Genomic DNA, 57,671 nt, shown 5'->3' on the forward strand with positions numbered 1-57,671 from the left:
ACCTGGTCGTCCTTCCAGTCGTACAACCACCCCGACCACTACATCCGCCACTACGCCTACCAGCTCCGCCTCGACCCCATCACCAACGCGACAGGACGCAGCGACGCCACCTTCCGCCTGACCAGCTGACCAGCTGACCAGACACCGGATCCGACACGGAATCCGGCGCCGACAGGGATGCCGGCGCCCCGCAGGGGGCGCCGGCATCCCTGTGCGTCGTCACCGGCTTCGCCCGCTCCCCCGGTCGCGGCCGCGGCGAAACCCGTCGCGGCGGCCCGTAGCCCAGGCGTGTGACATGCCCGGCCGAATGCGGCCGGGAGGTGTGCCGCTGTGTCCGGCACGCGGCGCAGGATGTTTTGGTCGGAAACGCCGGGCTGCGACGCCCCCTGCGTCCGACCGGCCCCCTCCCGCATCCGCTCCGGCCGGGCCGGCCCGCCTCCCGGCCCCGCACGTCGCCCCCGCTCCCGCCGGGCGCACCGTCCGCGACACACCGAAAAGAGACCAGTCCCTTCTGCATACCGTTCCTCACCCCGCGTGCCTGCGGGGCAGACCCCCGAGGCGCACATGCTCAGCACAGCGGCCTTCTTTGCGAGCACCCCGTCCCAGCTCCTGCCGGCGCGGGAGCTGATGGCCTTCACCCTGGCCTCGCACATCCTGCTGGTCCCGTTCGGCGTCGCACTGCCGTTCATCACCCTGCTCATGCACCACCGGGCGCTGCGCCGCGACGACCCCGTCGCCCTGACGCTCGCCCGGCGCTGGTCGGCGGTGATGGCGGTCCAGTTCGCGGTCGGCGTCGTCACCGGCACCGTGCTGTCCTTCGAGTTCGGCCTGCTGTGGCCCGGCATGATGGGCCGTTGGGGAGACGTCTTCGGCCTGGGATTCGGCGTCGAGGCGTGGGCGTTCTTCCTGGAGGCCGTCCTGATCGCGGTCTACCTCTACGGGTGGCGCCGGCTCCGGCCCTGGACCCACTTCTGGCTCGCCGTGCCGCTGCCGGCGGCGGCCCTGACGGGTGCGTTCGGGATCATCGCGGCCAACTCCTGGATGAACACCCCGCAGGGGTTCCGTCTGGACGCCCAGGGCCGTCCGGTTCAGGTGGACGTGCGGCAGGCGATCTTCACACCGATCTTCGGCGCGGAGTACTGGCACTTCGTGGTGGCGATGTTCCTGACCGCCGGCTACGTGGTGGCCGGCGTGTACGCGGTCGGCTGGCTGCGCGGCCGCCGCGACCGCTACCACCGGCTGGGGTTCACGCTGCCGTTCACCGTGGCCGCGATCCTCACACCGGTCCAGTTCGTGCTCGGCGACTCCGCCGCCCGGGCCGTCTTCCACAAGCAGCCGGTCAAGTTCGCCGCCACGGAACTCGTCTGGAAGACCGACACCCATGTGCCCGAGTACATGTTCGGCCGGCTGAACGACGACGGGACGATCTCCGGCGGCCTGAGAATCCCCCAGCTGGACTCGATCCTCGCCGGCTTCAAGCCCAGCACCCGGGTGACCGGACTGACCTCGGTACCGGCCGCCGACCGTCCCACCGTCCTCCAGGCCACCATCGCCCACTGGGCCTTCGACATCATGGTCACCCTCGGCAGCCTGCTGGTCCTGCTCGCCCTCTGGTACGGCTGGTGCCGGCTGCGGCACCGTGACCTTCCCCGCAGCCGCTGGTTCTTCCGCTGCGCGGCGGTCGCCGGAGCCGCCTGCCTGGCGACCGTGGAATGCGGCTGGATCACCACGGAGGTCGGCCGCCAGCCCTGGATCGTCTACGACCGCATGAGGGTGTCGGAGGCGGTGACCTCCACCGGCGCCGGGTCGCTGTGGGCGATGCTCGGCATCGTCGTCCTCGTGTACGCGGCCGTCTTCGGCTCGTTCCTCGCGGTCGTCCTGAGGATGCGGACCGGCTGGCGTCTCGCGGACGAGGGGCGGGCCGCCGCGGGAGCCTCCTCGCCCCCGGAGACCGACACCCCCTACGGACCGAGCGGACCCGAGCCCGAGCCCGCGGCCACCCGGGCCCTGCCCCGTGACGGGTCGGACCGCCCGACGGGCGGTGCGTCATGATGGCCGACCTCGTCGCCTGGGTCATGGTGGTCGCGATCGCCGCCTACGCCTGCGCCGGGGGCACCGACTACGGCGCCGGCTTCTGGGACCTGCTGGCGGGCGGCACGGAACGCGGCCGACGGCCCCGGTGGCTCATCGACCATGCCATGGCGCCCGTCTGGGAGGCCAACAACGTGTGGTTGATCTTCGTCCTGGTCATCATGTGGACCGGCTTCCCGACGATGTTCCAGGCCGTCTTCAGCGCCCTGTGGCTGCCGCTCGCCCTCGCCTCCGTCGGCCTGGTGCTCCGGGGGGCCGGATTCGCCCTGCGCAAGCCGACCCGCCGGCTGGCCCGACGACGCCTCTTCGGCGCGACGTTCGCCGTGTCGTCGCTGCTCACGCCGTTCTTCCTCGGAGCGGCGCTCGGCGCCGTCGCCTCGGGCCGGGTCGCGGTCGGCACGACCGCCACGGCGGACGCCTGGGCCAATCCGACCTCGGTCCTGACGGGCCTGCTGGCGGTCGCCGCGACGGCGTTCCTGGGGGCGGTGTTCCTGTGCTCCGACGCGCTGCGGTTCGACGCCGACGACCTCGTCGGATACTTCCGGCTGCGTGCGATGAGCGCCTTCGCCGCCGTCGTCGTCCTCGCGCTCGTCGGCCTGCCCGTCACCCACAGCGACGCCCGCTACGTCTGGGACGGCCTCACCGGGGGCGCGGGACTTCTGCTGGTCGTGGCAGCCGCGGTCTGCGGTCTGGCCACCGTGCTGCTTCTGCTGCGCAGGTCCTACGGCTGGTCCCGGTACACGTCGGTGGCGAGCGTCGCCCTGATCGTCGGCGCCTGGGGCCTCGCGCAACGCCCGTACCTGCTGCCCACGTCGCTGACGGTGGCTCAGGGGGCGGGCGCCTCCCACACCCTGCGCTGGCTGGGAATCGTCACGGCCGTCGCCGTCGTGCTCGTCGGCCCGGCGCTGGCGGTGCTCTACCGGCTCGACACCATGGGCGAACTGGAGCCGCTCACGGAAGCCGACACCGGGGCCGCCGGAACACCCGGCGACGGCATCTGACGACGCCCGGCCGGTCCTCGCACGCGCGGACCGGCCGCGTCGAGAAGTCAGCCCAGCCGCGCGGCGATGTGGTCGCCGACCCGCAGGGCGTTCGCCATGGCGGTCAGCGACGGGTTCACCGCGCCGATGCTCGGGAAGAAGCCGGTGTCGACGACGTACAGGTTGTCGAGGTCGTGGGCCTTGCAGTGGACGTCGAGCGCCGAACTCCGCGGGTCCTCGCCGAACCGCACGGTGCCGGCCTGGTGCGCGGTGGCCCCGATCGGCATGCCCTTGTGCAGGTAGATGCTGTGCGACAGCAGACGGTGCTCGTGCATGCCGAGGTGCCCGAGCATGCCCTGCAGCTTGTGACGCAGACGGTTCAGTCCGGCGATGTTGTTCTTCTCGTCGAGGGCCAGGTGGATGCGGTCGTCACGGTCGAGGGTGACACGGCTCTCGGGCAACGGCAGATCCTCCCCGCACAGCCAGAAGTCCACCGCGTGGTGGGCGAGCATCTCGAACGGCATGTCCGGCGAGACCGCTCCGGCCCAGCGCGGCGCCTCGCCGTGGATCTGGTCGGCGTCCGACTTGCCGAGTTCGCAGAGCGCCCACCAGGGCGACAGGAACATTCATGCCTTTTTCGACGCTATCGGGCGCCGTCGGGGTCGGCGACTCGAAGGGAGCCGGTCATGCGCCCGTTCCTTCGACGGCCGGCACGGCTTGCACCGCCCCTCGGCCCTCGGGACGCCCGCCTCAGAGAACGGCGATCGGGTTGACCGGTGAGCCGGTGGCGTGCGGCAGCCTCAGCGGAGCGACGACGCACAGGAACGACCAGAGCCCCTCCTCCTCGCAGACCGGCGCCAGGTCCTCGAACTGCAGGTAGTCCAGCAGGTGGAGGCCCATGGCGTGGATCGCGAGCACGTGCACGGGGAAGTCGACGCCCTCGGTGCAGCTCGGGGCGGTGTCGTTGTTCCCGTCGCTGCCGAGCACCGACACCCGGCGGTCCGCCAGGAACTCCAGCGCGCACGGATGCAGGCCCGCCCGCGCGTCCGCCGTGTGCCACGCCCCCAGTTCGGCACGGCGCCGGCGATGGCCGACCCGGACGAACAGGAGGTCGCCCGCGCCCACGTGGACGTGCTGGGCGGCCTCCGCCGCACCGAGGTCGTCGGCGCTCACGTGCTCACCCGGTTCGAGCCACGGCACGCCGTGCAGCCGGGGAATGTCCAGCAGCACACCGCGTCCGACGATCCCGTCGTGAGCCGTCTCGATCGAGAGCGCGCCGGCGCCGTCCGCGGTGACGGTGTCCGCGCTCACGCCACCGTGCAGCGTGCCGTCGTAGATCACATGGCACAGGGCGTCGACATGGCTGTCGGCGTCCCCGTGCACGTTCATGGCGACGCTGTCCATGGCGAAGTGGAGACCGCTCGCGGCGTCGCCCGGCGTTCGTGGCCAGGCGCGCATCCGGTGTCTCGCGGGCTCCGGATCGTCGGGGCCGGGCGCGGTCTGCACCGGCGCGGCCATCGTGACCGACCGGCCGGCGCGCACCTCCCGGTTGGCGGCCAGCACACGGGCCGCAGTGAGCGCCGACAGAGCGCCCCGGTCACCGTGGGCCCAGGCGGCGCGCGAGGCCACACGCCGGTACAGATCGCCGAACTCGGCCGCGGTCAACCGGGGTTGGCCCGTCGGACGGGCGTGGGTGGCCATGGGTCGACACGAGACGAGCGCGGCGGTCTGCGGGTCGCCCACGAGACCGTGGTCGGCGACGGGAGGGTAGCGGTCCATGGCTGCTCCGGAATCCTGGGAGAAGCCCCCTGCACCCACTATCGGTCACCCCGGTCGCGCCTGTCACACGGAGGCGGACTTCGGGCACCCGCTCCACGGCCGTGCGCAGCCCGCGGTGCCGCACTCGGTGCGGGCCGTGCCGGTCGACCGCACACGGCCCGCCGAGCGCCGGACCGTGTGCGGTCGGCTCACACCGTGGCGGGCTCGTCGTCGAGGCGGAACCTCGGGTCTCCCGGGACGGACGCCAGAAGACGAGCGGTGTACGGGTGGTTCGGCCCCGCGAAGGTGGCTGCGGTCGGGCCCAGCTCGACGAGGTCGCCGTGCAGCAGGACCGCGACGGTGTCGCTGACGTGCCGGACGACGGCCAGGTCGTGCGAGATGAACAGCATCGTCAGCGAGAGCCGGCGGCGCAGATCGGCGAGCAGGTTGAGGATCTCGGCCTGGGTCGTCAGGTCGAGGGCCGAGGTGATCTCGTCGGCGATGACGAACCGGGGGCGCGGCGCGAGAGCCCGTGCGATCGCCAGCCGCTGCCGCTGGCCGCCGGAGAACTCGTGCGGATAGCGGTCCATGGCGTCCGGGTCGAGGCTCACCTGGACGAGCAGTTCGGCGATCCGGGCCCGGACCGGTGCGACCCTGGCCCGGACCGGGTCGAGAGCCTCGGCGAGCGACTGCGCGACGGTGCGCCGCGGGTCGAACGAGGAGTACGGGTCCTGCGGGATCATCTGGACCGTCGCGGCGCCTGCCCGTCCGCGCGAGGTGCGCAGCGGGGCGCCGTCCACGAGGATCCGGCCGCTCGACGGCCTGTGGACGCCGACGAGGGTCCGCGCGAGCGTCGTCTTGCCCGACCCGGACTCGCCGACGAGGGCGAGGGTGCTGCCCCGGGGGATGTCGAACGTGACTCCCTTGAGCACCCTGCGGGCCGCGTCGCCGTGGCCGAGCTCGACGGTGAGATCCTCCACGCGCAGCAGCGGGGCGGCCGCCTGCGGGTCCGGTGCGATGGCGGTGACGGACATCAACGGCTCCCTTCCGCGGCCGGGGGGCGGTCCGCGGCTTTTTCGGAAAGGTCGTCGGAATGGTCGTCGGACAGCGCTCCATCCGGCTGTGCGCACGGCGCGCCGGACGTCCACCGGACCGCGCTGAGGGTTTCGCCTGCCTCGACCGCGGCGGGCGTCGCCGCGAGCAGCGCGCGGGTGTACGGATGGGTGACCGTCCCCCGGCGCAGGTCGGCGCCCGTGGTCCGGTCGACGACCTGGCCGCCGTGCAGCACCAGGACGGTGTCGCAGAGCACGCCGACCACGCCGATGTCGTGCGAGATGAACAGCATCGCCGTGCCGTGCTCGCGGTTGATGCGCCGGAACTGGCGCAGCACCTCCGCCTGGACGGTGACGTCGAGTGCCGTCGTCGGCTCGTCGGCGATGAGCAGCCGAGGGTTCGTCGTCATCGCGGAGGCGATCGAGGCGCGCTGGAGCATGCCGCCGCTCAGCTCGTGCGGGTGCTGGCGCAGCCGCCGCTCCGGCTCGGTGACGTGGATGTCGGCGAGGGCGCGGACCATGTCCCGGGCCGCCTGACGCCGGGGTTTCCCGAGGTGGACCCTGGCCACTTCGGTGAGCTGGGCGCCGAGCCTCAGCGCGGGGTTGAACGTGCCGATCGGGTCCTGGTAGACGATGCCGATCTCGGTCGCGAGGCGTCGCGCCGGCGGTGCCGCGAGCAGGTCGAGGTCGCCGAGGGCGAGGCGCGAGGCGTTCGCCCGCACGCCCTCGGGGAGCAGGCCCGCGACCGCCATGGCGATGGTGGACTTGCCCGAGCCCGACTCCCCCACGAGGCCGACGATCTGACCGGCCCCGATGGTGAACGACACGTCGTCGACGAGGGTCCGGTCGCCGGCCCGCACGGTCAGCCCGGCGACGGTCAGCAGGCCGTCCTGTGCCGGAGCGGCGTGAACGGCCGGGGCGGCAGGGTCGGCCGGGGCGGCGCCTCCCGCCGCGTCCCCGGCGGTGGCCGGTGCGGGCGCCGTGCCGCGGGTTCGCGGGTCGACGAGTGAGGCCACGCCGTCTCCGAGGAGCATGGCGCCCACGCCGGTGACGATGAGCATGATCGACGGGGCGAGGACGAGCGACGGCTGGGCGAAGATCGACGGCAGGGCCTCGTTGAGCAGCCGGCCCCAGTCGTACTGCGGGTTCTGCACTCCGAGGCCGACGAACGACAGGCTGCTGATGTCGAGCAGGGACAGGGTGAAGCTCGAACTGAGGAGCACCAGCAGCGGGCCGCTGATGTTCGGCAGGACGTGCCGGCCCAGGATGCGCAGTCCGGGAACGCCGAGCAGGCGCGCGGTGAGGACGTACTCCTTGTCCGCGACGGTCGCCGACAGGTTCGCCGTCAGCCGCGCGAACCCGGGGACGCCGGCGACGGCGATCGCGACGATCGCGGACCCCGTGCCCGGTCCGAGCACCGCCGCGATGACGAGGGCGAGGACGAGCGAGGGGAAGGCCACCGCCGAGTCGATGAGCCGCAGGCAGGTCTCGCGCAGCCATCCGGGCGCCAGGTGGACCAGCGCGCCGAGCGCGACGCCGACGACGAACGAGGCGGCGGTGGCGGCGGCCGCCATGAGCAGGGTGAGCCGGGTCGCGACGAGGGCCCGGGCGAGGACGTCGCGGCCGAAGGCGTCGGTGCCGAGGAGATGCCCGGCGCCGGGGCCCAGGCGGGCGTTGTCGGTGAGGGTCTCCGCGGAGCTCCTCAGCAGCGGCGGGGCCACGAGGGCCACGACGAGGAGCAGGCCGAGGATCACGGCGCCGGACAGCAGCGACGGGGTGCGCAGCCATCGGCGCACGGTCGTGTCAGTGGCCACGACGACCTCCCTCGAGGGTGCGGGGGTCGACGATCCCGAGGACGACGTCGACGAGGAGGTTGACGAGCAGGGCGAGCATGCCGACGACGAGGATGATGCCCTGGATCACCGGATAGTCCTTGTAGATGATCGCCTGGACGACCTCGGTGCCGAGCCCGGGATAGGTGAAGACGTTCTCCAGGATGATCGTCCCGCCGAGCAGCGACGTGAGGACGAGACCGCTCAGGGTGAGGACGCTCGTCACGAGGTTGGGCAGTGCGTGGCGCAGGTGGAGACGCACGGATCCCAGGCGGTGGCCGCGGGCGGTCCTCATGTAGTCCTGGGTGAGCACCGAGGCCGTCTCCTGCCGGACGACCCGGGCGACGGCGAAGGCCGGGCCGATGCAGAGCGCGGCGATCGGCAGGACGAGGGCGCTCGGTGTCGAGGCGCCGCCGGACGGCAGCAGTCCGAGGCTGATCGAGAACAGGACGATGAGGAGGGTCGCGACGACGTAGACCGGCGCCGACGCGAGGAGGCCCGCGATCGTGCCGAATCCGACGCCGAGCCGGCGGCGGCGTCCGTCACGGGTGAGGACGCCGACGGTCATGCCCAGCGGGACGGCGATGACCAGGGAGAGCAGGACGGCCGGGATGACGAGCTGGACCGTGTACGGCAACCGGGTCGCGACGATGTCCGCGACCGGGGTGTCGAACCGGAACGAGGTGCCGAGCCGTCCGGACGCGATGTCGCCGAGGTAGTGGACGAACCGTGTCGCGAGCGGCTCGTCGAGGCCCATCCGTTCGCGTATCGCCGCGAGCGTGGCCGGGGACGAGTTGGTGCCGGCGATGGCCCGGGCCGGGTCCCCCGGCAGTAGGGGCACGATGAGGAACGTCACGAGGACGAGCAGCAGCATGGACATCAGCAGGCCGCCCGCCCGGCGGACGGCGAACCCGGCCCAGCCGCCGCGCGGCCAGAGCCGGAGCCGCGGCCGGGGCACGTGCCGGGCGGGTGCGGCCGGCAGCGGTCCGGTCGGGACCGCGGACCCGGCGCTCACAGCGCCCCGGCCAGCGCCGCGTCGTCCGGGTGCCGCTCGTACCAGCGGAACCGCGGCTCGAGCTGGGCCGACAGCCGCAGCAGCGTCGCCTCGTCGAAGGGCGCGCCGACGAGTTGCGCGCCGACCGGCAGTCCGTCCGCGGTCGTGTGGACGGGCAGCGAGACGGCGGGCAGCCCGGCGATGTTGGCGAACGCGGTGAACGAGACCATCCGGGTCTCGGTGTGCCGCGGGCCGTCCGGGTCGGAGTTCGCCTCGTCGTACACGGGGCCGACCGGCGGCGCCACGACGGCCGTGGTCGGGGTGAGGAGGACGTCGAAGTCCCTGCCCCACTGGGCGACCACGTCGCGTGACTCGGCCTGCAGGCGGGCCGCCGTGCGGGCGTAGTCGCCGGCGGTGACCTCGAGGGCGGTCTCCCGGCGGCGCCGGATGTAGGGGTCCACCGCCTCGGGGTCGTCGACCTCGATCGCGTAGGTGGAGGCGCTGATGACGGTCCAGGTGAAGCCCATGATCGCCTCGTACGAGAACATCTTCGGACGGGCCTCGACGACCTCGTGCCCGAGGTCGCGCAGTGCCTGCGCGGCCTTCAGCGCCGCCGTGCGGCACTCCTCGTCGACGGGCAGCCCGGTGGGTGCGTCGAGGAGCAGGCCGATCCGCAGCCGGCCGGGATCGGCGCCCACCTCCTCGATGTACGGGCGACCCGGCTCCGGCGCGCTGTACCAGGCGAGCCGGTCGGCACGGCCCATGACGTCGAGCATGAGGGCCGCGTCGTGCACGGTGCGGGTGATCGCGCCCTCGGTCGTCGAGTGTTCCCAGCCCCGGACGAACGCGGGCACGCGTCCCCGGCTCGGCTTGAGGCCCACGAGACCGGTGACGGACGCCGGGACGCGGATCGATCCGCCGCCGTCGGAGGCGTGCGCCACCGGGGCGAGCCCGGCCGCGACGGCCGCCGAAGCGCCGCCGCTGGACCCGCCGGAGGTGTGCGCCGGGTTCCACGGATTGCGCGTCTTGCCGTGCCGGGCGTTCTCGGAGACGGTCAGCGCGCCGAACTCCGGTGAGTTGGTCCGGCCGAGGGGGATGGCGCCGGCGTCGAGGAGGAGCTGGACGTCGGGGTCCGTGACCGTCTGCGGGGTGTCCCGGATCGCCAGCGAGGACATCGTGTTGGGTTGTCCCGCGACGGAGTTGAGGTCCTTGATGGGGACGGGCACGCCGTGCAGCGGGCCGAGCGGTTCGCCGCGCAGCACCGCTCGTTCGGCCCGGACGGCCGCCGCGCGCACGGCGTCGGCGTCGAGCCAGACGACGGCGTTGACGGCCGGGTTGATCCGCTCGATGCGGTCGAGGTAGGTCTCGGCGACCTCCACCGGGCTGACCTCCTTCGTGCGCACGAGGTCGGCGATCTGCTGGGCGGTGCTGAATGGGTCGATCACCAGGGGACTCCTGTCGGAGGGTCGGGGAGGTCGGGGGTCTCGGTGCGGGACGCCGGACCGCGGGGGCCCTGCGCCCCGGGCGGCCCGGTCCGGCCGTGTGGTGCTCCGCCGTGTGCGGCGGCCTGCCCGTCAGCCGGTGACGCGCAGGATGGGGTCGTCGAGCGAGCCGCCGAGCATCCGGGCGCTGAACCCCTTGCGCAGCGCGTAGATGAACGGGTCGTTGACCAGCGGCACCGCGTCCGCCTGCGAGATCAGGGCCTTGGCGGCCGTCTGGTACGCGGTGCAGCGGGCCTGCTCGGTCGTGGCCCCGGCGCCCTGGGCGAAGGCCTTGTCCACCACGGGGTTCTTCACCGCGCCGAGGTTGCCGCCGCCTTCCTGGACGGTCGGACCGACGAAGTGGGCGAGCGGGTTGGCGACGCTGCCGAGGAAGTTGAGGTCGGCGAAGACCGTGAGGTCCCAGGCGTCGGGCTTGCCGAACACGGTCCCGACCCACGAGCCCACGTCGACGTTGGCGAGGGTGACGTCGGCGCCCGCGGCCCGCAGCGCCTCCTGGACGTACTGGTTTCCGGCGCCGGCCGGACCGACGACCTGGGGGCCGACGAGGCGGATCTTCCTGCCCTTGAGCACGGCGGCCGCCGCGGACTTGTCGGTCGGCACGAGGAAGGAGGCGCCCGGATCGTTGCAGGGGGTGCCTTTCTGCACGAACATCGTCGACGGCTCGCCGGTGTCCCTCGAGGCGACCTTGGCGAAGGCGGCGCGGTCGACGGCCTGGGCGACGGCCCGGCGGACGGCGACGTCGGCGAAGACCGTGCCGGGTCGTTCGTTGAAGAGCAGGTAGAAGTCGGAGAACCGGCTGACGCTCACGGTGTGGCCGTCCACGCCGTCGAAACGCGCGATGCCCGAGGCGTCGATCTTGCCGATGTCGAGCTGACCGCTCGTCACGAGGTTGCCGGTCGCCGTCGGGTCGGGCGAGACCAGGTACTCCAGCGTCGTGGCGACCTTGCCGGGGATCTTCGTGCGCCAGGCCGGCCACGCCTTGTACCCCGGGCGGAGCGTGTACGTGTACGAGACGCCGGACTGGGACTTCTGCAGGAGGTACGGGCCGGACTGGGAGCCCGTGGCCTTGCCTGCGGCGAGGGCCTTGAGGTCCTTGAGTCCCGCCGGGCAGACGATGCCCGTGCTCGCGACCGACAGGCCGGTGACCATGTCGCTCCACGGTCTGGCCAGCGTGATCGTCACGGTCCGCGCCGCGTCGTCGGCGCTCACCTTCGCCGTGTTGCCGGGACCGAAGACCGTGGGGAGGTCGGGCGCCGCCGTCTTCGGGTCGAGGAAGCGGTCGAGGGAGCCCTTGACGACCGTGGGCGTGATCGGCGTCCCGTCGGCGCAGGTCGCGTCGCTGCGCAGGGTGAACGTGGCCGAGGTCGGCGTGTTCTTCCACTGGGTGGCGAGACCGCCGACGAGCCCGCCGTCGTCCTTGCGCACGAGGGTGTCGTAACTGTCCCGGGCGAGCAGGTAGTCCGGCAGGGACAGGGCCTTGGCCGGGTCGAAGCCGGCCGGCACGTCGATCGTCGTCCGGATCTTCGTCGCGGTCGCGGCGCCGCCGCTGCTCTGGTCTCCGGACGTCGATCCCGTGGTGGTGCAGCCGGCGAGCACGGCCGTCATGGCGACTGCCGCCGTCGCGGGGACCGCACGGGCACGGATGGGGCGCATGGGTGCTCCTGGAGAGATGTCGGGCTCTGCGCAGGTCGGGATCGGGCGGGACGAGCGCGAGCGGTTCAGGGCGAAGGCGGTGCGCGCGGTCCTCGGCGGCGCCGCGTGGAAGCGGGCCGTGGAGCACTCGGTGTGGAGAGAATGCCGCTAGTGAACGACGTAGTCAATAGCGTTAACTATCTCGGGGCGCGTTCACGCCCGCACCCGTATCCCTGTCGTGCCGCGGTCGTGGGGCGGTCGTGCCGCGGTGGCGGCAGACGGCGGGAGGCAGCCGTGAATCCTGCCGCGGGGCGCGGGCGGTCCCGTACCGGTCGCGTCAGTCGCGTCGGTCGCGGGGCAGCGTCGCCGCCTCCGCCTGGAGGGCCGTGAGGAGGATGTCCGTCTGCCGGCGGAAGACGTCGGTCATGTCGATGCTGCGCAGGTGTTCCTTCGCCGCCTCGGCGTAGGGGTACAGCGCGGGATCCGCCGGCTGGTACTCCTGCACCCAGTTGGCCTCGGCGCCGAACCGCTGGTTGACGAGCCGCCAGGCGTTGTTGCTCGCCATGGCCAGGATGAAGTTCGAGAACGCCTGGTAGTGCAGGACGGCCGCCCGGCCGCGCCAGCCGCCGCCGTGGAACGCTTCCAGGACGGCGTCGACGGCGCGCAGCTCGTGGACGCCCCGGGTGACTCTCCCCATGCAGAGCGCGGCGGCCGCCGGGTGCTCCAGAGAGGTGTTCCAGGCGCGGATCGCCAGGTCCCGCAGCGAGTCGGCCCACGACTCGTGCGGCTCGTACCCCTCGAGGGAGATCCTGTCGAGTTCCTCCGCGACGGCGACCATGATGTGGTCGCGGTTCGCGAAGTGCCGGTAGACCGCGGTCGCGGAGGAGGACAGTTCCTTGCCGAGCCGCTGGAAGGTCAGCGCGTCCGGCCCGTCCTCGTCGAGGATCCGCAGCGCGGTCGTCACGATGAGCCCCTGCGAAAGGGTCCCCCGCTGGAGCCGCTTCGTCGACCGGCCTCCGGCTCCTGCCACGCCGACACCCTCCCCTCGGACGGACGGCGAGCCTGCGCCGCCGCAGCCTGCGCCTTTCCACCGGCGGCAGGAACACCAGCGTATGCGACCGGCTCCGAGCGGATCGTCCTGGCCGGGGCGCCAGGGCGCCGGGGTGGCCGCGCCCCGGACCGCCCGGGGAGCGGCAGGGACGACGCGTGACACCGTGGCCGACGGTCAGCCGTTCGCCGCGGCCTTCCTGATCGCCTCGCGGATCCGGGAGTAGGTGCCGCAGCGGCACACGTTCTCGATGTCGTCGATGTCCGCGTCCGTCGGCCGGGGCGTCTTCTTCAGCAGGGCCGCGGCGGCCATGATCTGGCCCGGCTGGCAGAAACCGCACTGCGCGACGTCGCAGTCGAGCCACGCCTGCTGCACGGGGTGCAGCCTGTCGCCGTCGGCCAGGCCTTCGATCGTGGTGACCTCACGGCCCGCGCAGTCCGCGACCCGCACGACACAGGGCTGGATCTCCTCGCCGTCGAGGTGGCTCGTACAGGCACGGCAGACGCCCACGCCGCAGCCGTACTTGGGTCCCGTGACGTTCAGCATGTCCCGCAGGACCCACAGCACCGGCATGTCGGAGGGGGCCTCCACGGTGACCGGCTTCCCGTTGAGGACGAAGGAGTAGGAGGGCATCGGCACCTTCTCGGGGGACGGGTCAGAAGTCGAGCGGGAAGCGGCGGGGCCTGGAACCGGTCGCCCGGGCATAGGCGTTGGCGACGGCGCCGGCCGCGGCCGGGACGCCGAGTTCGCCCGCTCCGCCCGGTTCCCGCCGGGAGGGCATGATGTGCGCCTCGAAGCGCAACGGGGCGTGCCGCTGGCGGGCGTAGCGGAAGTCGGCGTAGCTGCTCTCGCGGACGGCGCCCCGGTCGATGTGCAGTCCGGCCTGCAGGACGGTGGAGATGCCGTCGATCGCGGTGCCCATGAGCTGGGCCTCGAGGCCGCGCGGGTTGACGGCCGTCCCGACGTCGGCCGCCATCACCACCTTCGTCACCCGGGGGTTCTTCGGGTCGGTGGCGTCCATTTCGACCAGGCAGGCCACGCAGGAGCCGTACTCCTCGTGGACGGCGACGCCCTGTGCCCGGCCGGCCGGCAGGGTCCGGCCCCAGTCACCGGCGTCCGCGACCTTGTCGAGCACGGCTTTGACGGCCTTGCTCCTCAGTGTGGTGCGCCGGAAGGCTACCGGGTCCTTGCCCAGGCTCCTCGCGACTTCGTCGACGACGATCTCCTCCGCGGTCCGCATCGTCCCCGAGTCCACCGACCGCCAGGCGCCGAGGGGTATCGCCAGTTCCACCGAGCCCGAACCCCCGGACACACGACCGAAGTTGTACAGGCCGCTGTCGCTGGGCAGCGGGCCGGAAGCAGGCGTGACGGCCTGCGTCGCCCCGTCACGGGCGTGCCCCTGAGCGGAGAGTCCCCGCCCCGGGTGCGACTCGCTCACCGAGGCCATCGCGTGGGCGAACGCCACCACCCTGCCCTGTACGTGGCTGGCCCGGATCCGGTGGTGGCTGGCCGGGCGCATCCGGCCGTGCCGGATGTCGTCGGCGCGGCTCCACATCAGCTTGACCGGCCGACGGGCCGCCTTCGAGATGAGGGCCGCCTCGATCGCGGCGTCGTGGTTCAGTCGCCGGCCGAAGGAGCCGCCGCCTCGGATGACGTGAACCTGCACCTTCGAAGCGGGCAGCCCGACCGCCGAGGCGATGCTCTCGCGCGCGTCCATCGGCGTCTGGGAGGAGAACCAGATCTCGGCGTGGCCGGCCCGCACGTCCGCCACCGCGGTCAGCACCTCCATGGGGGCGTGACTGACGAAGGCGAACTCGAACTCGCCCTCCGTCTGCGCCGATCCGCGCGGCGGGTTGCCCAGTCGGGGGACGGCGGCACGCAGCCGCGAGCGGATCGCGGCGTCGGAGAGCGCCACGAGCGGACCCGGCGCCCAGGTGATCCGCAGGGCGTCCCTCGCCCGGAACGCGTGGTGGAAGGACTCCGCCACCACGGCGACCCCGTCCGCGACCCTGACGACGGCATGGACGCCCGGCATCGCGCGTGCGGCCCGGGAGTCGACCGAGACGAGCTTCCCGCCCAGCGTCGGCGGCCGGGCCACCACGGTCGGCTTCGCTCCGGCCACCGCCAGGTCCCCGGCGTACCGGGCCCTGCCGGTGACGATGTCCCGGGCGTCGATCCGGGTCGTCGGCCGCCCGATCACCTGGTGCCGGGAGGCGGGCTTGGGTTTGCTCGGCACGGACGGCCGGGTGATCCGCGCGGCGCTCGCGGTCAGTGACCCGAAGGTGGCCGAACGCCCGTCCGGCGCGACCACCTTCGTGTTCCGGGTGTGCAGGGACCGCGCGGGGAGGTGCCAGCGCCTGGCCGCCGCTGTCACCAGCTTGGCGCGCGCCAGGGCGGCCAGCTCACGGGCCGGACCGTACAGCGACGTCACCGAGCTCGAACCGCCCGTGAACTGGTTGCCCTTGGCACGGGCGTCGGCGAGCGGGACGTCGACGTCGGCGAGCCGGGCGTCCAGCTCCTCGGCGATCATCATGGCCACCGCGGTGGTGACGCCCTGGCCGACCTCGACGCGCGGCAGTCGTACGACGACCCTGTTGGCTTCGGTGACTTCGAGGACCAACATCTCCTCGTCGGCGCCGGTGACCAGGACGCCGGACGGCCGGCGCGCCGGGGCCGCGGTGGGCTCGGCGCCTTCCGCCGGCCCCGCGTCGCAGCCGAGCGGCGCGGCGACGGTCAGCGTGGATGCCGCGAGCGAGTAGACCACGAACTTCCTGCGGGACCACTGACGGGCCAAGGAACGCTCCTCTCCGAGTATCCCGGCGGTTCGACCGGTAGGAGGGAGCATCGCCCTTCGGGGTTGCCTGCGGGAGCCGGGCCGACGGTGTGGGTGTCGGTCTCGTCCCAGAGGGCGGCTGCGGCAGGGGTGTGAGCCGTGGCGGACGTTCGCCGTCACTCGGTGCAGCGCCACGAGCGCGGAGGCCCCCAGCAGCACGGCTCACGGATCTGGGCGGTGCGACGGCTGCGCTCAGAGGACCAGCCAAGTTCACGATCGCCGCTCGCTGCAAGTCCACAGGCCTGAGAAATCAGACCACCAGGGGTGGCGCGAACCCTCGATATACAATCGATCATGTATATTGATATACGCCACAGTGTGCATGAGGAGGCTGTCTTGAGCCGCACCGTGATCGACCTCGACGACGAGGCACTGGAAGAAGCCGCGAAGGAACTCGGCACCACCACCAAGCGCGACACCATCAACACCGCCCTGCGCGAGGTCACCGCCCGCTACCGGCGCCTGCGCGCACTCGAAGACGCCCGGCAACTGGTGACCGACGGAGCCCTGGACGTCGACATTCTCCTGGACAAGAACCAGTACCGGCCGTGACCGTCGCCGACTACCTCATCGACACCTCCGCCCTCGCCCGCGTCCTGCTCCGCCAGACCACGACTGACTGGGACGACAGGATCGGCGCCGGCCTGGTCGCGATCTGCGACATCACCGAACTCGAGGTCCTCTACTCCGCCCGCTCAGCCGCGGACCGCGCGCGGCTGAAGGCTGCACTCGACGCCCACTACGCGTGGTGCCCCATGCCTGACGGCGTCTACCGCCGCTCCCGCATCGTCCAGGAACAACTGGCCGCAAAAGGGGAACACCGCAGTGCGGGCCCCGTCGATCTCCTCGTGGCAGCGGCCGCGGAAGAAGCAGGCCTCACACTGCTCCACTTCGACCGCGACTTCGAAACCCTTGCTCGCACCACGGGGCAGCCGGTCCGCATGATCGACCTCAGGCAGTAGAGTCCGCCCGGTCGCACGGACGGACGTGCCGGGTTTCGCAGACCGGAATCTCAACTCGCCAGCCGGGTCCGCGGCCGCCCCTTCGACATGGCCCACCTCCCTCAAGACAGTGCCCGTGCTGCCTCAATCCGCACATCGATGAGGGAATCGCAGCCGTCGGCATCGTTGCCCGGGCGCTCTGATCTGGGCGTGTCTCGACTGCCGGTGGGGCGAGCACAGGTTGACGCCACTGTTGAGGGAGTTGACCGGCGGCACTGAGAACGGAGGGCTCAGGCTTGTGCAGCGCGGACGCGGTGGGCACCGTATGCATCAGACCGCCTCGGTCACCGTCATCCAGCGCCACTGGGTGAACTGCTCCAGGTTGGCGGTGCCGCCGATGCGGGAGCCGTTGCCCGATGCTCCCATTCCGCCGAAGGGGGCGTTCGCGGCGTCCTTGGCGGAGACGTCGTTGAGGTGCACCATGCCGGTGCGCAACTGCTCCGCGATGGCGGCCGCCCGCGGCATCGAACGGGAGTGCACAGCCGCCGTCAGGCCGTATTCGGTGTCGTTGGCGATCTCGACGGCCTCCGTGTCGGTACGGAAGACGACGACGGGGGCGACGGGCCCGAAGATCTCCTCGGTGAAGGCGGGCATGGTCCGCTCGACGTGCTCCAGGACGGTGGGCGGGTAGAACAGCCCGTCGCGGCGTCCGCCGACCAGCACTCGTGCCCCGGCGGCCACACTCTCGTCCACGATACGTTCGATCCTGGCGGCCTGGCGCTCGCTGATCACGGGACCGAGGGCCACGCCCTTCTCTCGAGGGTCGCCGACCCGCAGCGCCTTGGCCTGCCCGATCAGTGCCTCGGTGTACGGCTCCACGAGGTCGGCGTGCACCAGATGACGTCCGGCGGCGACGCAGGCCTGCCCCTGATAGCCGAAGGAACTCATCGCCCCGGCTGCCGCAGCGGCGTCGACGTCCGCGTCGTCGAGCACGACGATCGAGTTCTTGCCGCCCAGTTCCAGGGCCACCCGCTTGAGCCCGCCGCCCGCGGCGCGGGCGATCGCCCGTCCTGCCTCGGTGGAGCCGGTGAAGGCGACCATGGCGACGTGGGGATCAGCCACGACCGCCTCACCGGTGCCGGGGCCTCCGGGCAGGACGTGGAGCAGCCCCTCGGGCAGTCCGGCGTCCTCGAACAGCCGCGCCACGACGACACCGCCGGACACCGGTGTGTGGGGATCGGGCTTGAGAAGGACGGCGTTGCCCAGCACAAGCGCGGGCGCGAGGGCCCGCATGGCGAACAGCAGGGGGGCGTTCCAAGGGTTGATGACGCCGACCACCCCCATGGGTACCCGCCACGCGTAACTGGCCTGACCGGACATCGACGGGCTCAGGATCTCGCCGCGGGGCAGCGATGCGAGCCCGACGGCCTGCGCCAGCTGGCTGAGTCCCGCCGCGATCTCGTAGTCGCCCTTCGCCGGGACGCCTCCGGACTCCCTGACGATCCACTCGCGTATCGCCCCGCTGTTGTCGCGCAGTGCCCGTGCAGCCCGAAGCAGGACCTCGGCGCGCTCCTGGGGTGCCGTCTCGGCCCAGGCCCGCTGAGCCCGGGCGGCCAGGGCCCCGGCCCGGGCGACATCCGCGGGCGCCGCCACACCCACCTTCGCCAGCCGCTCTCCCGTGGCGGGCTCGTTCACCGACCGAGCCCCGCCCTCGGACTGCCGCCAGCCGCCGCTGTAGATCTTCCCCGTCCATTCGGTCGCGTCCGGCCACGTTCCCTCGCCGGTGGCAGTCATGGCACAACTCCCCGCCATCGATTCATTGATACACTTTTCTGCCCCTATGGCCTCATCAAGCGTATATGTTCATCCATTCCCCCGGTTGCTCCTGGCCGAGCCGGGAAGCACGGTGGAAAGACCGAGGTGAGGGCGGATGAACGTGATGACGGGTTCTGAAACCGCCGACGACGACCGGGCGGCGTGGCGGCCGGACGACCCCGTCGACGAGTCGGCCACGGCCAGAGCCACCGTGGATCCGGACGGCATCGTGACCGGGTGGAGCGAGGGAGCACGGCTGCTGCTCGGATACCGGTCCGCGGAGGTCATCGGCCGGCCCGCGGCGCCGCTGCTCGCCGGGGAGCCGCCCGCCGAGACGCTGCGCTCCCTGCAAACGCTGCCGAGGTGGAACGGGACGGCGACTCTCCTGCACCGGGACGGCCACCGCCTCGCGGTGAACCTGCTGGCCCACCGCCGGGAGCCCGACTGCGGGGACAACGGGGGCGGCGGGTGGCTCCTGGTGTCCCCCCTGGCCCGCCCGTCGCCGCCTCTCCAGGACGACGCACTGGTGATGTGGGCGTTCAACCGGTCCCCGTCCACGACGGCGCTCTACGACACCGGCCTGCGGCTGCGGCGGGCGAACGCGGACATGGAACGTGTGATCGGCCTGCCCGAAGCGGCGATGCAGGGGCTGCGTGTGTCGGAGATCGTGGTCGACGCGGAGGGCGACCGGACGGAACAGTGCATGCGGCGGGCGCTCGAGACCGGCGAACAGCAGCATCTGCAGCAGTCCCTGCGCCTGGCGGGCCACGAGAGCGAGAGCGTCTGGACGACTTCGCTCACCCCCGTGCGGGACGCCGGGGGAACGGTACGGGGAGTGCTCCTTTCCGCACGCGACATGACCGAGGAGCACCTGGCCCGGAGACGTCTGGCCCTGCTCAACGACGCCAGCGTCCGCATCGGCAGCACCCTGGACCTCGCCCGGACCGCGCAGGAACTCGCCGACGTGGCCATCCCCCAGCTCGCGGACTTCGTCACCATCGACCTGCTCCCCGCCATCGAAGGCGGCGAAGACCCGCGCGCCGGCTCGCCGCCCAGCCCCGTCATGCTGCGCCGTGTCGCCTACCAGTCCGTCCTGGAGGGCTCCCCCGAGGTCGTGGTGGAGCGCGGAACGGTGGCCGCCTACCCGGACGATTCGACTGCGGCCAAGTGCCTGACCACCGGCCGGCCGCTGATCGAGAACGTGACCGCTGCCGCGATGGACCGGGTGGCGAGCCAGACCCCGGACCGGGCCGAGCGGATGCGACGCTACGGCTTCCACTCGGTGCTGGCCGTGCCGATGCGCGCCCGAGGCATCACTCTCGGTGTGGCCACCTTCTCCCGCCACCGGCGCCCGGAACCCTTCGAGCGGGACGACCTGCTCCTGGGCGAGGAGATCACCGCCAGGGCCGCCGTCTGCATCGACAACGCCCGCCGCTACAGCCGCGAGCGCCGCACATCCCTCGCCCTGCAGAGCAGTCTCCTGCCACAGCGGCTGCCCCCGCAGGCCGCCGTCGACGTCGCCTCCCGTTACCTGCCCGCCAGCACACAGGCCGGCGTCGGCGGCGACTGGTTCGACGTGATCCCGTTGTCCGGCGCCCGGGTCGCGCTCGTCGTCGGCGACGTCGTCGGCCACGGCGTACAGGCCTCGGCCACCATGGGACGGCTGCGCACCGCCGTGCGCACCCTGGCCGATGTCGACCTCCCTCCCGACGAGCTGCTGACCCACCTGGACGACCTGGTCATCCACCTGTCCGCTGAGGCCGAAAGCGCAGTCGGCACCGTCGGCGACATCGGCGCGACCTGCCTGTACGCCGTCTACGACCCGGTCTCCCGGCGCTGCACCCTGGCTCGCGCGGGCCACCCCGTACCCGCGGTGGCGACCCCGGACGGCGCCGTGGAATTCCCCGACGTCCCCGCGGGCCCGCCGCTCGGGCTGGGCGGCCTGCCCTTCGAGGTCACCGAGATCGAACTGCCCGAAGGCAGCCTCCTCGCGCTGTACACCGACGGTCTCATCGAGGCCCGTGGCCGCGACATCGACGAAGGCCTCGACGCGCTGCGTGAGGTGCTGGCCCGGCCGGCTCCGTCCTTGGAGAGCACCTGCGACACCGTGCTCCGGACGCTTCTCCCGGACCGCCCCGCCGACGACGTGGCGCTGCTGATAGCCCGCACCCGCGCCCTGGACGCGGCCCATGTCGCCACCTGGGACGTGCCGCCCGATCCCTCAGCGGTCGCCGAGACCCGTAAGAACACCTGCCGGCAGCTGGCCGCCTGGGGCCTGGACGAGGTCGCCTTCGTCACCGAACTGGTCGTCAGCGAACTCGTCACCAACGCCATCCGCTACGGCGGCGCCCCCATCCGGCTCCGGCTCATCCGCGACCGCAACCTCATCTGCGAGGTCTCCGACGCCAGCAACACCGCCCCCCACCTGCGCCGCGCCCGCACCTTCGACGAAGGCGGCCGCGGCCTGCTCCTGGTCGCCCAGCTCACCCAGGGCTGGGGGACCCGCCAGACGTACACCGGCAAAACAATCTGGGCCGAACAGGACCTCCCCATCACCTGACAGCGGAGCGGATCAGGTCCTCACGGTGAGTCACGGGCGCGCCGGGAGCGGGGCAGGCCGGCCTGCGGAGCTGCGCGCCGGTGAGGACGGTCTGTCCGGCTGTCTTTCCAGGCCCGGCGTGTGTCACGTCTCGAAGCGGCCCCACCGCCGATCACCTGCCGCGTACGACCATCAGGTGGGGCCACTGCAGACCGCCGTCGAACGCCTGCCAGCGCCAGAGATGGCCCATTCGACGGGGCCGATTGCCAACGTCGAAGCCACCCTTACCGACACCCTGCGGCCTCAACGCGGCCTCACGACGCGGCGAACCTCGGCTGGAAGCTCGTGGCCGTGGTATGCGGCTGGGTCGGCGAGGACATCCTTGACACGTACACCACCGAACGGCATCCGGTCCCGGCGCGCCTGCTGCAGAACACCCGGGCCCAGATCGCCCTGATGCGCCCCGACCCGCAGACGAGGGCGCTGTGGGAGATGTTCTCCGACCTGATGGACCTCGGCGACGCCCACCAGTACGTCGCCGACATGCTCGTCGGCCTGGACGTCCGGTACGACCTGGGCGACGACCACCGGTTCGTCGGCACCCTGCGCCCGGACATGAAGTCGACGCTGGAGCGGCCCGACCCGGACGTCGTCACCGCGGTGACCCGGTCGGCGGACCTGCTGCGTGAGGCGCGTGGGCTCCTGCTGGACCTCGTCGACCGCGCGGAGGTCCGCGACGCCGCGGCCGCGTGGACCGGACGGGTCTCAACACCGTCACCGCCCGCACGGACCGGGTGGACGTCGACGCCTTGCCGATCCGGCCCGACGGCTGTGTCGCCCGGGCCTTGCCCACCGGGCAGGACCTCGACGCCACCACGCTGGTGCGTGCGCTGGGCACCTGGTTCAGCCAACCCACCTGAGCGGCCGCATTAACGTTCGTCTCAGGTTCGCTTGGTAGGAATTAAGCATCCGGGTAAGCGAGGTAACCCGTCGCGTCTTGCAGACGGATGCCGCACGGATACCGCACCACACGAACACTGAGGAGAACCTGACATGAAGTCCAACGCAAACCCTCTGAAGCACCTCACGACGGGACGTCGTGGCTTTCTAGCCGGCACGGCAGCACTTGGCATTGGTGCCGGCTTGTCCACGCATACCATTGCCTCCCGCGCGGCATCGGACGAGACTACGGATTTTTCGCGGCGAGACCAGGACCTGCCCTTCATCGGAACGGAAGAGACCTTTTCCACCCGTGAGTTGATGGTGCTGAACGACAGGCTGTTCCTCGAGGATACCGGTCTTGCCGAGCTCGGCCCGCGCCGCATCGGCGCAATGGACGAGGCGGGGCTTAACGTTCAAATCCTCTCCGCACATACGCCAGGTGTGCAGAATGTCAAAGGTCAGAAGGGCATCGATTTCGCCTATCGTCTCAACAAGTTGCTTGTCGATGGACCGATGGCCACTCATCCGGGGCGGTTTAAGGCATTTGCAACCTTACCTCTGCAGAATCCGGAGGCCTCGGCAGACGAACTGGAACGCACAGTTCGGGAAGATGGATTCCTGGGATGTTTGACCAATGGAATCATCGGGAATAAATTCCTCGACCATCCCGACTTTGAGCCCCTGCTGGCGCGCGCCGAAGCCCTTGATGTGCCGATATACATCCATCCCGGTCTGCCGCCTGACGAGGTTTTCGAAATCTACTACAGCAATATGCGGCCGGAATATCAGAAGGAGTTCCAGGACCAGGTTCTCAGCATCTCTGCATATGGATGGCACCAGGAAGTCGTTACTCAGTGCCTCCGAATGATCACCTCAGGAGTGTTCGACAGGCACCCCAAGCTCCAGATCATCACCGGCCATATGGGAGAGGGTCTTCCGTTCTTCTACAAACGCGTCGTGGAGAAGATGAGCGAGGTGACCAAGAAGAGCCTGGACAAGCCGTTCGAGCAGTATTTCCATGACAATTTCTGGTTCACAACCAGCGCATTCCCCCAGACTGAACTACTCGATCTCCTACTGAAGTACACAAGTGTGGATCGAGTGATGTTTGCAACCGACTACCCGTTTGCAGATATGAAAACTCAAACCGACTGGTTCCGGGGAGTCGCTTTGCCACGCGAAGCCAAGGAAAAAATTGCGTTCCGAAATGCGGAAAAACTGTTCGGAATTAAAGCCTGACACGTCCCGACGGGCAGAATGATGCCCGTGAAGTGACGCGCCGGCGGCAGGAGTGGAGAATGCTTTGACTGTAAGGCGAGATCACAGCCAAAGCATGCGATGTGCGTCTGCCGCATCACTCGGTCTTCATGCAACGGCGGATCGCATGCTCTTCCAGAGAGATCGAGGTGTCGCGCCAGTTCGCTGCAGGAAAGCAAGACGAGCGTAGTAGCGACCCTCTTGAGATCCTCAGCGGGCTGACCCGCCTTGCGATCAACCTCGATCCTTCTTGCCGGGCCGCCCAGGGCCCCAGGGAGAGTCACGTTCGCCCGTTTGATCACGGGATGCCGTGGAAGGTCAGGACGGCCTCGGGTTGAACATGCATTGCGTCGGGCGCTGGCAGTGTTGGCCCAGCCGACGCAGTGGAAAGTGGCGTGTGCCGGGTCGCGCGGGACAGTCATGACGGTGGGGTGCGGTGGCGCTGAACCTGGCTGGCGTCCTCGGCCGCCGGGATCGATCACAGCCCGGTCTCGGTGCGGCTGTGCGCTCCAGAAGGAAGGGCAATTCTGACGGGAAAGAAGGGCGGACCCATGTCAACGCCTCGTAAAACATGATGAGTTGAAGAGACCTATGCGATCATGTCTTGTCCGCATGTCGTTGCGGAGATGTCGACACGTCACAAACGGAGTTTTCCATGCAGAAGGTCATCGACTACATCGAAGAACATCGGAAAACGTACGAGAACCATGCCTTCTTCACTCGCCTGCTCACCGACGAGTCGCTCCCCGGAGAAAGGCGTCTGGCGTGGGGGCCCAGCGTGGTTCCCTTCATCATGGGCTACTCCGACCTGAACAAGTACGTCTTCCGCAAAGACGAAGGCAATGCCCGGCCCGATCAGCTGCAGGCCCTTCTGAACGCGCACACGTACGAAGAGGACTTCCACTGGCAGTGGATGCTGACCGACCTGGAGAAGCTGGGAGCCGACAGCAGCATGCCCCTGTCGGACGCCACGCGGGTCCTGTGGAGCGCGGACTTCAGCCACTCTCGACGTCTCTGCCTGGAACTGGCCGCGCTCGCCGCGGGCGCCCCCACGTACGCCGTTTTCGCGATGGTCGAGTCCATCGAGGCTGTCTCCATCACGATCTTCACCCACTGCCGGGGAATCGCCCTGCGGGACGGTCGCGAATGTGAGTTTTTCGGCACCAAGCACTACATGGCGGAGGCGTCACACAGCATAAAGTCGCCCGAGATAGAAGAGAAAAGCCTGCCGTCCCTCGACGACGCACAGCGCGAGGAAGCCAAGCGGGTGGTGGACCGCACATTCTCGCTCTTCGACAACTGGTCCGACTCGCTCCTGCGGTTCGCTCTCGAAAGCGGGGACCACGAGCGCACGTACGAGAGGGTGATCCAGGAGAGCAAGGACCTGCTGCCGGAAGCCGAGGCGGTGGCCGCTGCCGCCTTCTAGCCTCGATCGTTGCAGGTCAACTGCAGGGCCCCGGGGAGAGTCACGTTCGCCCGGTTGAGCAGGTGACGCTGTGTCAGCCCTGGGTGCAAGGCGAGCACGGCCCCTTGTGATCATGGAGTTCTCTACGCTTCACGATCTGCAAGGCTGCCGCGCTCGCTGTTTCATCATCGCCTACGCCCGTCGCGCCGGACGCGGCGCCCCTGCCCTCCTCCCCGCCGGGAACGCTCGTGCCTGCGGGGCTGGTGGAGGCGCTGGGCCGGGTGCCTGACCCGCGTGACCCCCAGGGTGTGCGATACCGGCCGGCGACGCTGCTCGCGGTGGGCGTGTGTGCGATGACCGGCGCGGGGCACAACTCACTGACCGCGATCGCCGAGTGGGCAAGACGCTGCGACCAAGCGGTACTTGCGCGCCTCGGCTGTTCCTACGATCCGTTCACCGGCCGCTTCACAGCTCCCGGCGAGCGGACCCTGCGGGACGTTTTCGGCAAGGTGGACGCCGCCGCGCTCACCCAGGCCGGCTTTGCCCGCCTGACGGCCCTGACGCCCGCGCTCACCCGATCTCGCCGCCCACCAGACCGATCCGGCCGAGATCTCAGCGTGGGCCCGCAGACACTGGATCATCGAAAACACTGTCCGCTGGACCAAAGACGTCACCTTTGCCGAGGACGCCAGCCAAGTCCGCCGCCAGGGCACCCCCGCCGTCATGAGCACCCTGCGCGATCTGGCCCGCGCTGCCCTCCACCACGCCGGATGGGCCAACATGGCCAGCGGACGCCGCGCCCCCACCGCCCCCGAAACCGCTCTCACCCTCCATGGCATCCCATGATCAAAACGGATGCGTGCGCTGGGCACATGGTTCGGCCAACCGGCCTGAGCACCGTATTAACAGTCGTCTCAGGTTCGCTCGGTAGGAAGTCGGCATCCAGACAAGCGACGCAACCCGTATGTAGGAGGCCAGTGATGGCAGTCAACGCAGCACCGTCCGGGGAAGCGCCGGTCGGCAGGTTGGCAGGCCGGTGGGTGCCCTGGTTGGTGATTGGCTTATGGCTGGTGCTGGCGGCGGGCATGGTGCCGCTGAGCGGAAAGTTGAGCTCGGTCACCACCGACAGCGCCGTAGACACCCTGCCGGCCAGTGCCGAGTCCACCAAGGTGGCGGTGCTGGACGACAGTCTCCCCGGCGGTGACAACAACACGTTCGTCTTCGTGTACCACCGCGCCGGCGGCATGACCGACGCCGACCGCGCGACGGTCGAGCGCCACTACAGCACCCTTGCCAAGCGGTACCCGCCGAAGGCGACGGCGGCGGCCGGCGAGGACGACGAGGGCTCACCGACGAGCCCCTCCACCGACCGCAAGGCGATGATGTTCACCCTCGAGGTGAGCACGACCTACGGCGCACCGGAGGACATCGTCGGCCCGTTGCGTGACGCCGCGAAGGACCGCCCCTCCGGCCTGGAACTCGACGTGACCGGCCCGGGCGCGATCGACGGCGACATGGAAGCCGTCTTCGACGGCATCGACGTGCAGGTCCTCCTCACGACCGTCGTCGTCGTCACGCTCCTGCTCATCCTCACCTACCGCAGCCCGGTGTTGTGGATCATCCCGCTGCTGGCCGTGGGCGCGGCCGCACTGACCTCGATGGCGACCGTCTACCTGCTCGTCAAGGGCTTCGGCATCGTGGTCAACGACCAGAACTCGGCGCTGCTGACGATCCTGGTATTCGGCGTCGGCACGGACTACGCGCTGTTGCTCATCGCTCGATATCGGGAGGCACTGCACCACCATGAGAACGTCCGGGTCGCGATGGTCCACGCGCTCCGCGGCGCGGCGCCGGCCATCGTCGCGTCCGCGGCCACCGTGGTCGCCGGCCTGCTCTGCCTGCTCGTCGCGGACCTGAACAGCACCAGCGGGTTGGGCCCGATCGGTGCGGCCGGCATCCTGTGCGCGCTGGTGGCCATGCTGACGCTGTTCCCTGCGGTGCTCGTGGTGCTCGGCAGGCGGATCTTCTGGCCGGCCATCCCGCGGTTCAGCACGGCCGTGGAGGAGAAGCCGGGGCTGTGGGGACGGCTCGGCACCGCCATCAGCCGCCGCCGGTGGGTGGCGACGCTCGGCTCGCTCGGAGTCCTCGGCGTGCTCGCCCTCGGGCTGGCGGGCAACACCGGCGCCCTGCGGGAGCAGGACCAGTTCCTGTCCGCGCCGGAGTCGGTCACCGGCTTCACCGTTCTCCGCCAGCACTTCCCGGAGCTCGGCGGCCAGCCGATGACGATCTTCACGCGGCCGGCGCACCAGGAGCGGGTGCTCGACATCGTCAAGGACACTCGCGGTGTGGCCCTGGCCATCCCGGAGCAGACCAGCGGTGGCTGGGCCAACATCTCCGTGTTCCCGAAGGACGCGCCGGACACCGTCGCAGAGTACGACACGATCAAACGGGTGCGCACCGCCGTGCACGCGGTGAGCGGGGCGGAGGCAATCGTCGGCGGGCCGAGTGCGGAGAACCTCGACACCGAGGTGACCACCAAGCGCGACGAGAAGCTGGTGATCCCGCTGGTGCTCGCCGTCGTCCTGATCGTCCTCGGGCTGCTGCTGCGCGCGATCCTGGCCCCGCTGGTCCTGATGACCACCGTGATCGTCTCATTCGCCGCAGCCTTCGGCGGCAGCGTGTTCGTCTTCGACACGATCCTCGGGTTCAAAGGCATCGACTATTCGGTGCCGCTGCTGGCATTCCTGTTCCTGGTGGCGCTCGGCGTCGACTACAACATCTTCCTGGCCAGCCGGGCCCGGGAGGAGACCGTGCGTCTCGGCACCGGAGAGGGCATGCTCAAAGCCCTCTCGGCCACCGGTGGCGTCATCACCTCGGCAGGCCTGGTCCTGGCGGCCACGTTCGCGGTCCTCGCCACACTTCCGCTGGTGATGCTGATCGAGGTCGGGTTCCTGGTGGCCTTCGGCGTGCTGCTCGACGCCCTGCTGGTGCGGTCGGTCCTGGTGCCCGCCCTCACCCTGCTGATCGGCCGGCGGATGTGGTGGCCGAGCCGGCTGTCCCGTCCAGCGCCGGAACTGCCGGACGGTCAACAGTCGCTCGCCGACGACGAGGAGCCCGCGCTGCAACGGTGAGCGCGGCGGCACGGACGAGATCCGGGACGGGGCCCCAGGCCCGTCCCGGATTTTTTCAGTCGGCCCGACGGTCGCCGCCCTGTGGTCCTGCGCCACGCACCGGGGCGGGGGTCTGCGCACCGTGTCCTGCCCCGACGGTGAGCCGCGCGGGGCCGTGCCCGAGGGCCGCCGTCCCTTGTCCTGCGCCGCGCCGCCGGGGCGGGTCAGTGCACCGCGGTGTCATCCCCGGCGGTGAGCCGCGCGATCGGGGCGGGCGGGGCCGCGGCCGGAAGGTCGACCCGAAGCAGCGCGCCACCGCGTGCGGAGCGGGCGACGGCAGCCCGGCCGCCGTGGGCGTCGACGACCCTCTGCACGATCGACAGCCCCAGACCGGATCCCGGCAACCCCCGGGCGCTGTCGGCACGGTAGAACCGGTCGAACACCCGCGGTACGTCGGCGGCGTCGATGCCCGGCCCGGCGTCGTCGACCTCGAGCACCGCCGACGCGCCCTCGGCACCGAGCCGGACCTGGACCGGCTGGTCCGCGGGGGACCACTTGCCGGCGTTGTCCATGAGGTTGAGCACCGCCCGCTCGAGCGCAGCGGGACGCCCGCTCACCCACACGGAGGTCACGTCGAGCGTGACCTCGATGTCGGGCGCGCGGGAACGCGCCCGGGTCGCGGCGGCCACCACCACGTCGGCGAGGTCGAGCACCTCGGTGCTCTCGTCGCTGACGTCACCGCGCGCCAGGTCGGTCAGCTCGGCGGCAAGGGTGCTCAACTCGGCCACCTGGGCGCCGAGATCGTTGAGCAGCCGGGTCCGGCTCTCCGCCGGCAGTGCGCTGGCCAGGGTGCCGCGCCGATCGAGCCGGATCAGCAGCTCGACGTTGAGGCGCAGACTGGTGAGCGGGGTCTTGAGCTCGTGGGCGGCGTCCTCGGCGAGCAGCCGCTGGGCCCGCCGGGAGTCCCGGAGCGCGGCGAGCATGTCGTTGATCGACTGGATCAGCCGCCGGATCTCCCCACCGCCCTCATCCGGGATGTCGGCGTCGAGATCCCGGGTGTGCGCGACACGTACCGCGGCGGCGGTCAGCCGGTCGATCGGTGCCAGCCCGGTCCGCGCCACGGTCCGCCCGACAAGAGCGCCGCCGACCACGCAGAGCAGCCCGATCAGCAGCATGCCGAACCCGAACCGGTTGATCGGGCTGTCGTCGACGACGCGGGCCACCTGGACCGCGCCGCCACCCGCCCGCACCGTGTAGATGATGTAGCCGTCCTCGTCGCTGTCGTTCGACTCCATCAGGTCGGCCGACGCGCCCTGCGCCACGCGCTCGGCGTCCTCGCTGACCGGGGGCAGCGCGGGTTGGCCGGCCGGCGTCCGGATCGAGCCGTCGGGCAGGACGACCCGCACCAGCCGACCGGATCCGGGATACGGCGGTAGCTGGACCTGCGCCAGACCGGCGCGCTCCGCGTTCGTCGCCAGGACGCGGGAGTCGGCGCGTAGCTCATTCTCGGCGGTCCTCTGCAGCTCCCAGCCCATTAGCTGGCTGGCCACCTGGAAGGCCAAGAACACGCTGACCGCGATGGCCGTCGCCGCGATCACCGTCAGTCTGGCCCGCAGGGACCGCTCGCGCCACCATCGGGTCAGCCGGCGCGGTTCCCGGCCGGCGGGCCTGCTCACGGAGGAGTCTCCCGCAACGTGTATCCCAGGCCGCGCAGCGTGTAGATCAATCGCGGCTCCCCCTCGGCCTCCATCTTGCGGCGCAGGTAGCTCACGTATACCTGGAGGTTGTTGGCGGTGGAGCTCATGCCGAAACCCCAGATCGCCTCGAACAGAGCGTCGCGGGTCAAGACCCGGGTCGCGTTGCTCACGAGGACCTGCAGGAGGGAGAACTCGGTCCGGGTCAGGTGCAGCGGCCGCCCGCCCCGCCACGCCTCGAACCTGTCCGGATCGAGCCGGACGTCGGCGTACGACAGGATCTGCGACTCCTCGTCGGTCGGCGTGCGCCGGCGCAGCAGGGCCCGCACCCGGGCCAGTAACTCCTCGGTGGCGAACGGCTTGGGCAGGTAGTCGTCGGCGCCGGCGTCCAGCCCCGCGACCCGGTCGGAGACCTGGTCACGGGCGGTCAGCATCAGCACCGGCAGATCCCGACCCGCGGCCCGCAACCGCCGGCAGGTCTCCAACCCGCCGAGGCGGGGCATCATCACGTCGAGGAGCAGCAGATCCAGCGTGTCACCGCTGACCCCACCGACCCCGTCGAGCACGGCGAAACCGTTGGCGACGGTGCTGGTGTCGTAACCCTCGACCTGGAGCACCCGCTCCAGCGAGTCACGGATGGCCGGGTCATCATCCGCGATCATGATCCGCACGCCGGTCCGCCCCCTTCCAGTCGATGTTTTTGCCGCTCATTCTCCCCGATCAACCTGAGGCCAGGATTAGAGCGTCGCTGGGGACCGCGCTCTTACGGATGCCTAAGAGGGCGGTATGAGATCCGGTAGGCGATTTGTCGTCGCCTGAACGCGGGACTGCGGCATCTCAGCCGGTCGGCGGGCTCGGGCGTTGGCGTTCTGGACGCAGGTTGGACACAAGGATCGGAAAAGACTGACGAGGGCCGGGAGGGACCGAGGCACCAAACCTCGTCTGACCTGGGAAAACGGCCAAGATGGGTGCTTCTGCCGGGTAATGGAGAACATGTGTGAGATGCAGGCACGAGACCGAGGCTTCACCACGGCATTCGTCTCGGCGGCCCTGGTCACCGAGGTCTTCACCGAGCAGATGGCGGACTGCACCGCCATCGCCGACAGAGGGCTGGCCGATCCGGACCCGCCGCCCACCGCCGGCGACGCCCCTTCCGGTATGTCGGTGACCGCCTCGGCGGCCGAGGCCATGACCTTGTCCATCTTGTTCATGCCTTTCTCCGGTGCCGAACGCGGTGTCCGGCACCGGAGCGGTGTCACAGCCCATCGCACGATGGTCATCGCCTGCGGCGGGCAGGTGGCAGGGGCACCGGGGCGACGCCTTCGACGACGGTGTTGCTGATGATGCCGATGCCCTCGACTGTCATGGTGACGCTGTCGCCGGGGACGAGGGGCGGTGGTTCGAGGATGCCGTGGTGGCCCCAGAGTTCGGCCAGGCAGCCGCCGTTGCCGCAGGTTCCGGAGCCCAGGACGTCGCCGGCGCGGATCCAGGTGCCGCGGGAGGCGTACGCCGCCATCTCCTCGAACGTCCAGGCCATATTGGCCAGTCGATCCCGCCCGATCGTCTCGCCGTTGACGGCGACGGTGAGGGCCAGGTCGAGGAAACCCTCAGCGTCACGGTGGCATTCGAGTTCGTCGGCGGTGACGAGCCAGGGGCCGAGTGTGGTGGAGGTGTCCTTGCCCTTGGCCGGGCCGAGTTTGACCCTCATTTCGCGGCCCTGGAGGTCACGAGCGGACCAGTCGCCCAGGATCGTGTAGCCGAGGATGTGATCACGTGCCTGCTCGGGCGTCAGGTCCCGGCCCGCCTTGCCGATGACGGCGGCCACTTCGAGTTCGAAGTCGAAGCGCCCGCAGCCCGGCGGTACCGGCACGTCGTCGTGGGCACCGATCATCGCGTACGGGTTGGTGAAGTAGAACGCAGGTGCGGCGTACCACTCCTCGGGGACGGTGTCGTCGTATCCCCGGGCGACGCCGGCGACATGGCTCTCGAAGGTCATGTAGTCGCGAACGGTGGGCGGCTGCAGCGGAGGCAGCAGCCGTACACCGGCCAGGGGCACGGGCAGGGAGGCGGTCAGGGCGCGGTCTCCCGCCCCGCGCAATGCCTCCTCGCCCTCCACGATCAGGTCCAGTAGGTCGACGGGGCGTGCGAAGGGGTGGAGCTGGTCGTCGGCGACGACTCCCGACTGCCGTTTCCCGTCGTGGACGAAGCTTGCGAACTTCACGCCGTGCTCCCCGCCGCCCCGGCCGGCGCGGCGCCGCTGCGTCGGAAGCCGACGAAGACCGCGGCGATCACCGCTGCGGTCACACAGGCCGTGGCGGTGAGGATCAGTCCGTTGTTGTAGCCGCTTGCCAGCGCGTGCTCGGTGAACGGGGCAATCTTGGCACTGAGCGGGCCCAGGTTGGCGCTGTGCAGGGCGAGCGGGCCGTTCTCGTGCAGGACGGCGGAGGCGATGCCGTGCTCCTTGGGGGTAAGGCCCGCATCGGCGAGGCTGCCTGTGAGCTGACTCGCGGCCATGCCGAGGGCGACGGCGCCGACTATGGCCGGGCCGAGGGTCTGACCGAGGTCGCGGACCAGGCTGGTGGTGGCGCTGGCCATGCCGGTCAGGGTGGGCGGTACGACGTTGACGGCCGCGGCGGTGAGGGCGGCGACGACCAGACCGAAGCCGACACCGTTGAGCACCAGCGGCCCGAGCAGGGGCACCGGGCCGGTTTCGTGGATCGGCACCGCCCGCAGCCACAGTTGGGCGCCGGCCAGCGAGAGGAATCCGGTGACCAGCATGGGGCCGGGGCCGACGTGGCGCAGCAGGCGGACCAGCAACGGCCAGATGAACGGGGTGATGCCCTGAATGACGAGGAAGGGCACCGCGGCCTGGAAGGGGCTCTGGTGCTGGATGACGCCGAGGCGGATGCTCAGGTCGTACGCGCCGCCGAGGAAGCCGAACATGCCGATCACCGCCATCGCGGCCGACGCGGCGAAGGCCGGGATGCGGAACAGCTCCAGGCGCAGCATCGGGGCTGCGCTGCGGCTCTCCACCATCACGAACGCGGCGAGGAACACGGCGAAGGCGACGAAGGACGCGACGACGGGTGCCGAACTCCAGCCGTCGGAGGGGCCTTGGATGATGCCGTACAGCAGGGTGAGCATGGCCACGGCGATGGTGATCTGCCCCGGCCAGTCGAGCGAGCGGCCTTCGGGGGCGCTGGACTCGGTGGCCAGCAGCCAGGCACCCACCGCGGTGATCACGGCGAGCACGCCGGTCACGCCGAACGCCCACTGGAAGGAGGCGTGTTCGACGATGCTGCCGGACATCAGCGGGGCTATCAGGGCACCCAGCGACAGGGCCGTGGTCCAGGAGGCCAAGGCCTTGGCTCGCGCGGCCGGTGTCGGCGTGATGGCGGTGACCATCGACAGGGAGGCGGGGAAGAGCGCGGCTGCTCCGATGCCGGAGATCGCCTGACCGGTGATCAACTGCGCTGCGGAGTCGGAGGTGGCGGACACCAGGTAGCCGACGGCGGACAGCAGTGCCGCGCCGACCACCAGTTTCTTTCGGCCGTACAGGTCGCCCACGACGCCGAAGGTCAGCGCGAGGACGGCGGCGGGAACCAGGAAGGCGTCACTGATCCAGGTCAGTTCTCCGCCGGACGTCTGGAGGGTGCGCTGCATGACGCCGTTGATCGCGGCGGGCAGGACGAGCCCGATCTGGGCCAGGCAGACGGCCAGACAGCCGGCGATGATCGTGCCGGTGTGGCGTGCCGTAGCAGCCGGTGCGGCTTCGGACGACAGGGCGGCGGGTGGGTCGTAGGCAGGGGTGGAGACCATGTCTCCTCCTTGGAGGGTTGGCGGGACGTACGGCCCGAGGGGGATGGTGGGGAGCTGCGCGTACCGGAGGGGCGGTGCGCCGGTCGGCGGAGGGTGGGGCCTCGTCCGGGCGGGCGGAGAGCGTTATCAGACGCGGGGGCAGAGCTCGGCCATGCAGCCGAACAGCATGGGGCCGTCGAGCGGGGGCAGTGAGGGGTCGAGTTCCCGATAGACGGTGTGCACGTTGACGGCCAGGCGTTCGCTCTCGTGCAGGTCGGCGAAGCGGCCGAGGCGGATGTCGCGGGCCGCGTCCATGGCGGGCATTCCGGCGGTGAACCGGGCGGTGGCCTGCTCATGGACGTATTCGAGGTAGTCGCGGATCTCGCGGACGGCCTGTTTGGTGGCGACGGGACCGTGGCCGGGTACGACGATGTCGGCGTCGAGGCCGAGCAGCAGGTCGCAGGCGGCGAGCCAGCGGGCGAAGGGACCGTGCCAGACGACCGGCGCTGCTCCGGCGAAGACGATGTCGCCGGTGTAGACGGTCCGGCTCTGCGGCACGTGGACGATCGTGTCGCCGGCGCTGTGCGCGGGCCCCACGTCGATGAGGCGGACCTCCATCCCGCCGACGTCGAGGACGGTCTCGCCGTCGAAGACCCGGTTCGGGAGGACGGGGTCGATGTCGGTGTGGTCGAAGCGGCCGAAGATCCGGCGGGCGAAGTGTCCGGCCGGGCTGTCCATGCTGGTCAGCGCCCGCATCTCGGCGGGGCCCACCTGCCGCATGTCCGCCACGGACCCGCGGGCCGCGATGATCTCGGCGTGGGCCACGAGCTGGTTGCCGAACCAGTGGTCGCCGTTGCCGTGGGTGTTTACCACGGTGGAGATCGGTGCCGGGGCGGTCAGTGGCGCCAGCGCGTCGAGCATGGTCTTGGTCAGCCGCAGGTCGTAGAGGGTGTCGACGAGCAGCGACGCGCCCCGGCCGGTGATCAGCCCGGCGTTGCTCATGCCCCATCCGGCATCGCCCGCGATCCAGGCGTAACAGCCGTGTCCGAGCTCGATACAGCCCGTCTGGGATGTCACGGAAGCCACGTTGCCTCCTTGTCAGCGTCCCGCGATCAACAGAGCGAGACTTACATCCACTACTGGACTAGAGTCCAGCAGTGGAGAGGAATCTAGATAAGTGCCGGGAAGGGGTCAAGAGCCGTGCGGCCTTGTGTTGTACTGGGGGCCATGAAGATCCGGGACGCGGCAGCCGCCTCCGAGGGCGGCTCGGCCGTGGGGCGCCAGGAGCGCAGGCGTCGGAAGCTGCACGACCAGCTGTACGAGACGGCGGTCGGTCTCTTCGTCGCTCAGGGATACGAGGCGACCACCATGGAGCAGATCGCCGAGGCCGCCGATGTCGCCCGGGCCACCGTCTTCAACCACTTCGCGCAGAAGGTCGGCTTCCTCGAGGAATGGGGAATCCGCCGCCGTGCCCGCGTCGCTGAGATTCTCGGCGCGGAGCACGCCGAGGATCTGCCGGTCGGCGACCGGCTGCGCCGCTACCTGAAGGAGATGGGCGACCTCAACGTCGCCTCCCGTGCAGAGACCACCGTCCTGATGGACGCATCAGCGCGGTACGGGCACCTCCTGCAGGACCCGTCCCTGGACATCGAACTCGCCAGGATCGTCGAGCGCGGGCGGCAACGAGGGGAGATCAGGTCCGGCGTCGACTGCGACCAGGCCGGCCAACTGCTGGCCGCCTGCTACTTCTCGACGATCCTGCGCTGGATCCGCGAGGAACCGGCCCCCTTCGACCTGCACGAGCGCCTCGCCGGGGCGCTCGACATCATCCTGCTGGGCCTTCTTGCCGACGAAACACACGCCGGGGAACCCTGACGGTTCTCCTCACCGCCACCTTGAGGCAGAAGGCCGGTGGGCTCGTCGATCAAGCAAGCCCGCAGAAATGATCACGCACGACCCCGGACATCTTGCCAGCCAACACAAATCGTGACGCCCTGTCAGCAGACCCAGCCAGCGCACCGCTCAACTTCGAAGACCCGCTTGTCGTCCGTCACTCGGCCACCCAGCTACAGGGAGCCCGTAGCCCGAGCAGCCGAACGGGGTACGTCGGCAACTCTCGGCTTACGAGCCTTGAGGCACTGAGGGCGACTCACTGGTGCGATCTGGGGCCGTTTTCAGTACGGGCCGTTTCTCCCTCACGCCGCCCGGCCACGTCGACAACGGCACGTTCCAGGCGAGCCCAGCCACCGCCACACCACACCTCCCCTGCTACAAAAATGAACGTTTTCGCAGGTCAAAGACCTGCACAGGTGGGGTGGGTGGGACTCGAACCCACGGCCGACGGATTATGAGTCCTTTGAGGATCTTGGCGACCCTTGCCGATCAACGCCAATCTTGGCCGTTTCCCCAGGTCAGATACAGCTTGGCGCCTCAGTCCTTCTCGGCCCTTGTCAGTCTTTTCCGATCCTTGTGTCCAACCTGCGTCCAGAACACGTCCGGGAAGGACGAGTCCGCCTGAGCACGGAGACCATCGCCCCCGCTCGGAAGCGGGTCTTGAACCACGCTCAACGGATTGGCTTACCAACGAGATGATGCTCCACCCCTCGTCGCGGGGTGGAGCATCATCCCTGGCTTCGAGAAGCGAGTTGCAGACCGGACTGCGGGCAGACCTGGGCGCGGCGTTTCGATCGGATCAGCCGAGGACGTAGCTCTCATCACCGAAGTCAGCGACGATCTTCAGCTTGCCACCGAGCGCCTTGACGTAGGCGGCGAGTGTGTCGACCTCACTGCGCTCCAGTTGGCCCTTCTCGATGCGGGAGACGCGGGCCTGGGTGACGCCCATGGCTTCGGCCACCTGAACCTGTGTGGTGTGCTGCCGCTTCCGCAACTCGGCGAGGCGATGCACACGGGAGGCCAGGACCATCGCCTGCGCCCCCTTCTGGATCTGGTCCTTTTCGGCATCGGTGAAGGCGAAATCCTCGGCCAGGTCTCCCCAGGAGACGGCCTGCGGGTCCTTGAGGTGATCAGTCATCGTGCCCCGTCCTCTCCATCGATTCGCTTCAGATGCTCCGCGTACGCCTGCTCCGCCTGGGGCACCGCGACGCGGTACCAGCCGGACCAGTTGCCCGCTTTGTCGCCGCCGACCAGAATCACGGCCTGCCGGTCCGGGTCGAACACGAACAGCAACCGCACTTCCGTGGTCCCTGCCGAGCCGGGTCGAAGCTCCTTGAGGTTCGACAGCACCGAGCCCTTGATCGTGTCCACCAGAGGCCTACCCAGCGCGGGACCTTCTTCCTGAAGGGCAGTGACAGCCTGGCTGACCTGAATCAGAGTGTCGCGGTCAGTGCGGCGCAGGCCGTGAAGCCAGGACAGAGCCGGCTCGACCACGACAATCTTCCAAGCCATGCACACGCCACCCATCTGCAATTTATTACACTGGCAGCATACACCTTTGACGTCATAATGGCAGATGTGAGGCCATGCTGGCCCGGTCGGGTTGGCCGACCCTCGGGTCTCGTACCAGGAGGCGGCGCGGATGCGGTGGAGTCGAGGCGCCGCGGGAGACCGTGCGGGCCGAGTATCAGCGTCCGCGGCCAGGATGTGGTTCTCCTGGCGACCTCTTCCAGCTTTGTGGGGCGTAGGCGGGCGGGCGTGAACGGGGCGAGTCCTTGAACGGAACGCTGACGAGTGAGGGCTCAGCTGTTCGCGGGGAAGCTCGCGGTGCTCATCGGTCACCGGGGCGGTCGCGCCGCGGCAGCGGCTCGGCAACCAGGTCGTAGGAATCCTCGACCGCGTCGGTGACCAGTCGCTCGGTGATGCCGGGGCCAGGACCGAGAGAGATCCAGTGCCGTTTGTCGAGATAGCGGCCCGGTGTGACCGAGGCGTAGCCGCGTACTTGCGCGCGGGCGTGTTCGGGTTCGCACTTGACCGTGATGATCTGCTCGTCCGGGTCGTCGGTGACGATCAGGAACACCTTGCCTGCGACCTTGTACACGTCGAGTCCCGGGGTGAAGGGGTAGCCGTGGCTGGCGTCGGGGAGGGCCAGGGCTGCCTGGCGGGCGGTGTCCTGTAGCCGGTCGCCGGCCGCGCTCACCGGTCCGCCTCTGGGGCGGTGCCGTAGGTGTGCGGGTCGACGGGCTGCTCGGCCCTCGGCAGGCGAGCGACCACGAGCCGGTAGGAGTCGGTGACGAGTTCGTCGACCAGCTTCCTGTCGACGCCTTCCCCGCCCTCCAGGGTGATCCAGTGCTTTTTGTTCATGTGGTAGCCAGCGGTGATGTGGCTGTACTGCTCCCGCAAGGCGAGGGCCTCGCCGGGGTCCGCCTTGAGGATCACGACGGGACGCCCGGGAACCTCGGTCATCAGCATGAACACCTTGCCGCGCACCTTGAAGACCTCCCAGTCGAGGCCGAAGGGATGCCCCAGCTCGGCTCCGGGGAGTTCCTCCGCGCAGTCGGCGGCGGTCTTGTGCAGGGCCAATCCATTCATAGGTGGTGGGCCTTCTCGGGTTGGTGATGGACTGTGGATCGAAGGAGGCGGAGGGCGCGCCGCGCGGGCGCGGTGGCATGTCTCATCCTTCCGTCGAGGCCGACAGGAATGGGCGTAGGCTGCGGACATGTGATGGTCGACAAGCGACACGCCGGGCCCAGCAGGCAGGCCGGACCAACGGCGGTTCCGCTCTACGGTTTCCAGCCCCCGGTCGGTACTCCCTACGGCCTTGAGGTGAGCACCGTCGAGGACTTCTTCACCCAGCACGACGACTGGCCGTGGAACCCGCCCCGTCCGGGCCGTGCCACCTTCCACTACCTCATCGCGGTCACCGAGGGTGAGCTGCTGCACGACGTCGACCACGTCACGCGGACCGTCGGCCCCGGCCAGTGGCTGTGGGTGCGTCCCGGGCACGCGCAGTGCTGGCATCCGCCCGGCGCGGCCCGCGGCACCTTCATCCTGTTCGAACCAGACGTGCTGCGTCCCGACCTCGCCCGTCTCCTGGCCCCGCTCACCGCGCACGAGGCCGCGGCGGTGCTCAGCCCGCACCCCGCCGACACCGCCTGGCTCCAGCAGACGGCACTCCAGCTCCTGGACGAACACCGCGCACCCGGGCGCCGCCCCCTCGACGTCCACCACGCCCTGCGCCGCAGCCTGCTCGAATCGCTGCTGCTGCGCCTGGCCAACTCCCCGGGCATCGCCCCCATCGGCACGGCCAAGGCCGGCACGCGCCGTGCCGACAGGTACGGACGCTTCCTGGACGCCCTGGAGCTGCACTTCCGCGAACTGCAACAAGCCACGGACTACGCCGAGCTGCTCGGCTGCTCGGTCCGCACCCTCAGCCGCGCCGCCCGGGACGCCACCGGCAAGGGGGTGCGTGAACTCATCGACGAGCGGCGCCTCCTCGAAGCCCGGCGCCTGCTGGGAGGTGCCCGGTGGGACGCCCGCGCTGTGGCCGTCCACCTCGGCTTCAGTGATCCCGCGAACTTCGGCCGCTTCTTCCGCAACCGCACCGGCCTCACCCCGGCCGCCTTCGCCGCCGACGAGGCTACGACCGTCTCCCCTCCTCTCCCTGGTTGACGATGTCGGCGGTTACCGGCCGAGTCTCAGTCGACGGCCTCGATGGTGACATCGACCGCGCCGTCGTAGTTCTTCAAGGCATCGGCCCCCGAGTCGATCTCGCCGAGGATGACGATGCCGGGGGCCGGGATGGACTGGCCGTCGTGGTCATGGAAGATGGTGATGTCGGGACCGGGTGGCCAATAGGCGGTGTTGCCGATCTCGTAGCTGTACCGCGGCTTGCCTCCCGCGGCGAGAAACCGGGGCAGGTGAGCGTACTTCTCGCGCTTGAACAGGTCGTTCATCTGCAGCGTCAGCGGAAGCAGCGAGGCGAAGTCGCGTGCCGTCGCGTTGTCGTCGAGGGGTGCGTTGAGGACGGTCTCTCCGACGGTCAGTCGGATTCTCATATGGGTGTTGCCCTCTGGGGTGTTGTGGGAGTGATCGTCGGCGGCGGACACGTACGCCATGCTCATCGGCGTACGGGCTTGGGGCTGGTCGGCCCTTTGCCAGGCACGGCCACCCCATATCTGTTCCCTTTGCCGGTTTCTCTCACGGATGCTGTGGTCGGCCGTTGTCGACCGTCGCGCATCGGCGGTGGTTGGTTGTCGGTTCTCAGTTGCCCAGGTCTCAGTCGTTCAGGACGACGACGTGTTTGCCCGGCGTGGCGCCGGACTCGACGTCGGCCTGGGCCTCACGGACCTGTTCCAGGCCTTGGTAGACCTTCGCGACCGGGACGTTGAGGCGTCCTGCGGCGATGGCCTGGAGCTGGTGGGCGAAGACGTCGGCCGGGAGGTCGGCGGCCTGACCGCCGTAGGAGGTCAGCCGCACCCCGCCCGGGATCATGAACGGGGTGAAGTCGGGGACCGTCCACTGGCCCGCCAGGGCTCCGGTGAAGCAGACCGTGCCGTGCTGGCGGACGGTGCGGAAGGTGTCGGCGAGGACCGAGCAGCCCACCAGTTCCAGTACGGCGTCGACACCGTCCGGCATCAGTTCGCGCACCTGGTCGGCGATGGTGCCGTTGTCCACGAGGGGATGGTCGACGCCCGCCGCCCGCAGTTGCCCGGCCCTCTGTGGGCTGCGGGTGGTGGACAGCACGGCGGCTCCGAGGTCCTTCGCGATCGTGGCCGCGCTCAGCCCGACCGTGGAGGTGCCGCCGCGGATCAGCAGCGTCTGCCCGGCCTTGAGGTCCAGGCCGGTGGTCAGCGATCCGTAGGCGGTCTGGAACATCTCCGGCAGCGCACCGAGGACCTCCCACGGCAGGCCGGTCTCGAACGGGATGACCTGCGCCGCGGGGACGGTCACGTACTGGGCGTACGCGCCGTCGTACGAGCGGCCCATGCCGCCCATCATCGTGGCCACCTGCTGTCCCGGCCGCAGCCCGCTGTCCTCGTCGGCCTCATCGACCACGCCGACGCCCTCGATGCCGGGGATGCGCGGGTAGGTGACCTCCGCGTCCGACTCGCCCTTGCGGGTGGTGACTTCGGACTCGTTCACGCCGAACGCCTTCACCCGGATCCGCACCCAGCCGGGCTTGCGGACGGGCACCGGCACATCCTTGATCTCCAGTGCGTCGAGGCCGCCGGGCCGGGTGACGACGACGGCCCGCATCGTCGCCGGTGCGGCGCCATCGGCTGCTGTCGGTCGGCTCATACCGAGCTCCTTGTCGTATTCGCCCCCGGATGGGAAGGCGGAGCCGGGGCTCCGGGCGCAGGTACCCGGGTGATCAGCCCGTGACGGCCCTGCGCCGTTGCGCATCTCGGTATCGCCCGGCGACCGTCACGGCCGGTCGATGTTCTCCCACAGGTCAAGCACCGCCTGATAGTGGTCGCCGACCTCGAAGGGCGGGGTACCGACACTCCCCGAAGTGGGCCGGTCCGCGACAGCGGGCCACATACGGGTCTGCTCGCCGGTGGCGAAGTCGAGCACGATGTCGCGGATGCGCGTGTCACGCTCGGCCTGTTCGGGGCTGCGGCCCGGCTTTTCCTGGCCGACCAGGGCGTACATCTCGGTGCCGTGCACGGCGGGTGCGCCCTCGGCGGGCCCGATCATCAGGAGATGGGCGTTGCCGCCCGCCGCGGCGTGCGCCAGGGCGCCGCGGGCTGCGGGGAGCCCGAGGATGTAGTCCGACAGGAGTGCGGCGCGGACCGCGGCAGGGGTGCGGCCGCCCTGGTCGTAGGCGTCGACGATCTTCGTGGCGCGGGAGCGGGGAACGCGCCACCCCGCGACCTCGTCGACGATGCGGCCGACGGTGTGCGGGTCGAACCGGTCGAGGTCGTTCGCCACCCACCAACCCATGTCGTCACTGGCCATGCTCAGCAGCACGTCGACATCACGGTGTGCGCCCGAGGCGAGTTCGTCCATGGGGTGGGCGTGCAGCACCGCGCCGGGCTGTCGGGTGTCCAGGACGACGCCGAGGCTCTTGCTGTCCATCCCGCCACGGACTCCGAGGTCCGTCGGGGTGACCTTGTGCAGGGCGGCCACCAGGGAGGCCGTGTCAAGGTCGATCAGCTTCTCGGGGTTGTCCGCGACGCCGAGTTCAGTGACGAACCGGTGCGCGAGTTCCTCGGCCCACCGGGCCGGCTGGAGACGCGAGGGCCCGGCGGAGAACCCGGCCAGCCGCCGGTACAGGCCGTTGGCAGAGGCAGCACCGAGGAGCCCGAAGGTGGCATAGGCGCCGCCGCTGTGGCCGTAGACCGTGACGTTGTCGGGGTCACCGCCGAAGTGGGCGATGTTCCGCTTGAGCCATGTCAGCGCGGCGATGACGTCCTGCAGACAGAGGTTGCTGGCCTCGGCGAGCCGCCCGCCGTACTGCGAGAGCGAGAGCGCGCCCAGGGCGCCGAGCCGGTAGTTGACCGACACGCTCACCACGCGCCCCGTCGCGGCGAGACCGGAGGCGTTCGAGGTGATCTGTGTGTTCGCGCCGTACTCGAATCCGCCGCCGTGGATGTACACGGTCACCGGGAGCGCCGTGTCGGCGGACTCCTCGGGGGCCCACACGTTCAGGTTCAGGCAGTCCTCCCCCATCCCGCTGTCCGCCTCGAGCCAGTCACCGCTGTCGGGCTGGACAGAGACGACGCCCTTGCGGTCATAGGGGCGGTCGGGATCGAAGTCCGCGACGACGGGGCGGCCATACCGCTCGGCGGTGGCGTACGGGATTCCCCACCAGGACCGCACCCCTGGTGCAGTCGGAGCCTTGGGAGCGGAGGCGGTCATGGCACGTCCTTCCAGCGCGGTTCGGGCGTCCGCGCGGTGCTTCGGCGGCTGATTGCTCGCGGTGACGTCTCCCATCGTTTCCGGCATCCGACAAAACGCCCGGGGGGTGGCGGTCACCCGGTGGTCATCAGGTGACACTTCGGCAACAAGATCGCGGTGCAGGCCATGAGCTTCCACTGCATGGCCGACAGCCGGATCGTCGGCGAACGGTGCCAGCCCGACCTCCACGGGGTCATGCAGCACATCGGTGCTGTACCCGCGTCGTGAACCTCGTGGCGCCGGGTGAGCTTTCTGTCGTACGGGATTGCTGCTGCCGGGAGGGGCCCGTACGGCGCGGTAGCAGAGGACGAAGGCCGCGCGGGTTCACCTCAAGAGGTCGGTCCAGCTGAGCCGGACGACCTGACAAATGTGGGTTCGGGTAGGGGTTCGGTGTTGTGGCTGCTGAGGCAGTCGAGGGAGATGCGCAGGAGGCGGCGCCCCTGGCCCGGGTGGCTGTCGCCGGTCGTCAGGGCAGCCTGGCTCAGGGAGCCGCTGAACAGAACCAGATCCTCGGCGGTGAGGTCTGGGCGCAGCAGGCCGGCGTTTATCACACACCTCGCCCGGGCTCGCGATCGCGGTCCGCATCGACGGCGTAGTGTCCAACTCCTGCGGTCCCCAGACCCTGGCAGAAACAGTGGCCGAGCTCGGCGAGCGAGCCTGCACCGCGACACCCGAGGAGGCGGCCCGCGCCGGTGACTGGATGGTGGCAAGCATCCCGCTGGCCCTCTACCGGAGCTTCCCGCCGCCGCGCTGCGGGCAAGGTCGCGCTCGACCTCGGAGCGTCCGTGACGCGCCGTACAACGAACCCGAGGACGGCCGCGCCGGACTCGTCGAGCCACGCCACGTCGTCGGCGATCACCAGCAGCACGCGCTCGGCGGCCCTGGGCAGCGGACCACGTCACGCCTGAGCAGTAGCCGTCGCTGCCCCCGGGAGGGACGGGATGCCCACCCGCCGCCCCGGCAGAGCCGCCTACTCGAAGGGCCCCGGGCAGCACTCCCGAATCCTCGTGTCCAGCCAGCGTCCAGAATCCGGCGCCAAGGCCCCGTACACGCCACCCGCGGAAACCTGCCCCCTCACCGGACCACGACATCTGCACAGGTCAGAGTGGTGTGGATCAACACTGACCGCCACGGAGCCGAACTCACGCGCAGCGGATTCAGTCCGTTCAGGCGAAGTTGACGACCCGACAGGACAAAGTGAACGTTTCCGCAGGTCACAGCCCTGCATAGGTGGGGCGGGTGGGACTCGAACCCACGGCCGACGGATTATGAGTCCTTTGAGGATCTTGGCGGCCCTTGTCGATCAGCGTCCGTCCGTGACGTTTTCGCTGGTCAGACAGGGCGCGCCATGTCTCCACCCGTCAGCCTTTGTCGGTCTGTTCCTATCCTTGCGTCCCAACTGCGTCCCGATATCGCCCCGAAGGGCCAGGGACGCCGGGCTGTCGGGCGATTGCGCGAGCTCGGAGGCGGGGCTCGAACCCGCCCACAGCGGATTGCCCTTCCAACGCGCAGAGGATTGCCCGGGGTGCCGGGCCAAATCCTCTGCGTGCGCTTCGGACGCGATCGTCCGCTACTTACGAATACGTCTACTGGTCACCCATGCGGGGTGGTACAACAACTAACTTGGGTGGTCGGAACATGGCATGATGTGGCCGACCGGCGGAGGCTGGGGGACCGTTGGACAAGAGGCTGCGTCTCGCCGATGCCGCATATCAGGATATGGCGACTGAGGCTCTGAACCTCTGGTTACCCTCCGCGAGGTTCCTCTTCGAGCCGATGCCCCGGGGCCGCTCGGGTGCCGAGCTGGTGAGCGTGGACATCAGCGGCAACACCGGGGACTTCCCGCCAGGCACCTACGTCCTACGTGTCGGCCCGGCGGAGGAGGATCTCGCCCAGGCGAACGAATTGGCGGCCCATCAGCTGATCCGCGAGGCCGACCCGGAGTTCGCCGAGCGGCACATCCCGCGCCTGCTGCGCATCGACCAACGCCGCCACGGCGACGTCCGGCTGGTGGTGTCGCTGCACCAACTCGCCGGCGACAGCCTCAGCTGGTACAGCCCGCCCCGCAGCGGGTCGACGGGGCTGCTGCGTTGCGCGCAAGCCATCTCCCACGACACCCTGAATGCCTGGGCAGATCCGAGCGACTTGACGCAGATGCAGCCGCACGACGTGCTGTCGACGGTGGCAGGAACGGCCAAGCTCGACGAGTGCCTGGCCGTTGCCTCGTCCCTCTTCGGAGGTGAGGTCCACCAGGAGGACGGGCACGCGTTCCTCAACCCCCTCGCCGTCCTGGGCGAGGCCGAAAACGGCGAGCTGCCGATCATGGGGAGCATATGCCACGGGGACCTCAATACCAGCAACGTACTCGTGCCTCGGGACGAAGTGGCGGTCGGTGACGACTCCTTCTGGATCGTCGATTTGGACCAGGCGCGCCGGTCCGTCGTCGGGTTCGACCTGGCCTACTTTGAGGTCAGCGTCCTGGTAAACATGCTGCCGACCATCCGCCGCCCCGTGCTCGCCCGGTGCCTGGAGGCAGCCGAGGATGCTTCGGTCAAGTCCGTGCCGGACGATTGCCAGTGGCTCGTGGAGTTTCTGCAGCAGTCACGCGCCGGCATCCTGGAATGGATTTCCAGACAGACCGGTCGGGTGGACCGCCTATACCAGCAGTTGACGCTGGTGCGCATGGCAGCCGCACTGCTGTGGGCCCGGCGCTTCCCCTATGACGACGAACGTACCCGGCTCTGCCTCGCCTATGCCGGCTGGTACGCCCTGCGGTACCGCAGGACCTTCGCCAGCGCCGCGCCGCAGCACCCGAGCGTTCCGGCGGCTCACACCCCGCCTAGGGAGGTGGAGCGGGTCCGCGAGGATCTGTGGGAGTCCCTCTGGGGCGCCGTCTCCGGGTTCTCCCCGCACGCGGCCCGTTACATCCTCGTCGCGGAGCAACTCCCCCGCACATCGTCCATCTCGGCGCTCGGCCGCATCCCCTGGTCGCTGATCGTCGACCTCGACCCGGCCTCGGACGGCGACGGACTTCACCACTGGGCGAGCCCGGTCCTCAACACGCAGCGTGCGGTGCATCTCTTCACCGAGGAGCGCCCGGTGATCGACTATGCGCGCAGCACAGCCTGGCTGCTGGCCGCCGGTTCCGTGCTGCGCCGGGAGCCCGCCCTGGAAGGCCGCGAGTGGGTGCTTCGTCGCTTGGACACTGTGCGTCGGCTTACGTCCTCGTTCCACCAGTTCGTCGGCGAGACGCCGGTGTGTGTCCTGGTGCTTGAGGGCGGCACCGAGTCCGCGCCGAAAGGGGGCCGGAACAGACTGCTGCGGGTCATCGAGACCATGGACGAGATGCTTCAGGGGCAGGCGACTTTCCTGCATGTGGGACTGGCCGACCTACAGCCCTACGTTCCCGTGGTCCAGGTGCCGCTGCCTGTGCACGACCTGCTGGACCGCCTCGCCGCGACACTGGGCAGCAGCGCCGAGTACCTCGACTACACGGTCCCCGCCCTCGACAACGGCACGGTGGCGATCTCGCCGGAGACCATGCAGAAGCTACGCGAGCATCTGGTGATCCTGCATGACGGGATCGATGCGTCCGCTCCGCCCGGCGACAAGAGCAACAACGACGCTTTCTGGCGCGGTGGCCTCATCGGCTGGGATGATCTGGACGCTGGCCGGGACGTAGTGCGCGCCGTCAACGACGGCATCGTGGCCGCCCTCCGTGACAGTCTGAAGCAACATCGCACCCGTACCGTCGTGGTTGAACACCGGCCTGGTGCTGGCGGCACCACCGCAGCCCTGCGCGCCGCCTGGGACCTGCATCAGGAGTCTCCCGTGGCGGTGCTCCCGCACGGTGTGCCGATCGGGCCGTCGCGCGTCCCGCTCGTCGCCGACCGGCTGCATCTGCTATACACCATCACGCAGCTGCCAGTGCTGCTCGTCGCGGAAGCGGGCGACCTGAGCGAGTCCTACCGGGAGATGCTGTACCGCGAGTCAGCCAAACGCAACACCCCGCTGACGATTCTCTACGTCAGACGGGGGGTCACTCAGTCCAGCCGGAGCGCCCTTCAGGTGTCGGAGCCGCTCGAACCGGCGGAGACCGCCGAGTTCTTGGCCCGCTATTCCGCGCTGACGGACGACCAGCATCGGATCGACGAGTTGCGGCTGCTCGGTACCAAACACTACGAGCCCTACCGCACGCCCTTCTTCTACGGCCTCGTCACCTTCGAGCGGGAGTTCACCAAGCTCTCTACCTACGTACGCACCCATCTCGACCACGTACGCGGCCGAGCGCGCGAGGTCATGCAGTACCTCGCCCTGGCTACCATCTACTCCAATACTGGGCTGCAGCGGGAGCTAGTGCAGAAGCTGATGCACGTCTCCACGCCGTCGGCAGAACTCGACCTCTCCGATGTATTGGGCCCGGAAGCATCCCGGCTGGTGGCGGTGCGCAGCGGCCGGGTACGCCTCCAGCATCAGCTCCTGGCCGAGCAGGTACTGGCCGAACTCCTGAACGACGACCGGTGGAAGCAGCATCTCAAGGAGCTGTCGATCGACTTCATCCAGGCTCTGGCGATCACCACCGACGTATCCGCGGACCCAGTGCGGGTGCTGCTCCGCCAAATGTTCGTGGACCGGCAGGGCGGCACGGCAGACGGGATCGAGGACCGGCGAAAATTCGCCCCGCTGATCGAGCAGCTGGATCTCAACTCCGCCCACCAAGTGCTCAAGTCCCTCACCGAGCACGTGCCTGACGAGCCGCACTTCTGGAACCACCTGGGCCGGCACCAGATGTACCGCCTCAACCGGGAGCTCGACAAAGCGGAGGAGTACGTCACGCGCGCGGTGGACCTGGCGGAGTGGGATTTTCTGCATCACCACACCCTCGGTCTCGCGCGCCGCAGCCGGATGCGCCAGGCGCTGCGCGACGCCAAGCGGCGCGGAGTGCAGTCGGTTATGGCCGCCGCCGACCGCTGGTTCGCGCAGACCGTCGAGTGCTTCGCCACCACCCGGAAGCTCAACCCGGAAAACATCTACGGCTACGTCACCCATGTGCAGGCCATCGTCGATGTCGCCAAGGCAATTAAGGACGCGGCACGGGTCTCATCCATCGCGGAACTCAGCTCCGACGCGAGCGAATGGGTCACGGAGAACGTGGCCGAGGCCAACTTCCTGCTGAACGAGGCCGCCCAGCTATACGGGACGCTAGACCAGCACGACGACTACTTGGTGCGGTGCCAGGCCGACATCAAGCGGCTGTACGGCGACCTCGACTCCGTGGTCGAGCTGTGGGAGCTCGCCGTCGCCGGCAACCGCAGCACACCCATGATGCAGCGGGCACTCGCCCAGGCGTACTACGTGCGCGGCGGCCGCACCTGGCGGGAGCTGGACGATTCCGAGCTGACCCGTATCGTGGAGCTGGCACGGCAGAACCTCTCCAGAACCGGCTGCAAGGAGGAGGACTACCGGCTCTGGTTCGAGGCGTACAAGCTCCTGCCGGAGTTTGACATCGACGAGGCGCTCTCCCAGCTCCAGCTCTGGGCGGACCGCTTCCCCTCGTGGCGCGCCCACTACTACCGGTACTGCCTCTTCTTCCACCTCTGGTTCACTGGCCGCAGCAACGACGTTGAGGCTTTCCGCGTGGAGCAGCAGCAGGCCGAGAAGTATGTGGTGGGCCGCTCCAACCGCTCCTATCTGTGGCTGTCCACCGGCCCCGAGTGGTATCCGCTGATCGCTGACAGCGACCTGGGCGAGTGGAACCGCCGGGACATGTTCTGGACGAACACCACACATCTGCAGCGGGTGAATGGCGTCATCGACCTCATCCGCGGGCCCCAGGCGGGCAGCATCCAACTCGAAGGCGCGGTCACCGCCTTCTTCGTCCCGTCCCGGGGCAAGTTCCTCCCGGACAGTGACGAGAACACCCCGGTCAACTTCTTCCTCGGCCTCAGCCCCGAGGGGCCCCGCGCGTGGGACGTCAGACGGGGGCATCTCAACCACGCCCTGCGGGCACGGCAAATGGTGTCGACAGGCCCGGTGCGCACGCTCACCGCCCGGGACCCCGTGCACCTGGCACCGGCCCAGGTTGCGGCGCAGGCTGCCATGCTCACGCGGCAGCGCAGGCTCGATTTCTGCATCTCCCTGCTGGAGGCATGGCAGACGGTCGGCGACACGCCTCGGCTGTCCCGGCTCACCGAGCGGGTCAGTGCCCGTTTCCGGTACAACGGCGCGGACGTAGCCGAACTCCTTGCCGAGTCGGGCCGGGTCTACTTCGACGCCGACGAGAACGACCCGCTCGTCCAACTGCTCGGCAGCCAGGGCCAACCGGTCCGGTCGGCAACGGCCGACCATGGGCTGTCCTCCGACGGCCAGCCGGAACTGGGCCGCATCACGTTCGTCAATGACACCCACGGGCACGGCATCGTTGAACTGGTGAACCACGGGTGGGCGCGCTTCACGACCGACGATGTGCGGACGCCGCTTGCGGACGGTCCTGTCCGCGGCCAGATCGTGCGGGCGGTCATGGTGGAGATGGACCGCCATGGTGGGCGCAACGCACGGGGCCTGGAGCTATTCCCCCTTACGGCCACGCTGGTGGGCACCGAAGTGGTGGACGTGGAGCAGCTCCTCGAGCGCATTGAGACCGACCTGCGGTACGAGATCGAGGAGCGGCTTGCGCAAGGAGTGCGCACGGTGCCGACCCGGGAGCTCGAGGAGTGGTTGGAGGAAAGGTTCAAGGGCTGCCAGCCGCTCGCGCGCCGCCTCGGTCTGCCGTCCCTGGGGCAACTGTGGAACGGGCTGGACTGGCTGAAGCAGAGCGGCACCCCCGGTAACAGGATGCTGAGCCTGGCCAGCGGGACAGTGTTCGGGCGTGTCTCAGAGGCCCGTGGAAAAGCTGCGGGGCGGGAGCGACATGTTGATGAGCGCGACGACTTCGGCACGGCGTTGGATTCCGTGGTCACCGCGCTTCAACAGGCCAACAAGGGCAAGGCGCCCACGTTCTACAAGGTGAAGAACGGGCTTGTGAAGCACTTGAGGAACAGGTATGACGCCGTAGTCGGCAGATCCCTGCAGAGGCGGATCGAACAGCAACCGGGGTGGGAATTGAGGGAACTCAATTCCGGTGTCCAGTTGGTCCACCGAGCCGGTACTCCCGCGCCGCCCGCAGACGCGCCGGAGCCGTTCGCCACCGCACTCGCCCACACCGTGGACGAACTCGCCCGGCAGGGAAAGCCCCCCAACCTCCAGACGATCGGATCTAACCTGCGGTCCCGACTCGGCGAGGCGTATGCGAGCGTCGTCGGCTCTTCACTGAAGAAGCGGATCGAACGCGAACCCGGGTGGCGGCTGGAAGAGATCAGGCCCGGGGTGCACCTGGCCCATCGAGCCAGTGCACCCGCACCGGCGAGGCGCTGTGCGGCAGAGGTGGACGTCGCGGCGGACCTGAACGCCGTGATCGGAGAGCTACTGAGGCGTGACGGCGAGGCTCGTCTCACCGTTCTCGGGAACGTGTTGCGGGAGCGGTGGGGCCCCGAGACCTATCAGGCGTTGACCGTCGGCCGCACGCTCCGTCAGGTGGCCGAGGCGCACGGCTGGGAGGCCCACTGCCCAAGGCCGGACACCTGGGTGCTGCGCGGGCGCAGTACCCAGCCCCCCAGCGCGGAAGGATGAGCTGTGGCGGACGATGAGGTGACTGCGGTCGCCGCGCTCCTGGAGGCCTTGGCCGAACATACCGGGCCTCCGGTCTCGGTGTCCGAGCTTTGCCGACGGGCAGGCCTGAGCGGACCAACTCTCGAGACCGCAGCGCCGATGGTGCTGGTGCTGCTGAGCGCGTTCGGCGTCCTGCGGTCCGAACACGGACCGACGAACGGTCAGGCTGGCGTCGTTGCGGTCAGCCCGCAAGCGCGCTACTTCCTGCACAGTCTTGCCTCCTATGTGCGGACGGGCCGTTCGATCCTGGCCAACTGGGAGCGGCCGGGAACGACCGAGCCGCCATACACCAGCCGCCAGGCACTGTCCGGACCGCAGTTTCTCTACCTGGTGGAGGCGCGGCGGCTGGCTCTTGATTCCGACGCCGCACCGCTACGCCGCACCGAGGTCGTCCAGGTGGTGGTCAAGTGCCGCCTCCGGGGCCGCGGTGGCCGGGCCCAGTACCTGCTGGTGTACGACGATCGAGCCCGGCAGTACCAACTACCGGGCGGCCACATCCGCGCCTCAGACGCTGACGCCCGCGCCGCAGCCGCCCGGGAATTGGAGGAGGAGCTGCTGGGCTATGACCACACTCCGGGCAGGGACGAGCTGAAGGAACTCGGTGCGGTCTCCGCTGTCCAGCTGTCCCGGACGTTCGGCGCAGTGACGGAGTACCGGGTCGTCTTCTTCCAACTCGAGTCAAAGGCCCGGTCAATCCCGGTGGGCCCCGGCGGCCGCTGGGTGCCCGAGGACGCCCTGCTCGACCAGGCGACCCTGCTCGACGGCACCACCCTAAACGTCACCGCCCTGGACCGGCTCGACCAGTCACTCCCCGGGGGCCTCCGCGGCCTGCCGTGGAGTCTGCCGGACGTCCAGCGCAGATCGCTGCGCGCGGTGGTCCGAGACAGACCATGGGAGACCGTCGGCCTGGTCATCGGAATCCTCGGCCTCATCCTGTCCGTCATCCCGCTTCTGGGCTAGACATCTTTAACTGTGCGGTTACGTCGTGTCCTGCCGGCTGTCTTGGGCTGCACGATGCCGGGAGGATGAAGTATCCCGATGGCGGTGCATTGACGCCGAGGAACGGGCTCGGCGTGAGCAACGCCGGCTCTCAGCCGCTGGCCTGATCGAAGCGGGCCAGTGGAAAGGAACGGCCAGAGGATTCAGATCCCGGATGCCTGAGAACCGCTGGCGGCGGGCGTTGACTTCAGGCGATCGGCAGGCCCTAGTCTCAAGCGGGTGGAGCGGATCATGCGGGAGCGTAGGATTGCCAGAACACCCGATGCACCGGGCGCCGCAGCCTGATGAAGGCTTGCGCCAATGCGGCGTAGTCACCGGACCCGATCAGCCGGGACTTCACCACCACGGGCCCCGAGACGAAGGTCGTCGGAGACATCAACTGCATCGCCACCGCCGGGGCGGACGCTCCCTCGCCTGCTGGCTGGACCTAGCGTCCAGCGCACCACGGACTCCCGCTACGGCCGCGCCCACATCGGCGTGAGCGCGCTGCTCGGCGGCGCATACACCTACCAGGGCGAGAAACTCGCACTGTACGAGGTCGAAGACCGCCCTGAAGAGCCCTTGGAGGACGCAACTTGGGAACGCTCCAGCCAGACCATCCGCGGCCACGACGGCTGCCGTGTCTCCCTCCACTGGACCGGCGACGCCCCGCCTTTCGGCTTCAGACGGGATGCCTCCCCAAACTTGGCAACGGCCTGCTGTGTGAGGTCAACCTCTCCGGTCAGCCGATCTCGCTCGCCTCCCGCAGCCCTTACTCGAATCAGGGCTACTAGCCGATGACGGGGCGCTACTACCGGGGCGCATGCGCCAGCGGTCGCTTCACAGAGCGTGACTTCATCGAACCCGAGAGTGAAGATTGGCCGGGGGCTTGGAGTGGAGACGTCTGGAGCGTTCCCTCGGGGGCATTTTCAGTACGGGTCGTTTCCCCGCCCCGGACAGTCGCAGAGCCCCCAGCGATCAAGGCGACCCTCTACCGCCGAGCCACCTACCGACCTCGCCCCACGCGGCCGGATGAGGCTGGCAAATAGGCCCACAGATGACTCTTCCATTCTTTGCGTCCCATCAACGTCCCACCTTGTGCGTCCAGACCTCGCACAGGTCTACGATTACGACTCCCCCTCAACCGTGAACCCACGCATCCGCCCAGGTCAACGCATCGTGAACCTCCACAGCCCCAACCCCCGTTGAACTCACGATCAGCGGATTCACTCCGTTGCCGGAAAGTCCCTGAATCCGTACCCCTAGTGAGACGTTTCCGCAGGTCAGGGCATTATTGAGGTGGGGCGGGTGGGACTCGAACCCACGGCCGACGGATTATGAGTCCTTTGAGGATCTTGGCGGTCCTTGCGTTTCTGTGCTCAGCCTTGACGTTTTCCCTGCTCAGAGCACGTGCCGCATGCTTGTTCCCTGCAACCTTTGCCAGTCTGTTCCTGTCCTTGCGTCCCCAACTCGTCCTCAACACGTCCCCGTGAGGACGGACCCGAGTATCCGGAGGAGGATCCCGGCAGCTCGAGCCCAGCGGGCGAACCCGCCCGCAGCGGATTTCCCTTCCAGCGCAGGGAGGCTCCGACCGTTACCCAGGGAGCCGCCTCAAGAGGGAGCCGTCGTCGAGCGGATTGCTGTTCCGTATCACCGGGTAGCTCTTGTCGCGAACTAGTCGCAAGAGCAGTTGATGCGCAGCAAGGGTGTGAGGCTGATGACGACCCGTCGGATACGAAGTGCCGCCGTCGCGGCGGCGGTTGCGCTGACCGGGCTCGCCGCCTGCTCGGCGCCCAGCAGCGGTGAGGGCGACCACGCGGCCGCCGAGTCCGTCGTGATCGGGGTCGCGTCCGAGCCGGACACGCTCAGCCCGCTGCTCGGATACGGCAAGGACGGCAACTCGAAGATCTTCGACGGACTCCTCGCCCGCGACGCGGACCTGAAGCTCACACCAGCCCTGGCGAAGGCCCTCCCCCAGGTAGCCGACAACGGGCTCACGTACATCTACACCCTGCGCGAGGGCGTGGAGTTCAGCGACGGTGAGCCGCTGACAGCCGCCGACGTGGTCTTCACCTACCGGACCGTGCTGGACGAGAGGACCAACAACACCTCCCGCAGCGAGCTGGACGCCGTCAAGGAGGTCCGGGCGGACGGCGACGACACTGTCGTCTTCACGCTGAAGTACCCCTACGCGCCCTTCGCCGGGCGCACCGTGCTGCCCGTCGTCCCCGAGCACATCGCCGGCGCGCAGGACCCCAACACCGGCTCGTTCAACGCGAAGCCGGTCGGCACCGGACCGTATGTCCTCTCCTCCTGGAGCAAGGGCGAGAAGCTCACCTTCAAGGCGAACCCGAAGTACTGGGGCGGCGCGCCGAAGGTGAAGACGTTCACCATGGCGGTCATCGCGGACGACAACGTGCGCGCCACCCGGCTGCGCTCCGGCGACCTGGACGGCGCGATCCTCCCGCCCAACCTGGCCGCCGCGTTCAAGGACGACGACGGTCTGAGGACGTACGACGCGAAGTCCTACGACTTCCGGACCGTCACCCTCCCCCAGCAGAACAAGGTCACCGGCGACCGGGCGGTACGCCAGGCGCTCGACGCCGCAGTGGACCGCAAGGCCATGGTCGACAAGATTCTCGACGGCGCGGGACGCCCCGCGTACGGGCCGCTGCCCGTCGACGACCCCTGGTTCGCCAAGGGCATCGAGCGCACCCAGGACCTCGGCAAGGCCCAACAGATCCTCGATCAGGCAGGCTGGAAGAGCGGCGCAGGCGGGACCCGCGCCAAGGACGGACAGCGGGCAGCGTTCACGCTGCTCTACCCCTCGGGCGACAAGGTCCGCCAGGACCACGCCCTCGCCTACGCCTCCGACGCCAAGAAGGTCGGCATCGCCGTGACGGTGGAGAGCGCGACCTGGGAGGTGATCGAGCCGCGCATGAAGGACGACGCGGTCCTGGCGGGATTCGGCAGCACCGGTGACCCCGACTTCGGTCTCTACACCCTGCTGCATTCCTCCCTCGCCGGAAACGGCTTCAACAACATGGGCCGCTACGACAACCCGGCCGTCGACAAGGCCCTCGACACCGGCCGCCGCAGCCAGGACGCGGCCACGCGCGAGACGGCGTACGACACCCTTCAGCGGGAGCTGGTGAAGGACCCCGGCTACACGTTCCTGACCCATATCGATCACGTCTACGTCCTCGCCGACCGCTGGCAGGGGCTCACCACGCAGATGGAGCCGCACGAGCACGGCTTCGCGAGCGGCCCGTGGTGGAACATCGAGGACTGGCGGCCGAAGAGGTGACCCGGCCGCCCTGGGGCGCGATGGCCCGTCTGGCGGGGCGGCGGGCCCTGTTCGCCGTCCCGATCCTGCTCGTCGTCACCTTCGGTGTCTTCGCCATCGCCGCCGCCTCCCCCTTCGACCCGGTCAGGGCGTACGCCGGTACGGCCGCACTCGGTGCCGACCAGGAGACCCTCGACCGACTGCGGGACAACCTCGGCGTGGACGAGGACTTCGCCGTCCGCTGGTGGCATTGGCTGACCTCCGCGCTCGGTGGCGACCTCGGCCGGTCCAGCGTGCTGCGGCAGCCGGTCGCCCAGGTCATCGGCGAACGCCTGCTGTGGTCAACGCTGTTGTGCGCCGTGGCCTTCGTCGTCGCCGTGCTGCTCGGCACGCTGCTCGGGGTGCTGGCCGCGCGCCGTCCGGGTTCGTGGCTCGACCGGATCGTCACCTCCCTCGCCTACACGCTGGAGGCAGCGCCCGTCTTCTGGATCGCGCTGCTCGTCATCTGGCTGTTCGCCCTCCAGTTGGACGTGTTCCCGGCGGGCGGGCTGACGGACACCGCGAGCGAGCAGGTCACGCCGGGGCAGGTGGCCAGTCATCTGGTGCTGCCGGCGGGCGTGCTCGCCGTCTCCCAACTCCCCTGGTTCGTCCTCTACGTACGCCAGGGGGTCGGCGACGCGCTGGCCGAGGACCCGGTGCGAGGAGCCCGCGCCCGCGGGTCGAGCGAGCGCACCGTCCTGCTCGGGCACGCCCTGCGCTCGGGACTGCTCCCCGTGCTCACGCTGATCGGTTCCCGCGTCCCCGAACTCATCACCGGCGCCCTGCTGGTGGAGAGCGTCTTCAGCTGGCCGGGCATCGCGGCGGCGACGGTGGAGGCGGCCACCGCCGTGGACTTCCCGCTGCTCGCCGCCCTGACGACCCTGGCCACCGCCGCCGTGCTCGTCGGCAACCTGCTCGCCGATCTGCTCTACGGCCTGTTCGATCCGAGGGTGAGGTTCAGTGACATGTGACGCGCCGGAATCCCCGGCCTCCTCCGTATCCTCCCCGCCGGTGTGGCGGTCGTACGGTACGCGGCGCCGCTCCACCCGGACGGTGCGGGTGCGCGCCTCCGCCGCGCTGGTCGCCGCGACCGTCCTCGCCGTCCTTCTCGTGCCGCCGCTGGTCCGGCTCGACCAGCAGGCCGTGGATCTGGCCGCCAAGCTGCTGTCACCGAGCTGGTCGCACCCCTTCGGCACCGACGACCTCGGGCGTGACCTTCTGGTTCGCTGCGTCTACGGGCTACGGGTCTCCCTGTTGGTCGGTGTGGCGGCGGCCCTGACCGCGACGGTCATCGGCACCGCCGTCGGGGCCACGGCCGGGGCCCTGGGCGGATGGGTCGACCGCGGCCTCATGCGCGTGGTCGACACCTTGTCGTCCGTGCCTCACCTGCTGCTGGGCATCTTCATCGTGGCCGTGTTCCGGCCGGGCGCCTGGCCGGTGGTGGTATCGGTCGCGCTCACCCACTGGCTGTCCACGGCGCGGATCGTGCGGGCCGAGGTGATGTCACTGCGCTCCCGCCCGTACATCGAGGCGGCCGTCTCCGGGGGCGCGTCGCGGTGGCGGGTGGCGGTACGGCATCTCCTGCCCGCTGTGTTGCCGCAGGCCGCGCTCGCCGCCGTGCTGATGGTGCCGCATGCCATGTGGCACGAGTCGGCCCTGTCGTTCCTGGGCCTCGGGCTGCCCACGCACACGGCGAGTCTCGGCACCCTCATCCAGGGCGCACGCGGTTCGCTGCTGGCCGGCCAGTGGTGGCCGACCCTCTTCCCCGGCCTGTTCATCATCGTCCCGACCCTCGCCATCGCCGGTCTCGCCGGAGCCTGGCGGGAAAAGATCAACCCCCGCCGCCGATCGGAGCTGATGCTGTGACCGAGCGATCTCCCGTGCTGTCGGTACGCGGTCTGTCGGTTCGCTTCCTCATGCCGGGCGGACGCCGGATCGCCGCCGTCACCGACGCCCACTTCGACGTGGCGGCCGGCGAGTGCCTGGCCCTGGTCGGGGAGAGCGGCTGCGGCAAGTCCGTCCTCGCCGCCGCGCTGCTCGGCCTGCTCCCGGCCAACGCCCAGACCGCCGGCGAGGCCCGCCTCGGCGACCTCGACCTGCTCTCCGCCGACGAGCGGACCCTCGCCCGCACGGTGCGGGGCCGCCGCATCGGACTCATTCCGCAGAGCCCGGCCGCTCACCTCACTCCGGTGCGCACCATCCGCTCACAACTGGAGGAGACAGTCGGCGCGTTGACCGGCATCCGAGGCCGCGCCGCACGGCGGTCCGCCGCGCGGACGGCGGCCGAACGCGCCGCGTTCCCGGCCGACCACCTCGACCGGCACCCCCACCAGCTCTCCGGCGGGCTCGCCCAGCGCGCCGCCACCGCCCTCGCACTCGTCGGCGACGCGCCCCTGCTGCTCGCCGACGAACCGACCACCGGCCTCGACCGTGACCTGGTCGACCGCACGGTCGACGAGCTACGGCGCCCCGTGGACGCCGACGGACAAGCCCTGCTGATGATCACCCACGACCTGGCTGCGGCCGAACGCATCGCCGACCGTGTCGCCGTGATGTACGCCGGCCGGATCGTCGAACTCGCCGACGCGCAGACGTTCTTCGGCTCCCCCGGCCCCCGCCACCCGTACAGCCGAGGTCTCCTCCAGGCCCTCCCCGACCGTGCCTTCTCCCCCATCCCCGGCATGCCCCCGGAACTCGGCGACCTGCCCGACGGCTGCGCCTTCTCCGCCCGCTGCGACCGGGCAACCGACGCCTGCGTCACGCTGCCCCGGATGACGGGGGCTGTCGTCTGCCACCACCCGCACGCACAGGAGGATCTCCGTGCTTGAACTGCGCGGCATCACGGCCGGATACGACCGACACACCCCTGTGGTGCGGGACGTCTCCCTGTCGATCACGCCTGGCCATGCAGTCGGGTTGCTCGGTCCCAGCGGCTGCGGCAAGTCCACCCTTGCCCGCGTCGCCGCGCTCCTGCACCGCCCCGACTCCGGCGCCCTCGTCCTGGACGGCACTCCGGTACACCGTTGGCGCCACCGCGCCCCGCGCGAGCAGCGCACCGCCGTCGGGATCGTCTTCCAGCAGCCCCGGCTCTCCGCCGACCCCCGGCTGCGGCTTCACGACCTGATCGCCGAGCCCCTGCGCGCCACCGGCCGACGCGAGGCCGTCCCCGACCGGGTTCCCGAACTGGCCGAGGGCGTCGGGCTGACCCCCGACCTGCTGAGCCGACGCCCGCACGAAGTCAGCGACGGCCAGTTGCAACGCGCCTGCCTGGCCCGCGCCCTCGTGCTGCGCCCGCGCTGGCTGGTGTGCGACGAGATGACCGCGATGCTCGACGCCTCCACCACGGCCGCCCTGGTCACGGTGGTCGAGGAATACCGCCGGGCCACCGGCGCCGGCCTGCTCGCCGTGGGTCACGACCGGGTACTCCTGCGGCGCTGGTGCGACCGTACGGTCGACTGGGACACGCTGGGCGGAAGGGCCGCTTCGGCAGAAGGGCTCCCGCAAGTCACGTCCTTGCGGGAGCCCTCTGCTGTGCCGCCTGCCAGTGAAGGTTGAGAAGACGATCACGAGCAGGACGTCTGTTGGGACGCGGACGCTGCTATGGCGTCACGGCGCCGACTGCCGTCACGGCGCGAGCAGCAG

The 57,671-nt window shown here is 69.8% G+C and carries 42 protein-coding genes and 3 pseudogenes (1 of these 45 running past the window's edge); 21 read left to right on the forward strand and 24 right to left on the reverse strand.

Annotated elements, in window-relative coordinates:
* The 3 genes from ACH4ZA_RS24575 to ACH4ZA_RS24585 all read left to right on the forward strand — a co-directional run.
* Nucleotides 1-129 (forward strand): AbfB domain-containing protein (locus ACH4ZA_RS24575; protein ID WP_398431743.1); only part of this gene is annotated, 129 nt, incomplete at its 5' end.
* Nucleotides 130-564: 435 nt separating this feature from the next.
* Nucleotides 565-2,052 carry a cytochrome ubiquinol oxidase subunit I gene (locus ACH4ZA_RS24580; RefSeq protein ID WP_398431642.1) on the forward strand — a complete coding sequence of 496 codons (1,488 nt, stop codon included), beginning with the start codon at nucleotides 565-567 and terminating at the stop codon, nucleotides 2,050-2,052.
* On the forward strand, nucleotides 2,049-3,092 hold the full coding sequence (locus tag ACH4ZA_RS24585; protein WP_319280487.1) for a cytochrome d ubiquinol oxidase subunit II: 1,044 nt from the start codon (nucleotides 2,049-2,051) through the stop codon (nucleotides 3,090-3,092). Before ACH4ZA_RS24580 ends, ACH4ZA_RS24585 begins: the two co-directional genes overlap by 4 nt.
* A gap of 47 nt (nucleotides 3,093-3,139) precedes the next feature.
* Here ACH4ZA_RS24585 and ACH4ZA_RS24590 read toward each other — a convergent pair.
* From ACH4ZA_RS24590 to ACH4ZA_RS24620, 7 genes and pseudogenes are all read right to left on the reverse strand, one after another.
* A pseudogene (locus tag ACH4ZA_RS24590) lies at nucleotides 3,140-3,664 on the reverse strand (GMC family oxidoreductase); the annotation flags it as partial.
* Between the two features lie 157 nt (nucleotides 3,665-3,821).
* Nucleotides 3,822-4,772 carry a cyclase family protein gene (locus tag ACH4ZA_RS24595; RefSeq protein WP_398431744.1) on the reverse strand — a complete coding sequence of 317 codons (951 nt, stop codon included), beginning with the start codon at nucleotides 4,770-4,772 and terminating at the stop codon, nucleotides 3,822-3,824.
* A 266-nt stretch (nucleotides 4,773-5,038) separates the two neighbouring features.
* Complete coding sequence (locus ACH4ZA_RS24600) at nucleotides 5,039-5,863, reverse strand: ABC transporter ATP-binding protein (protein ID WP_398431643.1); 825 nt, start codon at nucleotides 5,861-5,863, stop codon at nucleotides 5,039-5,041.
* Nucleotides 5,863-7,695 (reverse strand): dipeptide/oligopeptide/nickel ABC transporter permease/ATP-binding protein, encoded by a 1,833-nt coding sequence (locus ACH4ZA_RS24605; RefSeq protein WP_398431644.1) that lies wholly within the window; start codon nucleotides 7,693-7,695, stop codon nucleotides 5,863-5,865. The genes ACH4ZA_RS24600 and ACH4ZA_RS24605 overlap by 1 nt, the downstream gene beginning before the upstream one ends.
* On the reverse strand, nucleotides 7,685-8,728 hold the full coding sequence (locus ACH4ZA_RS24610; protein ID WP_398431645.1) for an ABC transporter permease: 1,044 nt from the start codon (nucleotides 8,726-8,728) through the stop codon (nucleotides 7,685-7,687). The genes ACH4ZA_RS24605 and ACH4ZA_RS24610 overlap by 11 nt, the downstream gene beginning before the upstream one ends.
* Complete coding sequence (locus ACH4ZA_RS24615) at nucleotides 8,725-10,152, reverse strand: amidase (RefSeq protein ID WP_398431646.1); 1,428 nt, start codon at nucleotides 10,150-10,152, stop codon at nucleotides 8,725-8,727. The genes ACH4ZA_RS24610 and ACH4ZA_RS24615 overlap by 4 nt, the downstream gene beginning before the upstream one ends.
* A 129-nt stretch (nucleotides 10,153-10,281) precedes the next feature.
* Nucleotides 10,282-11,862 (reverse strand): ABC transporter substrate-binding protein, encoded by a 1,581-nt coding sequence (locus ACH4ZA_RS24620; RefSeq protein ID WP_319280476.1) that lies wholly within the window; start codon nucleotides 11,860-11,862, stop codon nucleotides 10,282-10,284.
* Between ACH4ZA_RS24620 and ACH4ZA_RS24625 the strand changes: the two genes are divergently transcribed.
* Nucleotides 11,861-12,013, forward strand: coding sequence for a hypothetical protein (locus ACH4ZA_RS24625; RefSeq protein WP_319280474.1), 153 nt, complete (start codon nucleotides 11,861-11,863; stop codon nucleotides 12,011-12,013). The genes ACH4ZA_RS24620 and ACH4ZA_RS24625 overlap by 2 nt on opposite strands.
* A 165-nt stretch (nucleotides 12,014-12,178) precedes the next feature.
* Here the strand turns inward: ACH4ZA_RS24625 and ACH4ZA_RS24630 are convergent, their stop codons facing one another.
* From ACH4ZA_RS24630 to ACH4ZA_RS24640, 3 genes are all read right to left on the reverse strand, one after another.
* Nucleotides 12,179-12,871, reverse strand: a complete 693-nt coding sequence (locus tag ACH4ZA_RS24630; RefSeq protein ID WP_398431647.1) for a TetR/AcrR family transcriptional regulator — start codon at nucleotides 12,869-12,871, stop codon at nucleotides 12,179-12,181.
* Nucleotides 12,872-13,066: 195 nt separating this feature from the next.
* Entirely contained in the window at nucleotides 13,067-13,522 is a 456-nt protein-coding gene (locus ACH4ZA_RS24635; protein ID WP_319280470.1) for a (2Fe-2S)-binding protein, read from the reverse strand.
* Between the two features lie 22 nt (nucleotides 13,523-13,544).
* Nucleotides 13,545-15,653, reverse strand: a complete 2,109-nt coding sequence (locus tag ACH4ZA_RS24640; RefSeq protein WP_398431745.1) for a molybdopterin cofactor-binding domain-containing protein — start codon at nucleotides 15,651-15,653, stop codon at nucleotides 13,545-13,547.
* Between the two features lie 405 nt (nucleotides 15,654-16,058).
* On the opposite strand from ACH4ZA_RS24640, the gene ACH4ZA_RS24645 reads away from it, so the two are divergent.
* Together ACH4ZA_RS24645 and ACH4ZA_RS24650 are read left to right on the forward strand one after the other, a co-directional pair.
* A complete protein-coding gene (locus tag ACH4ZA_RS24645) occupies nucleotides 16,059-16,274 on the forward strand; it encodes a type II toxin-antitoxin system VapB family antitoxin (RefSeq protein WP_319280468.1) in 216 nt (71 codons plus the stop codon).
* On the forward strand, nucleotides 16,271-16,684 hold the full coding sequence (locus tag ACH4ZA_RS24650; RefSeq protein ID WP_398431648.1) for a PIN domain nuclease: 414 nt from the start codon (nucleotides 16,271-16,273) through the stop codon (nucleotides 16,682-16,684). The genes ACH4ZA_RS24645 and ACH4ZA_RS24650 overlap by 4 nt, the downstream gene beginning before the upstream one ends.
* 309 nt (nucleotides 16,685-16,993) lie before the next feature.
* Here the strand turns inward: ACH4ZA_RS24650 and ACH4ZA_RS24655 are convergent, their stop codons facing one another.
* Entirely contained in the window at nucleotides 16,994-18,457 is a 1,464-nt protein-coding gene (locus ACH4ZA_RS24655; RefSeq protein ID WP_398431649.1) for an aldehyde dehydrogenase family protein, read from the reverse strand.
* A gap of 136 nt (nucleotides 18,458-18,593) precedes the next feature.
* Here ACH4ZA_RS24655 and ACH4ZA_RS24660 point away from each other — a divergent pair, with 136 nt between their 5' ends.
* From ACH4ZA_RS24660 to ACH4ZA_RS24685, 6 genes and pseudogenes are all read left to right on the forward strand, one after another.
* Nucleotides 18,594-21,038: a SpoIIE family protein phosphatase gene (locus ACH4ZA_RS24660; RefSeq protein ID WP_319280462.1), complete on the forward strand. Its 2,445-nt coding sequence runs from the start codon at nucleotides 18,594-18,596 to the stop codon at nucleotides 21,036-21,038.
* Between the two features lie 120 nt (nucleotides 21,039-21,158).
* Nucleotides 21,159-21,937, forward strand: a pseudogene (locus ACH4ZA_RS24665) (FAD-dependent monooxygenase).
* A gap of 133 nt (nucleotides 21,938-22,070) precedes the next feature.
* Nucleotides 22,071-23,198, forward strand: a complete 1,128-nt coding sequence (locus ACH4ZA_RS24670; protein WP_398431650.1) for an amidohydrolase family protein — start codon at nucleotides 22,071-22,073, stop codon at nucleotides 23,196-23,198.
* A 673-nt stretch (nucleotides 23,199-23,871) separates the two neighbouring features.
* Complete coding sequence (locus ACH4ZA_RS24675; protein WP_398431651.1) at nucleotides 23,872-24,642, forward strand: hypothetical protein; 771 nt, start codon at nucleotides 23,872-23,874, stop codon at nucleotides 24,640-24,642.
* Between the two features lie 287 nt (nucleotides 24,643-24,929).
* A pseudogene (locus ACH4ZA_RS24680) lies at nucleotides 24,930-25,097 on the forward strand (ISAs1 family transposase); the annotation flags it as partial.
* A 504-nt stretch (nucleotides 25,098-25,601) separates the two neighbouring features.
* Nucleotides 25,602-27,752, forward strand: coding sequence for an MMPL family transporter (locus tag ACH4ZA_RS24685; protein WP_398431746.1), 2,151 nt, complete (start codon nucleotides 25,602-25,604; stop codon nucleotides 27,750-27,752).
* A gap of 203 nt (nucleotides 27,753-27,955) precedes the next feature.
* Here the strand turns inward: ACH4ZA_RS24685 and ACH4ZA_RS24690 are convergent, their stop codons facing one another.
* The 5 genes from ACH4ZA_RS24690 to ACH4ZA_RS24710 all read right to left on the reverse strand — a co-directional run bounded on the left by ACH4ZA_RS24690 (nucleotide 27,956) and on the right by ACH4ZA_RS24710 (nucleotide 34,309).
* Complete coding sequence (locus ACH4ZA_RS24690) at nucleotides 27,956-29,407, reverse strand: ATP-binding protein (protein WP_398431652.1); 1,452 nt, start codon at nucleotides 29,405-29,407, stop codon at nucleotides 27,956-27,958.
* Nucleotides 29,404-30,096 (reverse strand): response regulator transcription factor, encoded by a 693-nt coding sequence (locus tag ACH4ZA_RS24695; protein WP_398431653.1) that lies wholly within the window; start codon nucleotides 30,094-30,096, stop codon nucleotides 29,404-29,406. The genes ACH4ZA_RS24690 and ACH4ZA_RS24695 overlap by 4 nt, the downstream gene beginning before the upstream one ends.
* A gap of 605 nt (nucleotides 30,097-30,701) precedes the next feature.
* The gene (locus ACH4ZA_RS24700; protein WP_398431654.1) at nucleotides 30,702-31,646 is read right to left on the reverse strand and encodes a fumarylacetoacetate hydrolase family protein; all 945 of its coding nucleotides are present in this window, start codon (nucleotides 31,644-31,646) and stop codon (nucleotides 30,702-30,704) included.
* Nucleotides 31,643-33,244: an MFS transporter gene (locus ACH4ZA_RS24705; RefSeq protein ID WP_319280439.1), complete on the reverse strand. Its 1,602-nt coding sequence runs from the start codon at nucleotides 33,242-33,244 to the stop codon at nucleotides 31,643-31,645. Before ACH4ZA_RS24705 ends, ACH4ZA_RS24700 begins: the two co-directional genes overlap by 4 nt.
* Nucleotides 33,245-33,370: 126 nt before the next feature.
* Complete coding sequence (locus ACH4ZA_RS24710) at nucleotides 33,371-34,309, reverse strand: MBL fold metallo-hydrolase (protein ID WP_398431655.1); 939 nt, start codon at nucleotides 34,307-34,309, stop codon at nucleotides 33,371-33,373.
* Between the two features lie 141 nt (nucleotides 34,310-34,450).
* Here ACH4ZA_RS24710 and ACH4ZA_RS24715 point away from each other — a divergent pair, with 141 nt between their 5' ends.
* Nucleotides 34,451-35,098, forward strand: a complete 648-nt coding sequence (locus ACH4ZA_RS24715; protein ID WP_398431656.1) for a TetR/AcrR family transcriptional regulator — start codon at nucleotides 34,451-34,453, stop codon at nucleotides 35,096-35,098.
* Nucleotides 35,099-35,915: 817 nt separating this feature from the next.
* Here ACH4ZA_RS24715 and ACH4ZA_RS24720 read toward each other — a convergent pair.
* The 4 genes from ACH4ZA_RS24720 to ACH4ZA_RS24735 all read right to left on the reverse strand — a co-directional run bounded on the left by ACH4ZA_RS24720 (nucleotide 35,916) and on the right by ACH4ZA_RS24735 (nucleotide 37,708).
* Nucleotides 35,916-36,254 (reverse strand): helix-turn-helix domain-containing protein, encoded by a 339-nt coding sequence (locus ACH4ZA_RS24720; RefSeq protein WP_104780727.1) that lies wholly within the window; start codon nucleotides 36,252-36,254, stop codon nucleotides 35,916-35,918.
* The gene (locus ACH4ZA_RS24725) at nucleotides 36,251-36,628 is read right to left on the reverse strand and encodes a type II toxin-antitoxin system RelE/ParE family toxin (protein ID WP_319280433.1); all 378 of its coding nucleotides are present in this window, start codon (nucleotides 36,626-36,628) and stop codon (nucleotides 36,251-36,253) included. The genes ACH4ZA_RS24720 and ACH4ZA_RS24725 overlap by 4 nt, the downstream gene beginning before the upstream one ends.
* 319 nt (nucleotides 36,629-36,947) lie before the next feature.
* Nucleotides 36,948-37,316 (reverse strand): MmcQ/YjbR family DNA-binding protein, encoded by a 369-nt coding sequence (locus ACH4ZA_RS24730; protein WP_398431658.1) that lies wholly within the window; start codon nucleotides 37,314-37,316, stop codon nucleotides 36,948-36,950.
* A complete protein-coding gene (locus tag ACH4ZA_RS24735) occupies nucleotides 37,313-37,708 on the reverse strand; it encodes an MmcQ/YjbR family DNA-binding protein (RefSeq protein WP_398431659.1) in 396 nt (131 codons plus the stop codon). The genes ACH4ZA_RS24730 and ACH4ZA_RS24735 overlap by 4 nt, the downstream gene beginning before the upstream one ends.
* Nucleotides 37,709-37,942: 234 nt before the next feature.
* Between ACH4ZA_RS24735 and ACH4ZA_RS24740 the strand changes: the two genes are divergently transcribed.
* Nucleotides 37,943-38,788, forward strand: a complete 846-nt coding sequence (locus tag ACH4ZA_RS24740) for a helix-turn-helix domain-containing protein (RefSeq protein WP_398431660.1) — start codon at nucleotides 37,943-37,945, stop codon at nucleotides 38,786-38,788.
* A 26-nt stretch (nucleotides 38,789-38,814) separates the two neighbouring features.
* On the opposite strand, the gene ACH4ZA_RS24745 is transcribed toward ACH4ZA_RS24740, so the two are convergent.
* From ACH4ZA_RS24745 to ACH4ZA_RS24755, 3 genes are all read right to left on the reverse strand, one after another.
* On the reverse strand, nucleotides 38,815-39,234 hold the full coding sequence (locus tag ACH4ZA_RS24745; RefSeq protein ID WP_398431661.1) for a cyclophilin-like fold protein: 420 nt from the start codon (nucleotides 39,232-39,234) through the stop codon (nucleotides 38,815-38,817).
* A gap of 160 nt (nucleotides 39,235-39,394) precedes the next feature.
* Nucleotides 39,395-40,417 carry an alcohol dehydrogenase catalytic domain-containing protein gene (locus ACH4ZA_RS24750; RefSeq protein WP_398431662.1) on the reverse strand — a complete coding sequence of 341 codons (1,023 nt, stop codon included), beginning with the start codon at nucleotides 40,415-40,417 and terminating at the stop codon, nucleotides 39,395-39,397.
* Nucleotides 40,418-40,543: 126 nt separating this feature from the next.
* Nucleotides 40,544-41,980: a carboxylesterase family protein gene (locus ACH4ZA_RS24755; RefSeq protein ID WP_398431663.1), complete on the reverse strand. Its 1,437-nt coding sequence runs from the start codon at nucleotides 41,978-41,980 to the stop codon at nucleotides 40,544-40,546.
* 1,845 nt (nucleotides 41,981-43,825) lie between these two features.
* On the opposite strand from ACH4ZA_RS24755, the gene ACH4ZA_RS24760 reads away from it, so the two are divergent.
* The 7 genes from ACH4ZA_RS24760 to ACH4ZA_RS24790 all read left to right on the forward strand — a co-directional run bounded on the left by ACH4ZA_RS24760 (nucleotide 43,826) and on the right by ACH4ZA_RS24790 (nucleotide 57,584).
* Nucleotides 43,826-49,687 (forward strand): hypothetical protein, encoded by a 5,862-nt coding sequence (locus ACH4ZA_RS24760; protein WP_398431664.1) that lies wholly within the window; start codon nucleotides 43,826-43,828, stop codon nucleotides 49,685-49,687.
* Between the two features lie 3 nt (nucleotides 49,688-49,690).
* On the forward strand, nucleotides 49,691-50,686 hold the full coding sequence (locus ACH4ZA_RS24765) for an NUDIX domain-containing protein (protein ID WP_398431665.1): 996 nt from the start codon (nucleotides 49,691-49,693) through the stop codon (nucleotides 50,684-50,686).
* 1,735 nt (nucleotides 50,687-52,421) lie between these two features.
* Nucleotides 52,422-54,011, forward strand: a complete 1,590-nt coding sequence (locus ACH4ZA_RS24770; protein WP_398431666.1) for an ABC transporter substrate-binding protein — start codon at nucleotides 52,422-52,424, stop codon at nucleotides 54,009-54,011.
* 20 nt (nucleotides 54,012-54,031) lie between these two features.
* The gene (locus ACH4ZA_RS24775; protein ID WP_359436217.1) at nucleotides 54,032-55,000 is read left to right on the forward strand and encodes an ABC transporter permease; all 969 of its coding nucleotides are present in this window, start codon (nucleotides 54,032-54,034) and stop codon (nucleotides 54,998-55,000) included.
* Entirely contained in the window at nucleotides 54,990-55,895 is a 906-nt protein-coding gene (locus ACH4ZA_RS24780; RefSeq protein WP_398431667.1) for an ABC transporter permease, read from the forward strand. The genes ACH4ZA_RS24775 and ACH4ZA_RS24780 overlap by 11 nt, the downstream gene beginning before the upstream one ends.
* Entirely contained in the window at nucleotides 55,892-56,857 is a 966-nt protein-coding gene (locus tag ACH4ZA_RS24785; protein WP_398431668.1) for an ABC transporter ATP-binding protein, read from the forward strand. Before ACH4ZA_RS24780 ends, ACH4ZA_RS24785 begins: the two co-directional genes overlap by 4 nt.
* A complete protein-coding gene (locus ACH4ZA_RS24790) occupies nucleotides 56,850-57,584 on the forward strand; it encodes an ABC transporter ATP-binding protein (RefSeq protein WP_398431669.1) in 735 nt (244 codons plus the stop codon). The genes ACH4ZA_RS24785 and ACH4ZA_RS24790 overlap by 8 nt, the downstream gene beginning before the upstream one ends.
* A 69-nt stretch (nucleotides 57,585-57,653) precedes the next feature.
* On the opposite strand, the gene ACH4ZA_RS24795 is transcribed toward ACH4ZA_RS24790, so the two are convergent.
* Nucleotides 57,654-57,671 carry the final stretch of a superoxide dismutase gene (locus ACH4ZA_RS24795; RefSeq protein ID WP_057617076.1) on the reverse strand. Its footprint extends 624 nt past the window's final position, so only the last 18 of its 642 coding nucleotides appear in the window; the start codon falls outside the window, past its right edge — the gene reads right to left on this strand; it ends in the stop codon at nucleotides 57,654-57,656.

The sequence above is a fragment of the Streptomyces sp. NPDC020597 genome (genome assembly GCF_044335095.1).
Lineage (GTDB): Bacteria > Actinomycetota > Actinomycetes > Streptomycetales > Streptomycetaceae > Streptomyces.

What these genes read in the sequence shown, in the direction of transcription:
- ACH4ZA_RS24580 (WP_398431642.1), top strand. Translation starts at nt 565, where the DNA reads ATGCTCAGCACAGCGGCCTTCTTTGCGAGCACCCCGTCCCAGCTCCTG.
- ACH4ZA_RS24585 (WP_319280487.1), top strand. Translation starts at nt 2,049, where the DNA reads ATGATGGCCGACCTCGTCGCCTGGGTCATGGTGGTCGCGATCGCCGCC.
- ACH4ZA_RS24595 (WP_398431744.1), bottom strand. Translation starts at nt 4,772, where the DNA reads ATGGCCACCCACGCCCGTCCGACGGGCCAACCCCGGTTGACCGCGGCC.
- ACH4ZA_RS24600 (WP_398431643.1), bottom strand. Translation starts at nt 5,863, where the DNA reads ATGTCCGTCACCGCCATCGCACCGGACCCGCAGGCGGCCGCCCCGCTG.
- ACH4ZA_RS24625 (WP_319280474.1), top strand. Translation starts at nt 11,861, where the DNA reads ATGGGTGCTCCTGGAGAGATGTCGGGCTCTGCGCAGGTCGGGATCGGG.
- ACH4ZA_RS24620 (WP_319280476.1), bottom strand. Translation starts at nt 11,862, where the DNA reads ATGCGCCCCATCCGTGCCCGTGCGGTCCCCGCGACGGCGGCAGTCGCC.
- ACH4ZA_RS24635 (WP_319280470.1), bottom strand. Translation starts at nt 13,522, where the DNA reads ATGCCCTCCTACTCCTTCGTCCTCAACGGGAAGCCGGTCACCGTGGAG.
- ACH4ZA_RS24655 (WP_398431649.1), bottom strand. Translation starts at nt 18,457, where the DNA reads ATGACTGCCACCGGCGAGGGAACGTGGCCGGACGCGACCGAATGGACG.
- ACH4ZA_RS24660 (WP_319280462.1), top strand. Translation starts at nt 18,594, where the DNA reads ATGAACGTGATGACGGGTTCTGAAACCGCCGACGACGACCGGGCGGCG.
- ACH4ZA_RS24670 (WP_398431650.1), top strand. Translation starts at nt 22,071, where the DNA reads ATGAAGTCCAACGCAAACCCTCTGAAGCACCTCACGACGGGACGTCGT.
- ACH4ZA_RS24675 (WP_398431651.1), top strand. Translation starts at nt 23,872, where the DNA reads ATGCAGAAGGTCATCGACTACATCGAAGAACATCGGAAAACGTACGAG.
- ACH4ZA_RS24685 (WP_398431746.1), top strand. Translation starts at nt 25,602, where the DNA reads ATGGCAGTCAACGCAGCACCGTCCGGGGAAGCGCCGGTCGGCAGGTTG.
- ACH4ZA_RS24705 (WP_319280439.1), bottom strand. Translation starts at nt 33,244, where the DNA reads ATGGTCTCCACCCCTGCCTACGACCCACCCGCCGCCCTGTCGTCCGAA.
- ACH4ZA_RS24715 (WP_398431656.1), top strand. Translation starts at nt 34,451, where the DNA reads ATGAAGATCCGGGACGCGGCAGCCGCCTCCGAGGGCGGCTCGGCCGTG.
- ACH4ZA_RS24720 (WP_104780727.1), bottom strand. Translation starts at nt 36,254, where the DNA reads ATGACTGATCACCTCAAGGACCCGCAGGCCGTCTCCTGGGGAGACCTG.
- ACH4ZA_RS24725 (WP_319280433.1), bottom strand. Translation starts at nt 36,628, where the DNA reads ATGGCTTGGAAGATTGTCGTGGTCGAGCCGGCTCTGTCCTGGCTTCAC.
- ACH4ZA_RS24735 (WP_398431659.1), bottom strand. Translation starts at nt 37,708, where the DNA reads ATGAATGGATTGGCCCTGCACAAGACCGCCGCCGACTGCGCGGAGGAA.
- ACH4ZA_RS24745 (WP_398431661.1), bottom strand. Translation starts at nt 39,234, where the DNA reads ATGGCGTACGTGTCCGCCGCCGACGATCACTCCCACAACACCCCAGAG.
- ACH4ZA_RS24750 (WP_398431662.1), bottom strand. Translation starts at nt 40,417, where the DNA reads ATGAGCCGACCGACAGCAGCCGATGGCGCCGCACCGGCGACGATGCGG.
- ACH4ZA_RS24755 (WP_398431663.1), bottom strand. Translation starts at nt 41,980, where the DNA reads ATGACCGCCTCCGCTCCCAAGGCTCCGACTGCACCAGGGGTGCGGTCC.
- ACH4ZA_RS24770 (WP_398431666.1), top strand. Translation starts at nt 52,422, where the DNA reads ATGACGACCCGTCGGATACGAAGTGCCGCCGTCGCGGCGGCGGTTGCG.
- ACH4ZA_RS24775 (WP_359436217.1), top strand. Translation starts at nt 54,032, where the DNA reads ATGGCCCGTCTGGCGGGGCGGCGGGCCCTGTTCGCCGTCCCGATCCTG.